Origin of the sequence: Micromonospora sp. WMMD998 (genome assembly GCF_029581235.1) — a bacterium.
In the GTDB taxonomy this organism is placed as follows: domain Bacteria; phylum Actinomycetota; class Actinomycetes; order Mycobacteriales; family Micromonosporaceae; genus Micromonospora.
The window spans coordinates 1,207,137-1,262,388 of sequence record NZ_CP120740.1; the positions used below are offsets into that span (position 1 = coordinate 1,207,137).

A 55,252-nucleotide genomic window follows, 5' to 3' on the forward strand; every position below is an offset into this window, starting at 1 on the left:
GTTCGGCATGGCGGCGCTGATCGGCGCCGGGCTCACCGCGTTCTACATGACCCGGCTGTTCGTGCTCACCTTCCACGGGCCGGCCCGCTGGACCGAGGACATCGAGCACCCGCACGAGTCGCCGAAGCTGATGACGGTCCCGCTGATCCTGCTGGCGATCGGCTCGGTCGGCGCGGGCTTCCTGCTCTCCACGTCCGTGCCGGACTGGCTGGAGGCGACCGCCGGTCTGGGCGGCCAGGAGGAGGGCCACGAGGCGGTCCTCGCGCACTGGGTGATCACCGTGCTCTCGCTGCTGCTCACCGTGCTCGGCGCCGGGCTGGCCTGGTTCCTGTTCCGCAGCGGCACGGCCACCGAGCCGCAGCCGGCCGGCGTGGCGGTCACCGCCGCCCGCCGGAACCTCTACACGGACGCCTTCAACGAGGCGGTCTTCGAGAAGCCGGGCATCTTCCTCACCCGGGCGCTCGTGTTCCTCGACAACCGGGGCGTCGACGGGCTGGTCAACGGCCTCGCCGCCGCGGTGGGCGGGGGCTCGGGCCGGCTCCGGCGGCTCCAGACCGGCTTCGTGCGGTCGTACGCGACCTCGATCCTGACCGGCGCGCTGCTCGTGGTGGCGGCCTTCCTGGCGGTGCAGGCGGGGTGGCTGGCGTGATCGACCTCAACGCGGCCACCCCCGCCGGTGGACCACGCAGTCACGACGGAGGTAAGGCCGAATAATGTCCAACTTCCCGTTCCTCTCGGTGCTGACCGTGGCGCCGCTGGTCGGCGCCCTGGTGGTGGCACTACTGCCACGTAGCCGGCCGGACCTGGCCAAGCTGGTGGCGTTCGGCTGGTCGCTGCTGGTGCTGGTGCTCTCGGTGGTGATGTGGTTCGCCTTCTCCGCCGGCGGTGACCGGTTCCAGTTCCGCGAGTCGTACGCGTGGATCCCGAACTGGGGTGTGCGGTTCACCTTCGAGGTCGACGGCATCGCGCTCGTCATGCTGATGCTGATCGCGATCCTGGTGCCGCTGGTGATCCTCGCGTCGTGGCACGACGCCGAGTCGTCGAAGCGTTCGGTGCCCGTCTACTTCGCGCTGCTGCTCGTCCTCGAGTGCACGATGATCGGCGTCTTCGCCGCGTCCGACGTCTTCCTGTTCTACGTGTTCTTCGAGGTCATGCTGGTCCCGATGTACTTCCTGATCGGCAGCTACGGCGGCCACCAGCGGCAGTACGCGGCGGTGAAGTTCTTCCTCTACTCGCTCGTCGGCGGCCTGTTCATGCTCGCCGCGGTGATCGGACTCTGGGTGGTCGGCGGGAAGACCTTCGACTGGCAGGCGCTGAGCCAGGCGGAGTTCGCCACGAACACGGCCCGCTGGCTGTTCCTCGGCTTCTTCCTCGCCTTCGCGATCAAGGCGCCGTTCTTCCCGTTCCACACCTGGCTGCCGGACGCCGGTGGCGCGGCTCCGGCCGGCGCGGCTGCGCTGCTCGTCGGCGTGCTGGACAAGGTCGGCACGTTCGGGATCCTGCGCTACTGCCTGCCGCTGTTCCCGGAGGCGTCGCGCTGGTTCGCGCCGTGGGCGCTGGCGCTCGGCGTGATCGGCATCATCTACGCCGCGTTGCTGGCGGTCGGGCAGAAGGACCTGAAGCGGCTGGTGTCGTACACCTCGATCGCGCACTTCGGGTTCATCGGCGTCGGCATCTTCGCCTTCACCACCCAGGCCGGCACCGGCGCGGTGCTCTACATGCTCAACCACGGGCTGGCGACCGGCCTGCTCTTCCTGGTGGTCGGCATGCTCATCGCCCGGCGCGGCTCGTCGCTGATCAGCGACTTCGGTGGCGCGGGCAAGCTGGTGCCGGTGCTGGCCGGCGTGCTTTTCTTCGCCGGTCTCGCCTCGCTGGCGCTGCCCGGCACCGCGCCGTTCGTGTCCGAGTTCCTGGTGCTGATCGGCACGTTCACCGTCAACAAGCCGGTCGCGGTGATCGCCACCGTCGGCATCATCCTGGCGGCGGCGTACGTGCTGTGGATGGTGCAGCGCACCACCCAGGGCACGCTGAACCCGGCGCTGGCCGAGTCCGAGGGCATGCGTCGGGACCTCAGCCTGCGCGAGAAGGTCGTGGTGGCGCCGTTGATCGCGCTGATCGTGCTGCTCGGCTTCTATCCCAAGCCGGTCACCGATGTCATCAACCCCGCCGTCCAGGCGACCATGCAGGACGTCGGCAAGTCCGATCCCGCCCCTGAGGTCGGCAGCGTCCAGGAGGCGTCGAAGTGAGTGAACTGAAGCTGCCGTCGATCGACTACGCGGCGCTCGCTCCCATTCTGATCATGTTGGGCGTCGCCCTGCTGGGCGTCCTGGTCGAGGCGTTCGTGCCGCGTCGCCTGCGCAACACGGTGCAGCTCGCGCTCGCCCTGGTGGCGGTGCTCGGCGCGATCACCATGGTGATCCTGAACGCGGACGACCGGCTGATCACCGCCGGCGGCGCGCTGGCGGTGGACGGGCCGACGCTCTTCCTCCAGGGCGCCATCCTGGTCCTGGCCGCGATGGCGCTGCTGCTCGTCGGTGAGCGCACGGTGGAGCGGGGCGGCGCGTTCGTGGCGCACGCCGCGGTCACCGCCGAGTCGCCGGAGGACCGGAAGCAGGCCGAGGGCGTGGGCGGGACCACCGAGGTCTACCCGCTGATGACGTTCGCGATCGGCGGCATGCTGATCTTCGTGGCGGCGAACGACCTGCTGACCATGTTCATCTCGCTCGAGGTCTTCTCACTGCCGCTGTACCTGCTCTGCGCGCTGGCCCGTCGCCGGCGGCTGCTGAGCCAGGAGGCGGCGATGAAGTACTTCCTGCTCGGCGCGTACGCTTCGGCGTTCTTCCTGTTCGGCGTCGCCCTGATCTACGGCTTCACCGCCGGGATCCCGGGTCGCGGCGCGGGCGTCGACTTCGCCACCGTGCACGCCGCGGTCGGTGAGTCCGTGTCCAGCCAGGTGCTGCTCTTCGCCGGCATGGCGCTGCTCGCCATCGGCCTGCTGTTCAAGGCCGCCGCCGCGCCGTTCCACGTGTGGACGCCCGACGTCTACCAGGGCGCGCCGACGCCGGTGACCGGCTTCATGGCCGCCTGCACCAAGGTCGCCGCGTTCGGCGCGCTGCTGCGCGTGTTCCACGTCGCGTTCGCCGGGGCGTCCTGGGACTTCACCCCGGTGATCGGCGTGGTGGCGGTGCTGACCATGCTGGTCGGCGCCGTGCTGGCGGTGACCCAGACGGACATCAAGCGGCTGCTGGCATACTCGTCGATCGCGAACGCCGGCTACCTGCTGGTGGGCGTGCTGGCCCCGAGCCGGGAGGGACTCTCCGGCACGATGTTCTACCTGGCCGCGTACGGCTTCTCGGTGCTCGCCGCGTTCGCCGTGGTGACGCTGGTGCGGGACGCCGACGGCGAGGCCACCCACCTGTCCCGCTGGGCCGGGCTGGGCCGCCGCTCGCCGTTCTTCGCGGCGATCTTCACGTTCATCCTGCTGGCCTTCGCCGGCATCCCGCTCACCAGCGGGTTCACCAGCAAGTTCGCGGTCTTCGGTCCGGCGCTGGAGGCGAACCAGGCCTGGCTGGTGATCGCGGGCGTGCTGACCAGCATGGTGCTGGCCTTCCCGTACCTGCGGGTCGTGGTGATGATGTGGCTCTCCGAGCCGGGTGAGGCGACCCCGACGGTGACCGTGCCGGGCGCGCTCACCTCGGCGGCGCTCGTCATCGGCGTGCTCGCCACGCTGGTCCTCGGCGTGGTCCCCGGCCCGCTGCTCGACCTCACCACGGGCGCGGCCGAATTCGTCAGATGACAGAGGCGGTTCCACCCGGGGGCCGGCACGCCGTGGCGTGCCGGCCCCCGGTCCGTATCCCCCTCACCGGGCAGGTCGAACGGGTGTGGCATGGTTGAAGACGTGGTGAACCCGGCTGGCGAGCATTCAGGTCAGTTCGGCGCGCTCGGCCTGCACCTCGCCGACCCGCGCGTCGAAGCCTCCGTGCTGGGCGTGCTCGACCGGGTCGAGACGGAGCTGCGGGCGAGCGTGGCCAGCGCGGACCCGTTGGTGACCGACGCGGCCCGGCACCTGCTCGAGGCCGGCGGCAAGCGGTTCCGCCCGCTGCTGGTGGCGTTGTGCGCCCAGTTCGGCGACCCGGACACCGCTCAGGTCGTGCCGGCGGCCGTGGTGATGGAGCTCACCCACCTGGCGACGCTCTACCACGACGACGTGATGGACGAGGCTGCCGTGCGGCGGGGCGCGCCGAGCGCCAACTCCCGCTGGACCAACTCGGTGGCGATCCTGGTCGGTGACTATCTCTTCGCCCGGGCCGCGGACGTCGCGGCCGACCTGGGCCCGGAGGCGGTACGACTTCAGGCGCGCACCTTCGCCCGCCTGGTGCACGGCCAGATCGCCGAGACGGTCGGCCCGCGGGACACCGATCCGGTCGCCCACTATCTGCACGTGATCGCCGAGAAGACCGGTTCGTTGATCGCCACCTCGGCCCGGTTCGGCGGCATGTTCGGCGGTGCGCCCGCCGCCCACGTCGAGGCCCTGGCCGGGTACGGCGAGATCATCGGCGTGGCCTTCCAGCTCTCCGACGACCTGCTGGACATCGCCAGCGAGTCGGTGCAGTCCGGCAAGACACCCGGCACGGACCTGCGGGAGGGCGTGCCCACCCTGCCGGTGCTCTACGCGCTGGCGAGCGACGACCTGGACGCGGCGAGTGTGCGCCTGCGGGAGATCCTGGCCACCGGCCCGCTCGTCGACGACGCGCTGCACGCCGAGGCGCTCATCCTGCTCCGCGAGTCCCCGGCGCTCAAGCGGGCCCGGGAGACGGTCCGCAGCTACGCCGAGGACGCCCGCGCCCGCCTGACCCCGCTGCCCGACTCCCCCGCGCGCCGCGCCCTGGAGTCCCTCTGCGACTACATAGCCGACCGCACCAGCTAACCCCCACCCCCACCCGGGTGATCATGAAGTTGTTGTCACCTCGCCCGGCGTGTCGCGGCAATAACCTCATGATCACCGAGGTCAGGGGGCCGTGCGGGAGAGGCCGTGGGTGGTCAGGAGCATGAGCAGGGCGGCCAGGAGCATGGCTACCGCGGCCGTGAGCCACATCGTCGGGTAGCCGGCCGCGCTGGCGAGCGCGCCCAGGCCGAGCGGGCCGACGCAGCCGCCCGCGTACACGCCGGTCTGGGTGATGGAGGTGGCGGCGGCCGGGGCCTGCGGGTGGAGCCGGACCACGGCGAAGTTCAGCAGCCCGGGCCACGACCAGCCCAGACCGAAGCCGAGCACCACGCCCACGACAAGCGGCGCGGTGCCGGCCACCGCGAGCAGGACCAGCCCCACCGAACCCGCCACCAGCAGCCCGGCGACCACACCGACGTGCCCGCCGGTCCGCCGGTCGGCGAGCCAGCCGACGCCCACCCGCGCCGCCACGCAGACCGCGCTGCCGAGCGTCAGGGTCAGGCCGGCGAGCCCGGGGGAGAGCCCGCGGGCGGCCGACGAGTCGACCAGGAACGTGCCGAGCGCGTTCGCCGCGCCGGCCGCCAGCGTCGCGGCCAGCCCAACCACCACGAGCGCGGCCGTGCCGCCGCCCCGGCCGGCGGAGGCGGTGCGGGTGCGCCGGTCCCGGCCGAACCGGGGGACGGCCGGGAGCGCGGCCAGCGCGGCTGCGGCGGCGGCCACGAACGCCCAGCGCCAGCCGGCGGTCAGCGCGACGGTGGGCACCGCCGCGCCGGCCAGCAGCGTGGAGACCGGGATGGCGGCCTGCTTCACGCCGAAGGAGAGCCCCTGCCGGTGGGCGGGCACGTGTTCGGCAAGCGCGGCGTTGCTGGCGAGCTGGCCGAGGGCGTTGGCCGCGGCGCTGAGTGCCAGCAGCGCCACCAGCACCGGGTACGACCGGGCGAGGCCCGCCACGGCCAGCAGCGAGCCGGCGGAGAGCCCGATGGCGGCGCGGGCGATCGGGGCCGGTCCGTACCGTTCGACCAGGGCGCCGGAGGGTACCGAGGCGAGCGCGCTGATGCCGAAGTAGACCGAGACGGCCAGGCCCAGCCCGGTCGGGCTGAAGCCGAGTTCGTCGCCGAGCTGCACGGCCAGGCCGCCGACCAGGAAGACCGGCAGGACGCAGGCGATCGTGGTGGCGGTGGCGCCGGCGCCGACCCGGACGGCGCGCCCCGGCACCGGAGGGCCGGATCGTGAAATTGTTTCGGTCATCGTCGGCAAACCTACGCCGACCCAATTTTCGCTGCTGATCGTGTCTGTCGGAGCACGTTCTGTGCCCGGCGATCTGGCATCCTCCACCCGAACAGGCATTTCGCACTCGGCCTCTTTTTCATATGGTGTATGTCCCCGGCGGCGGAGGTGGTTGTGCGCGACCCCTTGGCGGAACCTTCGGATCTGATCCGGAGCGTCTCTCGGGCGCTTCGAGTGCTCGAGTCGGTCGGCCGTGCGCCGAGGGGCCTGACCGTGAAGCAGATCGCCCGACGCTGTGAGCTGACCGTCGCCACCACCTACCACCTGGTGCGGACGCTGGCGTACGAGGGCTACGTGATCCGACGTGAGGACGGCACCTACATCGTCGGGCTGGAGATCGCCGACCGCTACCGCGAGCTGGTCACCGCGTTCCGGGGTCCGCCCGCCGTCGGTGAGGCGCTGCGGCGGGCCGCGGCGGACACCGGCTGGAGCCACTACCTCGGCCGCTTCGTGGGCGGGCAGGTGGCGGTGACCGCCTGCGCCGAGGGGCCACGCTCGCCCTATCTGGAGGAGATGGTGCCGGGCTTCGACGAGGGCGCGCACGCCACCGCGCTCGGCAAGAGCCTGCTCGCCACGCTCACCGCCGATCAACGCTTCCGCTACCTGCGCGAGTACGGGATGCGCCCGTTCACCACCGCCACCCTCACCTCGGTCGAGGCGTTCGAGGCCGACCTGGCCGCCGGTGACCGGCGTGGCATGCAGTTGGAGCTGGGCCAGTTCCGGCAGGGCGTGGCGTGCGCGGCGGTCCTCGTCGCCCCGGACAAGGACATCGAGCGCCGGGTGGTGCTCGCCTGCGCGCTTCCGGCCAGCGAGATGATGACCTCGGCCCGGGTGGTCCGCGCGAAGCTGCTCACCGCCGCCCGGGCGATCGCCGACGGGATCGCCACCGAACACTAGAACGGCCAGGCTGCGCGGGCGTGAACAGCTCCGGCTTGACCTGCGGCTGAACCGTTCGGCGTCACGGCACGTATGGAAGGGCGGACGCAACGCCTGCAAGGGCGGACGTAACACCGGTCTCCCGCCGCCGGAAGCGAGGTACCGCCATCAGTGACCACGACGCCCAACTGCTGCGCGCGCTGCACGACGAACATGCCGACGCGCTGTACGCGCACGCCCTGAGGTTGGTCAACGGCGATCGGCCGCGGGCCGAGGACCTGGTGCAGGAGACGCTGCTGCGGGCCTGGCGGCACCCCGAGTCCCTTGATCCGCGACGCGGCTCGGTCCGCGCCTGGCTCTTCACCACCGCCCGGAACCTCGCCATCGACGCCTGGCGTCGCCGCTCGGCCCGGGTCGGCGAGGTCTACACCGACGAACTGCCGGAAACCGCCGAGACGGTCGACGAGACGGAGCGCGCGGTGGAGGCGTGGACGGTGGCCGAGGCGCTCAACCGGCTCAGCCCGACCCACCGCGAGGTGCTGGTCGAGTGCTTCTACCAGGGCCGGTCGGTGGCGGAGGCGGCGGCCCGGCTGGGCGTGCCGCCGGGCACGGTGAAGTCGCGCACCCACTACGCGCTGCGCTCACTACGGTTGGTGCTGGCCGAGATGGGGGTGACCGGATGACCCGCTGCGAGTTCGCGCACGACGACGGGGCGTACGTGCTGGGCGCCCTCGCCCCGGCCGACCGGGTCGCCTACGAACGGCACCTGTCCGGCTGCGCCGCGTGCCGGGAGGCGGTGGCCGAGATCGCCGTACTCCCCGGCCTGCTGGGCCGTCTCGACCCGGCCGGGCTGGAGCAGTTCCTGGAGGTCGGGCCGGAAACCTCCCGGGTGCCCGCGCTGCTCGACGCCGCGCGGGAGCGGCGGCGGCGCGACAGGTCCCGCTCCCGCCGACGGTACGCGCTGACCGCGCTCGCCGCCGCCGCGCTCGCGGTGCTCGCGGGCGTCGGGGTGACCGTGTTCCGGCCGCCCGCGGAGCCGGCGACCCGGCCGGTGGCGCTCACCTCGATGCGGCCGGTGGCCGGGACGGCGCCGGTGCACGCGGAGGTGGGGCTGACCGAGACGCCGTGGGGCACCGAGGTCACCATGCACTGCGGCTACGACCGGCGGGCCGGGCACCGCGAGGCGTACACGTTCCGGCTGGTGGCGCACGGCCCGGACGGCGCGACCGAGCAGATCGGCTCCTGGCTGGCGGCCCCCGGCGACGACCTGCGCTTCTCCGGCGTCACCCGATTCACGAAAGGCGAACTGGTCCGCCTGGACCTGATGCGCGGCGACGACGCCCCGATCCTCTCCTACGACCTCCGCTGACGGTCCCATCTGCCATGCGCTGATTCACGGAAACAGTGGCTATTTCGCGCCGCGTAGCCACTGTTTCCGTGAATCAGCGCGGAACTGGGGTGGGGAGGGGGGTGGCGCGGGGGCGGCGGCGGGTGTGGTGGAGGGCGTCCACGGTGAAGACCAGCAGGGCTAGCCAGACCAGGGCGAAGCCGGCGAGCCGGGCCGGGGGCATCGGCTCGTGGAAGATCAGCACGCCGCAGCCGAGCTGGAGGATCGGCGCCAGGTACTGCAACATGCCGAGGGTGGACAGCGGCAGCCGGTTCGCCGCGCCGGCGAACAACAGCAGCGGGATCGCGGTCGCGGCGCCGGCCAGCACCAGCAGCGCCGTGTGCCCGGCCGAGACGTGGCCGAATGTCGAGTCGCCGCGGGTCGACAGCCAGGCCAGGTAGGCCAGGGCGGGCAGCGCCAGCACCGCCGACTCGACGAAGAGCCCCTCGACGGCGGGCAGGCCGAGCCGCTTCTTGACCAGGCCGTATCCGGCGAAGCTGAACGCGAGGGTGAGCGCCAGCCAGGGCAGCCGCCCGTAGTCGACGGTGAGCACCGCCACCGCGAGCGCGCCGACGCCGAGCGCCCCCCACTGCGCCGGGCGCAGCCGTTCCCGCAGCGCGACGACGCCGAACAGCACCGACACCAGCGGGTTGATGAAGTAGCCGAGCGCGGTCTCCACCACCCGGTCGGAGTTCACGCCGTAGATGTAGGTGCCCCAGTTGACCGCGATCAGCGCGGCGGCGAGCGTGATGCCGGCCAGCGCCCGGGGGCGTCGGGCCAGCGTCCGCAGGAAGCCGACGTGCCGCATGGCGGCCAGCAACAACGCCACGAACGCCACCGACCAGATGATCCGGTGCGCGAGGATCTCCACCGGCCCGGCCGGGCGGAGCAGCTTCAGGTAGATCGGGAAGAAACCCCAGAGCAGGTACGCGCCGATGCCGTACAGGTAGCCGAGGCGGAGCTGGTTCACCCGCCTACCGTAAGCGGTCGATGCGTCACTGGTCCTTTCCGGTGACCGGCGTCACCGCTGGTCCAGCTCCAGGTAGCGGTCCGCCGCGACGGGCTGGAAGCCGAGCTTGCCGTACACCCCGTGGGCGTCGAGCGTCGCCAGCAGGATCCGGCGTACGCCCAACTCGGCCAAGTGGTCGCGGACGCCGGCCGCCAGCCAGGTGCCCAGCCCGCGACCTCGCTCGGCCCGATCCACGTAGACGTCGCAGAGCCAGGCGAACGTGGCCCGGTCGGTGACCACCCGGGCGACCGCCACCTGCCGGCCGTCGCCGGGCCGGTAGACGCCGAAGCCGATCGAGCCGGCGAAGGCGCGCTCGACCGTCTCCCGGTCCCGCCCGAGCGCCCAGTAGGCGTCCGTGGCGAGCCAGGTGTGCACCCGGGCGAGGTCCAGCCGGGCGGGGTCGGTGCGGAGCTGGTAGCCGTCCGCGCGGGTCAGAATGAACACCCGGCCGAGCGTAGTGCCGCGCCCCGCGCCGGGGACCCGCCAATTCCCGCGTGCTGGACCGCGAGCGCGCGCCGGCCGGTCGCCGGACCGCAGGTGACCGGCGACCGGCCGGGACCGTCAGTCGCGGTCGAGGACGGCGCCGAGGATCCAGGTGACGATGCCGACGAAGAGCGCGCCCAGCACCGCCGCCGGCCAGAACCCGTCGACGTGGAACGGCAGCCCGGCCTCTCCGGCGATCCAACTGGTCAGCAGGAAGAGCAGACCGTTCACCACAAGCGCGATCAGGCCGAGGGTGAGCAGGTAGAAGCCGCACCCCACGGTCTTGATGATCGGCTGGAGCACCGCGTTGACCACGCCGAAGATCACCGCGACGAGCACCAGGGTGGTCACCGTCTCGGTGGCCGAGTCCGAGTCGAGCGTGATGCCCGGAATGAGCAGCGTGGCGAGCCAGAAGGCCACCGCCGTCGTGCCCACCCGGATCAGAAGACCCTTCAGAAAATCCATGGCCGGGATCGTGCCACGCCGGTTCCACGCGCGGAACCCGGTCCGCCTCAGTGGCGGACCGGGCGACCGACCAGTTGCGACTCGACCGGGGTCGGCGAGAGCAGCGCCCACCGCAGCGCCCGGCGGTTGACCACCGCCACCATGTCGTCGCGGATCCGGGTGAGCCAGTCGGCGGACGCGCCGAGACCGAGCGCCGTGCCGGCAAGTGCCGCCTCGGCCGGGTCGAGGGGCTGGAGGACAGCCAGATCCGCGCGGGCCAGCGCCGGCGCGTCCGCGGGGGTCAGCTCGTCACGGACCACGAGCACCGACTGCCAGGCCGCCGCCGGACCGACCTCCGGCGGCTGCGGGCCGGCGTCGACCACGAGCAGCACCGGTCGCAGCGGCGAACCGGGCGCGCCACCGACCGCCCGCCCCGGCGGGAGCAGCGGCACCACGCCGCCCGGGCCTCCGGCCCCGCGGACGAACGCCTCCCAGGCCCGGGGGCGGGCGGTCTGCACCGCGACCCGGGCGCCGAGCGCCAGCGCCCGCAACACGAGCAACTGCGCGGCGGGCACGCCGCCCACGAGCAGCACCCGGGTCGTCGCCGGCCGGAACAGGCGCACGGTGAGCGGGCCGCCCCGCCGGTCGGCGCCCACCATCAGGCCGGACCCGCCGACCGGCAGGTCCGGTGCTGCCGGCGGTGACCCGGCGGGGGGCGCACCCGGTCCCGCAACCGCCAGTGGCAGGGTGGCGGCCAGCCCCGCCAGGTGCTCGCCGTCGAGGCGGCGCAACTCGCCGCCGGCGGCACCGGCCACCCGGTTCAACGCCCGTTCGGCCACCGACAACTCCGCCGCGCTCGCGGCGGCCACCCGGACCGTCAGCTCGGCCGGAACCGGCACGGAGTCGGTGCGGGGGCCGACGCGGACGGCGACGGTGGTGGCGGCGGCCGGCACGGCCAGCAGCCGGGGAACCAGCCCCCGGGCGGCCTCGCCGCGCGGGTCCGGCCACCGGCGCAGCCGCCAGGTCGCCTGCGCCAGCCCACCCACGGTGAGCATCGGCCAGGTCTCCCGGGCCGGAGCGCCGGCCTCGTGATGGGCCAGCTCGGCGATCACCCGCAGTGCCGCCGGCACGCCGAGCGGCGTGCCGGTGAGCGGGCCGAGCCGGCGGACCGTCCGCCGGACCGTGCCGGAGAGCGCCCGCAACAGCTCCTCGTCCGACCAGCCGTCGGCCCGCAGCACCCGCAGGGCCAGCACCACCCGGGCGCGCCCGGCCAGCCGGCCGTCGGTGAGCTGACGGTAGGACGTCCCGGCGGGACCGGCCGCGACGGCCGGCGCGGGCGCGGGCGACGCCGAGAAGAGCAGTTGGAGCCGGACCGGCGGGCTCTCCGGGCCGGCGGTGGGAAGCAGGTCGAGCGGCGCCGGCAGCGCCTGTTGGCGGTCACCGAGCAGGTCGTCCGGGTCGCCGAGCTCCAGCAACGCGGTCAGCCCACCGGCATCGTGCAGCACGGCGGCCGGGCCGCCGGCCAGCTCCGCCGCGTGCGCCACCGTGCCCGGCCCGACCAGCTCCAGCACCGCCGCCGGATCGGCCCCCGCCGGCAGGGCGCGGCGACGGCCGAGGTACGCCACCCCGACGGTGAGCCATTCGTGCAGCCAGCGGCCCCGGTAGCGGACCCACGCGGCGGGCAGTAGCACCGTCGCCGACAGCAGCGCGACGGCGGTGAGCGTGACGCCCCGCCCGGCGGACGCCACGAGCACGGCTGCCGCGACCTGCGTCGCCACGACCTGACCGGCGCGGACCCGGGTGTGCGGGCGGCGTCTCCACTGTGGCGTCGGGACGGATGCGGGCGAGGGCCGGCCCGCCGTGGTCGCGGTCACCGCACCTCCTCGCCCGGCCGTCGGGTGACGTCGCCGTGGCTCATCGTAGTGGGCGCGTTGTCCACAGGGGAGAGCTGGGGGGTAGCAGAACCGGAGTGATGCGGCTACCGTCAGCGACGAAAACCGTCGACGCGTGCGCCCGCCGTCTCCCTCCCCCTCCGGCGGCCGCGAGCGCCGCGCGACGAGTCCACGGTGGTCACACGGTGGCCAGCCACGACCGAGGAGACGAGGTGACGTCCGGGATGTCCCAGACCCAGGCAGAAGCCGCGGTGATGCATCAGACCGCCGCGAAGTTCGAGCAGGCCGACCAGTCGCTCCAGACCATGCTCAGCGGCCTGATGGCCGAGCTGGAGGTGTTGCAGCAGGCCTGGCGGGGTGCCGGCGGGCGTTCGTTCGAGCAGGTCAAGCAGCAGTGGGCGCAGGACCAGACGGCCCTGCAGCGGGCGCTGCGCGAGACGGCCACCGCGATCCGCACCGCCGGGCGGCACTACGACGCCTCCGACACCGAGGCCGCCGGCCGGGTGTCGGGCACCAACCGCGGCATCCAGCTGCCGCTCTAGACCTCCGGAAAGGAACGAACCCATGGAGCATGGTGTGCTGGTCGTCAACTTCGCCGCCCTGCATCAGGCCGGCGCCGACATCCAACGGGCACTGACCACCCTGGAGAGCCAGCTCGGGCAGCTCGAACGGGACGCTGCGCCACTGGTGGCGAGCTGGAACGGTGCGGCCCGGGAGGCGTACGAGCAGCGGCAGTCCCGCTGGCGGGCCGCCTCGCAGGACCTTCAGGCGATGCTGCGCGACATCAAGCTCGCCGTGGAGGATTCCGCATCCGACTACCTCGACACCGAGAAGCGCAACGCCAACCTGTTCCACTGACTCCGGTGTGGCCCGGGTGCCCCGCTCGGGCCACGACCCGGCGGTCCGGCAGGTCAGACCGGCCCGGCCGGACGCCAGCGCCGGCGTGCCCCCCGGGGCACCACCACGGCCAGCAGCGCCACCAGCGCCGCCGCGCCGCCGGTCACGCCCGCCACCAGCAGCGCCCGGTCCCGGGCCAGCGCGCGGCGGGCACGACGGTCGAGCACCGCCGGGTCGGGCCGGTCGGCCGGGAGCACGACGCCACCCCGGCGAACGGCGCCCGCCCCGCCCGGCGACTCGGTCACCGCGCGGTACGGGTTGAGCACCCCGGCGCCGTAGCCCGCACCCCGCCCCGGCGCCGGGTCGGTGCCGCCGACGATCCGTGCGGCGACCTCGGCCGCGCTCAGACCGGGGCGATACTGGCGCAGCAACGCCGCGGTGCCAGCCACGAACGGGGTGGCATAGCTGGTCCCCTCGGCCCGGTGGTGGCCCTGCCGGGGCGCGGCCATCAGCACCTCGCGGCCGGGAGCGACCAGGTCGACGTACGGGCCGGTCTGGGAGAACGCGGCGCGTACCCCGTCCGGCCCGATCGCGCCGACGCCGAGCACCCCGTCGTACGCCGCCGGGTAGGGCCGGGGATCGCCGTTGTCGTGCAGGTTGCCGGCGGCGGCCACCACCACCACGTCCCGCCGCACCGCATAGGCGACCGCGGCGCGCACGGCCGGGTCGTCCGCGTACAGCACGACCGAGAGGTTGAGCACGTCGGCGTCGTGGTCCACGGCCCAGCGGACGGCCCGGGCGAAGTCGGCCGCGTCGACCGTACGCCCCGACTCCCGCCCCTCGACCACCTGTTGCTCGCTCACCCGCACCGGCAGGATGAGCGCGCCCGGCGCGAGGCCGTGGAACGCGATGCCCGGCCGGGGCGTGGCGGCGATGATGCTCGCCACGCCGGTGCCGTGCCCGGCGCAGTCGCGGGTGCCGTCCCCGCCCGGGTCGAGGAAGTCGGCGCCCGCCAGCACCCGGCCGGCGAGTTGCGGATGCGACCGGTCCACCCCCGAGTCCACCACCGCCACCACCACGCCGGTGCCGGTGGCGAGCGGCGCGAGCCGGTCCGGCGCGTACCGCTGCTGGGGCCACGGCTGCTCGGCCACCGGGCGGGCCGGCGCGGGCGGGGTGGCGCAGCCGGACGGCGCGCGGGCCGCGGCCGGCGCCGCGGGCAGGCCGGTGACGAGGAGGGTCGCCAGAGCGGCCACGGTCCGGCGGGCGAAGGGCCGAGGCATCGACGACCTCCGTAACATGTCGACTCCGGAACGCGATGTTAGCGCCTGACCGAGGCAGGGGCCGACCGTCGATGGCCAGGGATTGTGATCTTGTTACCACCTTGTAGGTTGTAGGCGATACCTGTGGCCTGTGCACGGAAGGAGAGGTGGCCGTGACCGGATGGGAGCCGGCCACCGAGGCCGAGGTGGCGATGCGGGACGCGCTGCACGCACAGGACCAGCAGCAATACTTCCGCGTCCTGGCCCACGTCGATCTGGTGCTGCCGGTCGCCGGCGGGACGACCGCGGGGTGGGGCACCTGGACCTCCGGGGGCCGCACGCACGTGTTGGCGTTCACCTCCGTCGCCGCGCTGCGGGCCAGCCTGGGCGAGAACGCCGGCACCACCCGCCGGGTGGCGTACGCGGACCTGGCCGCCGGCTGGCCCGACCAGGAGTGGTGGCTGGCGGTCAATCCGGGCCTGCCGATCGAGGGCTACCTGCCCGCCTGGTATGTCGCGCAGCTCTCCCGGGGTGACGTCCGGCTGCCCGGCCGGACCATGGGCGCCCGGGCCCGGCTGGAGCGGGTGCAGAGCGCCACCCGGGCCGCCCGCAACGGCACGCCCGAGCCCGCCACCGGAACGCCGTCCGCCCCGTTTCCCGCCGCTTCCGTGCCCGCCGCTCCGGTGCCGCCGCCGTCGGTGCCACCGCCCCTTGTTCCACCGCCCTTGGTGCCACCGCCGTCGGTGCCGCCGCCGGTCGCGCCGGGCCGCCGCGGGTGGGCGGCGACGCCCGACGAGCCCGCCACCGTGCCGATCCGTACCGCTCCGGGGCTGGGCCGCCGCGTGCCGACCGTACCGCCCCGTCGTCCACGGCCGGCCGCCGGCGACGGCGGCCGGGCCGGGGTCCGCGACGGCGCCGACCCGGACGCGCTCGACGGCTGGCTCACCGACCTGCGCCAGCGCCCGGACGAGCCGGACCCGTTCGCCGCCGGTCGGACCGCGCCGGTCGACGAGACGCCGACCGTGGCGGCGCCGCCACCGGCCCGGTCCTTCTTCGAACCCACCTCCGGCCGCTCGTCCCGGCGGTCCTCCCCGCTCGACGCGCACCGCCGGTCCGCCGAGCGGGAGACGCCCTCCCGGTTCGCCGGCGGTCAGCCGTTCCCCCGACGCCGGCCGCTGAACGAGCCGGTGCCCGAGGACCCGACCCGGGCGTTCCCGGCGGGTGCGGCCGAGCCGACGCCGGCACCCCGGCCGGCCGAGCCGGCGCCGTCGTTCCACCCGGCCCGCCCGGCCGAGGACCACACCCGGACGCTGCCCCGCCGGCAGCCCGCCCCGACCGCCTCCGCGCCGCCGGACGAGTGGGCTCCGGCCCTCGCGGACCGCTGGGAATCCGTCGACGCTCCCGCGGAAGCGGAAGAGCTGCCACCGTCGATCGCCGAGCCGGTGTCCGCCCCGCCCGTGTCGCGTCGTGACTTCACCCCGATAGTCATCGAGGGCACCGTCATCGAGGCCCGCGACCTGACCATCCCCGGCCAGGGCTGGTCCTCACCGCCGGCCGTCGACGGGCATGGTGCCGGCCCCGCCGCGTCGTGGTCGACCCTCACCGGCCCGACCACGCCCCTGCCGGCCGACCCGCCGATCGCGCCCCCGGCCGGCGCGGTCGACCTCGACGAGCCCGCCCGGATCGACGACCGCCCGACGGCCGAGCCGCTCCGGGCCGAGCCGTCCGATCCCGAGCCGTCCCCGACCGCGACGGCGGCCTCCGGCTGGCCGGACCCGTCGCCGGGGTCGGGTTGGGCGACGGCCGAGCCGGACCACCCCAACGGGCCGCACGCCTCCTCGGACGGGCCGACGGTGTCGCTGTTCGAGCCGACCACCCCGCCGTCCGAGCCGTCCCCGGTCCAGCCGGCCCCGGCGGCTCCCGCCGCCGAAGAACCCACCGTCTCGCTGTTCGATCCGGTGTCGCCGGTGGAGCCGACGGTGCCGCTGTCCGCGCCCGCGTCACCGGGTGAGCCGACCACCGCGCTCTTCGCGCCCGCGTCGCCGGACCAGCCGACGGTGTCGCTGTTCGCACCGGCGTCGCCGGTGGAGCCGACCACCGCGCTGTTCACTCCCGCGCCACCCGGCGAGGCGACCACCGCGCCGTCGGACGAGCCGACGGTGTCGCTGTTCGCACCGGCGTCGCCGGACGAGCCGACCAAGGCACTGTCCGCCGACCAGCCGGTGACCGCTCCCCCGGCCGAACCGGACTTCGTGCCGGCGAACCCGGTGGAGGAGGAGTTGCTGGCGGCGACCGGCAGCGGGAACGCGGACGGGTTCCTCACCACGTTGCTGCTGGCCCGGGTGATGCTGCCGGTGGCGTTCGACTCGGCGCCGGGCAGCCGCCCCGGTGACCCGGGCTTCGCCTGGCGCACCGAGACGGTCGACGGGGTGCGGTACGTGGCGGTCTACACCTCGCCGGAGCGGCTCGCCGAACACGCCGAGGGGCCGGTCGACACGATCCGGGTCAAGTTCGTCCAGCTCATCCGGCGCTGGCCGGACAGGAACTGGTCGTTCCTGATCAACCCGGGCAGCCCGGTGGGCGCGGCGTACCCGGGAGAGCAGGTGCTGGCGCTTGCGAACTGGGCCGCCGAGGTGGGGCTCGGCGACGACCCGGAAACCGAGCCGGAACCGTCCGCCTCCGGGCCGGCGCGGGCCGCCGAGCCGCGCCGGAACGCGGCGGCGACGCCCCCGAGCCCGCCGGTGACCATGCAGAAGGCGGTCGCGGCGAGCCAACTCGCCTACTACCTGGAGCGCGGCTACGACCGGGTCTCCGGCTTCGTGCACCGGGCCGGTGAGCTGGCCCACCTGCGTACCCCGGGGGAGTTGTACGACGCGCTCGGACTCGGCCATCCGGGTTCCCCGTTCTCCCGCGACGACGAGGAGCTCTACCTGCTGCGCTGGCCGGCCTACCGGCCGAGTCTCTACCGGATCCCGTACGGCGGGCAGAACGAGGCCGCGATGCGGGCGATGGAGGGCTGGGTGATCGAGCGCCCGCCGTTCCGCGGCAACGGCTTCGCGCCGAGCGAGAACAGCGACGTGATCGCCGAGTTCAAGGTGGACAGTGCCCGGCTGCCGCACGGTGCCCAGCTCTGGCGGATCGGCGCCGACGGGGACGCCCGGCTCGTCGCGACGCTCGACACCGACGCGCTGCGCTGGCAGAAGACGGACCAGGCATGACCCGCGACGGCTACGTGGCGCGCTGGCGGGGCCGGGAATACCAGGCCAGCCCGGACGGCGACGACATCCGTCTCTACCAGCCCGACCCGGACGAGGGTTTCACCGAGGCGCGACCCGGCCGGTACGTCCGGGTGGTGCCGGCGGCCGAGGTCGACGACCTGGCGTACGTGCGGACCACCTGCACCTGGCAGGGCGAGCCGTTCATTGTGCTGGCCGAGCACGAGGGCTGGCTGCGGGTCGAGTACACGGGTGGCCGTTGGCCGGTGGCGGAGGCGATGGGCCTGGAGGCGTTCGACTTCGGCGTCTACCAGGGCTGGGCGCCCGCGGCCGAGGTGGTCGGGCTGGGCGAGCAGCGGGTCTGAGTCAGGACTTCGCCCACCGCAGGATCTCGCCGAGCACCACGTTGCGGGCCTCGACGTGCGGGAAGTGGCCCACCCCGTCGAGCAGTCGCCACTCGTACGGCGCGCTGACGTAGCGGCCGGAGCCCTGCGCGGTGCGGGGGAGGGACGCCCGGTCCAGCGCGCCGTGCAGTTGCAGGGTCGGCGTGACGAGCGGCTTCTGCATCAGCTTGACGAACCGGTAGCCGTGCAGTCGCAGCGCCGAGCGGAACGCCCAGCGGTAGCCTTCCAGCGCGCAGAACGCGGCCTGCGGGATCTGCATCGCGACCCGGCAGCACCTGGCGTAGTCGGCGAAGTCGGGGCCGTCCACCCAGCTCGGTCCGCCCCAGCGGCGCAGCATCTCCTCCACCTCGGCGGCGCCGTCCCGGGTCAGCACGTGCTCGTAGCGGGGGAGCTGGAACTTCAGCGTCGCGGTGGCCGAGGCGAACTGGCCGCGCGGGTCGGCGACGATGGCGGCCCGCAGCCGGAGCGGGTGCGGCGCGCCGAGCACCACGAGCCGGCGGACCAGGGTGGGGTGGAACGAGGCGGCGGTCCAGCCGATCAGCCCGCCCGCGCCGGTGCCGACCACAGTGGTCGACCGTTCGCCCAACGCCCGGATCAGGCCGGCCACGTCCGCGGCGAGCGTGTAGCCGTCGTACCCCCGGGGTGGCTTGTCGCTCGCGCCGTAACCGCGCAGGTCGACGGCGACCGCGCGGAAGCCGGCGTCGGCGACGGCCGGCAGCATCTCGTGCCAGGCGTACCAGTATTCCGGGAAGCCGTGCAGGAAGAGCACCATCGGGCCGGTGCCCGCCTCGACGACGTGGAACCGGCTGCCGTTGGCGCCGACGAACCGGTGCGTCCACGGCCCTTCGGGCAGGACGCAGGACTCGTCGGCGGGTCCGCCGCGCTGGTCGGTCATGAGGCACAGCCTAGGGCCGCTGGCCGCCCGCCGGCCCCGCAGGTGGGCAGGATCAGGGGTTTCTCCGGGAGGGGCCGGGGTGCGGTCAGGCCACGCGCTCGATGCGCAGCAGACCGACCAGCCGGCCCGGTCCGCATGCGACGCCCTCCGGCGCCGGGCCGACCGTGGCCCGGACCCAGGTGCCGGCGGGCCAGGTGCCCTTGTCCGGGCCGTACAGGGTGTGCTCCTGACCGTCGTCGGTGACGAGCGTGTAGCAGGGGCCGTCACCGCCGTCGCTGATCCGGCCGGCGAGGATGTTCGGCTTGCGCTGGTCGGTCGGGTGCCGTGGCGGCCCGATCGGTGGCCGGAGCGTCGGCAGGTCGGTGGTGGAGAGCGGGGGCCGGCCGGTGGAGGCGGTCGGGGCCGGGGTCGCCGGGCTCGGTGTGGCCGGGCTCGACGCGGCCGGGCTCGGTGTGGCCGGGGACGGCTCCGGCGCGGAGCCGGTGGATCCGGTGGGGTCGGGCACGGCGGCTTCCTTGTCCGGGCTCGCGCAGCCGGCCAGGGCCAGGGCCAGCGCGAGGACCGCGGCCAGGCGGCGGTCGAGGCTTGTGGTCACCCGTCTCAGACGCGCCGCGGGTCGCGACGGTTCCCACCTGGAACACGGGCGAGGCCCGGGCAGGTGACCTGCCCGGGCCTCGTCACGGTGTCGCACGGATCAGCGGTTCAGGAGAAACGGACCTTCATCGAGGTGCCGTTCTGCTCCAGGACCTTGATCTTGGCACCGGAGGCCGGCAGCTTGACGCCATGGTTCGGCAGCTCCGGGTACCAGTACTGCTTGGTGTCGTCGAACAGCGGCTGCGCGGCCTGACCGCGGATGTACTGCGGCTGGCTGTTGATGTGCAGCGTGAACGAGTCCGCCTTCTTCAGGCTGAACGGCGCGTCGTAGACCTGGACGCGGGCCCGCCAGGGCTGCCCGGTCAGGTTGTAGATCGGCCGCGGGTGAGCGTCGATGATCATGTTACGACCCTCGCCCGGGTGCGCGAACGTGTCGTTGTCCGCCCACCGGAGGTTCCAGTAGGAGATCAGCAGACCCTGCTGGTACGCGTAGTGGTCCACGTAGTCCGGGCGGGTGTTCGCGTAGCCGAAGTAGTACGGGCCGGTCTTGAGGTACTTGTCGTACGAGACGTACGACCGGTTGCCGGCGATGTAGTAGTTGTCGAACTTGCGCGTGTAGGTCTCCTCGACGATGCTCCAGCCGCTGAGCGTCCAGCCGGCGGCACCGGCCTCGGCACCATCGGTGAGCAGCGTCTGACCGTCGGCGGTCACGGTGATGGCGTCACCGTAGAAGCCGCCCTCGGAGACGCCACCGTCGGTCTGGTAGCGGAGCCGGAACTGCACGGCCTGGCCGACGACCGAGTCCAGCGAGACGTTGACGTCGACCCACTTGTCGTCGCTGGAGCCGTCCAGGGCGTACCGCCCGGGCGAGATCTCCTTGAGCGCCTTGCCGTTGGCCGTGCCCGGGAGCGAGACCCAGCTCTGGCCACCGTCGGTGGAAGCCTCGAAGAAGAGGTAGTCGTAGTCCTCTTCGATGCTGTAGCGACCCTTCATCGACACCGCGGCGCTGCTCTTCCCCGTGAGGTCGATGGCCCGCGTCATCGTGGTGTTCAGGTCGTCCTCGTTACCCGAGAAGAACTGCTTCGTCCCCTCGAACGGCTTGCCGTTCTGGAACGAGTACTCCCGCTGCGGCAGCACCACCACGGCGCCCTGGGCCTTGGAGGAGTTGTACTCCTGCGGGCCCAGTTGCAGCGTGCGCTTCTGACCGGCGACGACCACCTCGTAGTCGAGCCAGCCGAGCTGGAGCTTGTTCCAGGCGCCCAGGTCGCCACCGCGCTCGCCGATGCCACCGTCGTTCTTGGCGCCGAGCCGGCTCTGGGCCATCAAGGTCCAGTGCTCGTTGTTGTTGTCCCCACCACTGACCACGTTGTAGTCGTCCGGCAGACCGAGGTCGTGGCCGTACTCGTGGTAGAAGACGCTCCGGCCACCGTTCTCCGGCTGGATCGTGTAGTCGCCGATCCAGACGCCGGTGTTGCCGATCTCGGTGCCGCCACCCGGGAAGGTGTCCGGGCCGGTGCTGCCCTGGTCGCTGGCGAACGCGTACCAGCGGTGGCTCCAGATGGCGTCCTCACCCTGGAGCGGGTCACCGTCGGCCTGGTCGCCGCCGGCGTGGACGATCTGGAAGTGGTCGATGTAGCCGTCCGGCTCGTTGAAGTTGCCGTCGCCGTCGTAGTCGTAACGGTCCCACTCGTCCATCGACTTGACGTCGGCGGCGATCTCCTCGTCGGAGCGGCCCTGCGCCTTCTGGTCGGCGACCCACTGGTTGGCGGCGTCGCGGACCAGGGCCCAGGTGTTGGTGCAGACGTTCGAGGCACACGGGTAGCCGTCGGAACGGCCGTAGCGCGCCTCGTTGTACTTCACCTTCACCCAGTTGGTGACCTCGCCGTCGACGCTGTATCGACCGGAGGACTGGGCCTCGTAGTACTGCTTCAGCGACTCGTCACCCGGCTTGGTGCCGAAGTAGATCTGCCGGTAGTGATCGGCGCTGAAGTCCGGCTGCCAGACGGTGGAGTTGTCCACCGCCCGGTTGGGCTCGGGGATCTGGTTGACGCGCGGACCGTCGAACCGGGTCGGGCCCGGGGTGTCCGGGTCGGTGTCCTGGTCCGGGTAGTTCGGGTGCCGCTCGTCGCCGAACTCCGCGAGGATGACGAAGATCTTGTCGGTCCGCTCGCGGGAGAGCTCGACGTACTGGTCCTTGGTCGGACCCTTGCCGGCCTTGGTGCTCTTGGCGGACCTGCCCGCCGCGGCACCCTCGGCAGCCTTCTCGCCAACCTTGACGACAGTGCTGCCGTTGATCTTCTGGGCCTTCGCCCTGCCGGACAGGACCTCGCTGAGGCCTTCCTGGCGCAGTGCGCGCCGCTTGTCCTCGAGCGGGTTGGGCAGGTCGTGATCAGTCTGCGCAGGCTCGGCCACCGACGGAGCGGTGGTCGGCAGCTTCGGCGTCGGCGCGGCGCTGGCGGACGTACCTGCCACCAGCCCCGTCGCGGTCAGCGAAAGCCCGAGCAGACCCACTGCGACTTTGCGCACGTGGTACCTCCGGTGTGAGGGAACCGGCCCCATGGGGGTACGGGCCGGTGGAACGTCCCACAAGTGGGACCCTTGGTGAACATAGACACTGCTGGGACTGGTGTGAAGATGCGCGCGTCGTTTTGTTGCAACTTTTTGTTGGACAGGTCTTTCCCCGTCACACCCCGGACCGCCGTCGAGTCGTTGACCAGTGCGGACGTTCCCGTATCGCGACGCAGCGACACCGATGGATATGCGGAAGGGTCGGGAGCGCGGCGGCTCCCGACCCTTACCTCATCCGGACCCTTCAGCCCATTTTCCGGTCATTCCGGTTCCGGTTTCGCGCGGTCGTTCAGTTCCTCGGCGGGACCACGTACACCATGGCGTACGCGTTGTCCCGGGGGGCCCACTTGATCATGATCGAGGTGCCGTACGCGACACCCGCGTCCCGCGGGTTGCCGGTGCCCAGCACGATCGCGCCGCCACCCAGCTCGGTGCCGTAGTAGTCGGTCGCCGGCGTGCCGTCCGGGTTCACCACCCGGGTGGTGTACTGCTGGTTCCCCTTCGACGGGACCACCACCGAGGCGTCGTTGTCCCGCGCGTACGGCGAGCCGTCGCGGATCTCGATGCCCGGGTACCACCCCTTGCTGTCGGTGAAGCCCCGCACCGGCGCCTGGGCCTTGAACTTCGTGCAGTACTCGCTGTACGGCTCGTCGGCCGCCTCCAGGCACTCCTTGAACGGGTACGTCGACTTCAGCCCGAAGGCGGCGTTCGACGACTGCGGACGGCTGGGCAGGTTGTCCAGCACCGACGGGTCCTTCTCTGCCGCGGTGCCCGTGCGGCGCAGCGGGTCGTTGTGCGAGTCGACGATCAACAGCCCGCCCTTGGCGCCGTAACTGGGCAGCGCGGTCATCTGCGCGGTGACGTGGTTGACGTCGCCGAGCTGGGTGTCCCGGTACCAGACCAGCATGCCGGGCGCGTTGTACGCGATCCGGTCGACCTTCCACGCCTCGTGCGAGTAGACCGTGTCGTAGGCGTACTTCAGGCCCTTGTCGAAACCGTCGAAGTTACGCCACTCGGCCAGGTAGTAGTGCGACTTGACCTGGGTGCCCGAGTCGACGTGCCAGCCCGCGCCGCTGGTGTCGGTGAACGTGCCGCCGGTCTGGGTCCAGCCGGCCGTGCCGCCCTCGACGTCGTCGCTCCACGTGGTCGCGCCGCCGCCGGTCACCGAGAAGTCGTCGGCGAACCAGCCGCGCTCCACGAACGCCTCGTCGGTCGCGTACCGCAGCCGCACCTGCACGGTCTGCCCGGCGTACGGCGACAGGTCCACGTAGTCGTGCCGCCAGCCGCCGGTGCTGCCGGTCAGGCCGTACTTCTTGTTGCCGAAGTCGACCATCCGCCCGTTCGGGTCGGCGTAACCGTCGTCGGTGGAGACCAGCGCGCCGGAGGAGTCGTACACCTTGCGCTCGGTCCAGGTGGCGCCGCCGTCGGTGGAGACCTCGACGAAGCCGTAGTCCCAGTCCTCCTCGATGACGTAGTCGTTCCACATCCAGAACTTCGCGTCGGCGGCGTCCGGGACCTCCACCGTGCGGCTCAGCTTGACGTCGGCCCAGTCCTGGTCGGCGCCGGAATACCACATGTTCCCGCCGCTGTGCGGCTCGGCGAGCGTGATCACCTTGTCCGGCAGGTCGATCTTGATGCCGTCCTCGGTGCCGACCGGCGTACGCGAACTCTGGCCGAGCTTGACCAGCTTGGCCCGGTCGCCCGGCCCGAAGGTCTTCGGCTCGGCCCAGCCGAGCACCCACTTGTCCCAGATGCCCATGTGGGTGGGGAGCGCCTGGAAGATCTCGCCGGAGTGCGAGCCGGACGCCATCAGGTCCCAGAAGTCCACGTCGGAGTCGGCGTTGCCCGAGGTGTCGTAGAGGTCGGGCAGGCCGAGGTCGTGCCCGAACTCGTGGGCGAAGACGCCGACGCCGGCGTCCTCCGGCTGCACGATGTAGTTGGACACCTTCAGGTTGGTGCCGGGGACGGTGTAGCCGCCGGCCACCGTGGAGGAGTGCGCCCAGACCGAGTAGACGCCGATGTCGCCGCCGCCCCGGGACTTGCCCTGGTTGGCGTGCACCAGCACCAGGTGGTCGATCACGCCGTCCGGCTCGTGGAAGTTGCCGTCGCCGTCGCGGTCGCTCTGGTCCTCGATGTCGTAGTCGGCCCACGGGAAGTCCGGGTCGGCGGCGGCCAGCGCGTCGATCGCGTCGGTGGCGAGCCGGCCCGCGCCCTGCGGGTTGTCCGGGTGGCCGTTCATCGACTGCTCACGCCCGGCGACCCAGTCGCCGTTCTCGTCCTGGAAGCAGCGCGACGCCGCGTACCAGCCCTCCGAGTGCGGCACCGTGATCCACGGGCTGGCCTGCCCGTCCACGGTGTACGCGCCCTTGGACATCTCCAGGTACATGTTGTGCATGGTCCGCCCGGCCAGGCTGATGCCCGGCTTGCCGTCCGGCCCCTTGAGGTCCTTGCGGACCCGCTCGGTGATGCCCTTCTTGGTGTAGAGCATCTTGTCGTAGTGGGCCGGGGAGAAGTCCGGCACCCACATCGAGTTGTTGTCCTTGTGCGGCAGCGTGGCCGGGTTGGGGATGGTGTTGTGCCGCGGCCCGTTCTGCACCGTGCCGGGCACGCAGGTGCGGTCCTCGAAGACCGTCTTCGGGACCATCACGTTCGTGAAGTCGTCGTTGGCCTCGTCGTTGAACTCGACGAGCAACGTCAGCAGCTTGGCCGTCTGGGTGCTCTTGGCCTTCTTGATCTTGCGGGGGCTCTGGCCGGTCCGGATGGACTTCGCCTCCAGCTTGGCCAGCTCCCGGGCGGTGGCCGGGTTGCCCCCGGCGTACTTGCGGTCGTAGGCGCGCGCCTCGTCCGCCGGTGACGAGAAGACCCCGTCCCTGCCCCGGGTCTCCTTGCCGCCGGTGTCCGGCTGTACCTCGGGCTCGGCATAGTTGATGTAGTACTCGTCCGCCCCGATCGTGGCCGACGCGGGCCGGGACGGTTGAGCCGCCGCGCTACCTGTCACGGTCAGTGACGAGGCGGCGAGGGCGATGGCGGGCAGCGCGACGAGTAGGCGTCGGCGCGCCCTGGACTGCGAAACGGGGAGCATGCCACTCCGTTCGTAGGGAATGGTGAAGGGCCGGCCGTCTCAGTGACGCTTGTCGAAATCCGCCGGTTCCGGCTGAACGTAGTCCACCGGACGCGGCATCGACAGGGGCGGACTGGTTAGTGCCTCCTCCGCCGATCGACCGGCATGATCCCCACGTACGCCGAAGGGGGCGGGCCGCCGCGCGACCCGCCCCCTTCGATGCCGATGTGGTCAGTCCTCGTCGGACTTGCCGCCACTCATCCCCGAGGAGATCAACTCCATCACCGAGGAGTCCTGCAACGTGGTCACGTCGCCGAGCGACCGGTTCTCCGCCACGTCCCGCAGCAACCGGCGCATGATCTTGCCGGAGCGGGTCTTCGGCAGCTCCGGCACCAGCATGATCTGCCGCGGCTTGGCGATCGGGCCGAGCGTCTTCGCCACGTGGTTGCGCAGCTCCGCGATGAGCTGCTCGCCCGCGTCCCCGTCGGTCTCCGCGCTGCCGCGCGGGATGGCGAACGCCACGATCGCCTGCCCGGTCGTCGGGTCGGTCGCGCCGACCACCGCCGCCTCCGCCACCGACGGGTGACTGACGAGCGCCGACTCGACCTCCGTGGTGGAGATGTTGTGCCCGGACACCAGCATCACGTCGTCGACCCGGCCGAGCAGCCAGATGTGCCCGTCGTCGTCCTTCTTGGCGCCGTCACCGGCGAAGTAGACCCACTTGTCGCCGGCGTTGGCGCCCGCGCCGAACCGCGACCAGTACGTCTCCAGGAACCGGTTGTCGTCGCCCCAGATGGTGCGCAGCATCGACGGCCACGGCTCGGTGAGCACCAGATAGCCGCCCCCGCCGTTGGGCACCGACTCACCCTGGTCGTCGACCACGTCGGCCACGACACCGGGCAGCGGCGCCATCGCCGAACCGGGCTTCGCCTCGGTCACGCCCGGCAACGGCGAGATCATCATCGCCCCGGTCTCGGTCTGCCACCACGTGTCCACGACCGGCAGCTCACCCCGGCCCACGTACTGCCGGTACCAGATCCACGCCTCCGGGTTGATCGGCTCACCGACGCTGCCGAGCAGGCGCAGCGACGACAGGTCGTACCCGGCCGGCACGTCCTCGCCCCACTTCATCATGGTGCGGATCAGCGTCGGCGCGGTGTACAGGATCGTCACCCCGTACTTGTCGACGATCTCCCAGAACCGGCCCTTGTGCGGGGTGTCCGGCGTGCCCTCGTACATGACCTGGGTGGCGCCGTTCGACAGCGGGCCGTAGACGATGTAGGAGTGCCCGGTCACCCAGCCGATGTCGGCCGTGCACCAGTAGACGTCCGTCTCCGGCTTCAGGTCGAACACCGCGTGCGTGGTGTACGACGCCTGGGTCAGGTAGCCGCCGGTGGTGTGGAGGATGCCCTTCGGCCGGGCGGTGGTGCCGCTGGTGTAGAGGATGAACAGCGGGTGCTCGGCGTCGAACGGCTGCGCCTCGTGCTCCGGCGACGCGGCCTCCACCGACTCGTGCCACCAGTGGTCCTTCGCCGACCAGGCGACCTCCTCGCCGGTGCGGCGGACCACGAGCACGTGCTCCACCGACGGGCAGTTCGCCACCGCCTCGTCCACGGTCGGCTTGAGCGCCGACGGCTTGCCCCGCCGGAACCCGCCGTCCGCGGTGATCACCACCTTGGCGCTGGCGTCCTGGATCCGGTTGGTCAACGCGTCCGCCGAGAAGCCGCCGAACACCACGCTGTGCGTGGCGCCGATCCGGGCGCAGGCGAGCATCGCCACCGCCGCCTCCGGGATCATCGGCAGGTAGATCGCCACCCGGTCACCGGCCGTCACGCCCAGCTCGGTGAGCGCGTTCGCCGCCTGGCAGGTGAGCCGGTGCAGGTCCGCGTAGGTGACCGTGCGGGTGTCGCCCGGCTCGCCCTCCCAGTGGATCGCCACCTTGTCCCCGTGGCCCGCCTCCACGTGCCGGTCCAGGCAGTTGTACGCCACGTTGAGCCGGCCGCCGGTGAACCACTTCGCGAACGGCGCGTTCGACCAGTCGAGCACCTGCTCCCACGGCTGCGCCCAGGCCAGCCGGCCGGCCTGGCGCTCCCAGAAGGCGAGCCGGTCACCGGCCGCCTCGTCGTACGCCGCCGCGGTCACGTTGGCGTTGGCGGCGAGTTCGGCCGGTGGCGGGAACTGGCGCGTCTCGTTCAGCAGATTGGCCAATGCCTCGCTCATTCGGTGACTCCTTCGTCGCGTGACCTGCGTCTCCCTACTCCGGGGAAGGTTAGCCCCGCCGCCGGACACCCGCGACCGCCCCGCCGCCCCGCCGCGCCCAGCGGCACCCCCACCGCGCTGAGGTGTAAGGCGGGGGCCCCGCTTAACGCATCCGGTAGAGGAAGGGGCCCCGCTTAACACCCCGTACCGTGTCAGGGTGACCACCGATCCGCTCGCGCCGCTGCTCGCGCTCGCCGACGTCGCGCCCGCCGCCGAGCGGGCCCGCGACCTGGTCGACCAGGCCCACCGGCACCGGGCGCTGCGCCGCCACGGCGGCCAGCTCGCCGCCGAGGTCAGCCTCCGCTCGGCCGTGGCCAGCGCCGCGCTCGACGGCCGGAAGCACGACCGCGAGGAGGTACGCGCCGGCACGGTCACCGACCCGGTGCTCCAGGGCGCGCTGCGGGTGGCCGGCGCGCTGCCCGGGCTGAGCGACCTCTGGCCGAAGGCGCCCCGCCAGGTGCTCGCCCGGCTGCACGTGCTCGCCGCCCGCGACGTGGTGACCGAGGAGGAACTGGGCCGGCCGGTGGCCGACCCGGTGGTGGCGGCCCGCCTCGACAGCCTGTCCGGCCTGGTGGCCGGCGGCACGAGGGTGCCACCGCTGGTGCTGGCCGCCGTGGTGCACGGCGAGATGCTGAACCTGCGCCCGTTCCCCGGCCCCTCCGGCGTGGTGGCCCGGGCCGCCGCGCGGCTGGTGCTGATCTCCACCGGGCTCGACCCCCGCGGGTTGGTCGCGGTGGACGTCGGGCACCAGGAGCGGGAACCGGAGTACGTCGGCGCGGCCGGCGCCTTCGCCACCGGCACGCCCGACGGCCTGCGCTCCTGGCTACGGCACTACATGAGCGCGGTGGAGGTCGGCGCGGAGCAGATCACGCTCATCGGCGACGAGATCCTCGCCGCCTCCTGAGCCCAGCCGCCCTGCGCCCTGCCGCCGGCTGTCGGCTGTCGGCTGTCGGTCGTCAGGCGGTGGGCGCGGCGGTCCGGGTGCGCCGGTGCCGCCCGTACCAGGCGATGCCGATGGCAACCCCGACACCCACGCCGAGCGCCGCCGCCGCGACCGGCACCGCCGGCCGCTCGCGCAGCCGGCGCCCCAGCGGGATCGGGTGCCGGAACTCCAGCACCGGCCAGCCGTTCTCCACCGCCAGCTTGCGCAGCGCCCGATCCGGGTTGACCACACTCGGGTGCCCCACGCACTCCAGCAGCGGCCGATCACTGTAGGAATCGGAGTACGCGTACGAGTCGGCCAGGTCGTAGCCGCGCTCCCGGGCCAACTCGCCCACGCCGTCGACCTTGCTCGGCCCGGCCGCGTAGAACTCGACCTCGCCGCTGTACCGCCCGTCGACCACCGCCATCCGGGTGGCGATCACGTCGGTCACCCCGAGCAACTCGCCGATCGGCCGGACCATCTCGTCGCCCGAGGCGGAAACCAGCACCACGTCCCGCCCGGCGGCCTGATGCTCCTCGATCAGGGCGGCTGCCTCGGCGTACACATAAGGGTTGATCAGCTCGTGGAGCGTCTCCGCGACGATCTGGCGGACCTGCTCCACCGGCCAGCCCTTGCAGAGCGCGGCCAGATAGTCCCGGGTGCGGGCCATGGTCTGCTCGTCGGTGCCGCCCAGCCGGAACATCAGCTGCGCGTACGCCGACTTGACCACGTCGCGCCGGGTGATCAGCCCGTCCCGGTAGAACGGCCGACCGAACGCCAGGGCGCTCGACTTGGCGATGACGGTCTTGTCGAGATCGAAGAAAGCGGCACTGCGGCCCACGGCGCGAAAGTCTAGCCGGACGGACCGCCAACGGCCGCCCACCCCGGCACCCGAAAGCGGAGGTGCACCCGCTGGAGTGACGGCGGTCACATAGCGCTGCGAGAAATTAGCTTTGCGTGGAGTGAACAACACTCGACGTATAAGGGTCGGCTGCGGCATGCTTGTCCTCGCGACGGGAGTTCGCCTCCGGTCGCTGCTCAGACCCTCGGCGGTTGCACCCCCCGTGACCGCTGAGTCGGTTCGGCTCGACCCCCCCGGAGCCGAACCACACGACGACCCCCGTCTCCCCCCGACGGGGGTCGTCCCTTTCCGGTGGGAGCGCTCCGCCGCAGGTCACAGGTCGTCTCCGTCCCCGTTGAGAAGGCTCTCCAAGGGCGTTTCTCCGGCCGGAGGCAGCAGGGAGGCAGCAGAGCCGTTGAACGCCTCCAGGACGCGGGCGGCGTAGTCGTCCGGGGTGTGGGTGTAGCGGTTGAGCGTCGTCGACGCCTGTTCGTGGCCCATTACCCGCTGCACCAGGTTGATCGGGACGCCGTCGGTGACCAGCCAGGTGGCGTAGGCGTGCCGCAGATCGTGGAACCGCATCCCGCCGGCAGCCTTGGCCGCGACGCAGGCGACGGCCTCCCGCTCGGTGGTGAACTCAGCGGACCACTCGACGCCCTCCCGGTCCGACCAGGTCGCGCGGTACCGATGCGGGCCCATGTTGGCGACCTGGCCGAGCAGCCCGGCACGCACCAGCGACGGCAGCCAGATCCGACGGCGGAAGTTCGACCGCCGCAGCGGCCGGCCGACCCGGTCGCGGAAGACCAGGGTTCGCGGGTCCGGATCGTCGGCGGCGGCGTGCAGCTCGCGGAGCGCCGCGAGGAGGAAGCCGGGCAGCGGGATGGTCCGAACCCCGGCACGACTCTTCGGGTACGGGCGCAGCACGATTCCGCCGTGGGTCTCCTCGGCCACCTGGACCACGCGCAGCGATGCCCGGTCAAGGTCCACCGACGACCACATGAGCCCGGCGCACTCTCCCCAGCGAAGACCGGCCCCAGCGGCGGCGGAGACCATCCCCCGGTGCCGGGGCGGGACAGCGGGCAGGAGTCGGCCGAAGAATTCCTCCCGGCTGATCGTGACTGGTCTGACGTCGCGGGACCGGTCACGCGGCAGCTTCACGCCCTCGGCGGGGTTGGTGGCGATCAGCCGCGCCTGAACCGCTGTCTTGAGGATCATCGACAGCAGTTGGTAGCACTTGGCCACGGTGCCGGGGGCGAGATCCCGACCGAGGCCGGTCACCCACTCCTGCACCGACATGAAGTCGACCTTCCCGAGCGGCCAGTCACCCCACTTCGGCAAGATGTGCGTCCGGAGCATGGAGACGGTCCGCTCGGTCGTGCGGGCCTCGACCGCCCGGGTGGCGAGCCACTGCTGAGCGAAGTCACCGAGACGGGTACGGCCGGCGTGCGGGTTGACGTAGGTGCCCCGGTTGAGGCTGCCCTCGACCTCGGAGAGAAAGGCATTGGCTTCCCGCTTCGTGCGGAAGCTCTTGGACTTCTGCCCACCGGCAGGATCACGCCAGCAGGCACGGAAGGTGCCGGCCGGGGTCTTGCGGACGAAGCCCATCAGCGCCTCCGACCGTGCTCGGTGCCGGTAGCGGCGGGTTGCTCGGTGACACCGTCGAGCCAGACGTGGAACCGGGTACGCGGAATCAGCCAGCGGCCACCGAGGCGAGTCGCCGGAATCGTGCCGTCCCGGACGAGTGCGTACGTGCTGCCCAGCGACAGGCCCAGCAGGGCGGCAACCTCGCGGACGGTGTAGGTGACCGGCTCGACGACGACAGCCCCGTTGCGAGGGACGAGCCGAACGACCGGGCTGGGGCGGGCGATGGTGCTCATGACGGGTGACCTCCTCAGGTCTGTCGGATCAGGCGGCGACCGGCACGACGCCGGTCGAGGTGGTGCCGAGTTCATGGGCGAGTTCCTCGCGTCCGGTGGTTCGTCGCTCGCGGGCCATGGCGGCAGCGCTATTGGCGAGCAGGGCGTCTCCGGTGGTGTGCCAGCCGACTCCGGCGAAGGTGAGGGTGCCGACGATGAGCGTGGTGTCCTCGACGAGTTGGCCGGCGGGTGGTCCGCCGGTGGTGGGGTGCTCGTGGTCCTGGTGCTCGTGGCGCCGGAACGCAACGCGGTTGTCGCGCAGCAGTTGGAAGGTCACTGAGTAGCGGCGGGCTTTGGTGAGGAAGTGGCCGCCGTAGCCGAGCATGTGCGCCCACCGGCGCAGCCGGGCGTAAGGGTTGGTCGTCGCCGGTTTCGTCGGCTTGGTGTCAAGGGCGGCTTGACGCACGGCGGTGCAGACGGGGCAGGCGGCGTACCGGGTGTGGGTGCCGCAGTCACGACACTCCCAGCGGTCGACGAAGCCGGGCCGTGGCCGGGAGTCCCGAGGCCGCTCGGAGAGCGGGACGGGGGTGCCGGTGGGTCGGCCGATGCGCCAGCAGGCGTCGATGAGGCGGGCGGTGTGGTCGCCGTCGGGGTCGGCGTAGTCGCCGATGGTGTCGGCGGTCAGGCGGGTGGAGGTGTGCCCGGTGGCCTCGGTGCTCTTGGTGGCGTACTTGGCAAGGTAGCCCGCGACCATCCCATCGGTGACGTCCCCGGTGCCGTCGGTGGTGATGTGTTCAAGGTCGATTTGCTCGCCCCAGGCGATTGGCCAGCCGTCGGGCCGATCGGGGTGGCTCGGGGTGTGAAAGGCGATCTGACCGGCGGCGTGGCGCAGCGCGTCGACGAGGTCGGCGACGGTGAACCCGGGCGGCGGCGGGACGATGGCGTCGGGGTCGGTGGCGTCAACGCCATCGAGGCGTGCGATGGCATGGAAGTGCACCGCTCCCCGGGCTTGGAGTTCGGCGACCTTCCCGGGCGACAGCCGGACCGGTGGAACCTTCCGGGTCTTGCCCGAGGCGGTAAGGATCTCGACGCGGGGGATGCCGCGGCGGTGGGCGAGTTTGGCCAGCCAACGTTGCGCGGCTTGCTTGGTGCGGTGCCACAGCTCACCGGAGAACAGGTTCCACACGACCTGGTGGCCGTGGTCGTAGCAGTCCAGGCACAACGGCCGGCCGAGGAAGGCGTCACCGGCTTCATGGCGTGCCCAGCAGACCGAGGGCCGGCCGTGGGGGCACATGCCGGCGGTCGGGTCGGTGGCGCGGCGGGCGTGGCAGGGCTCGGCGCGGCAGTCGCATCGCTTCCGGTTGCGGCAGGTGTGCCGCTTCACGACCCGGGTGTGAACGGTGCCGAACGACGGTGCGGTGAAGGTGGCGAACACCGCCGGATGCTGCGCGACGCTTTCGGGGACGCCTTTGCCGCCCACGAGGCCGGCGCGCAGGAGTTGAAAGGCGTCGCGCTGGTAGGTCTGGGCGCAGGCCGGGCAGACGGTGGCGCGTCGGTTGCCGCAGGCGGTGTAGATGGCGGCATCCGGCATGACGTCGGTGTGCCGTGTGTCGAGGACACGGCCGGTCGAGGCTTCGACGGTGAGGAGGCTGCCGGACAGGCGGATGGGGCGGGTGCAGCCGGCGGCGGCGCGGACGTGTTCCAACCAGCCGAAGTAGTCCGGTCGGGTGGCGCGTTGGAACGCGGCTCCGGCGGCGGTGTAGCCGTAGACGATGGTGTCGGCGTTCGAGCCCACCCCCCGGGCCGAAGCGCGGGGGGTGAGGTCCAGCGTCGAGCCCATCAACCAGCCACCTTGTTGGTGGGGTGCAGGTTGGTGATGGTGCGTTCGATGACGATGATGCGGCAGGCACCGCACTGGCGGGTGGTCGGCTCGTGTCGACCGCAGCGGATCTGGGTGACGGTGTCGCCGCAGCGGATGGTGACCGGGTTGCGGCAGGGTCCGCCGTCGATGACGTCGATGACGGTGCGGCGGATGTCGTAGGGATGGGGGCGCGGGTCAGGCGGGCAGGTGTGCAGGAGCTGCACGACGTCAACGGTGTGGATGCTCATCGGGCACCACCGCCGATGGTGGCCAACAGTTGGCCGGCGACGGGCGGGGTGACGTCGAGGCGGTCGGCCAGCTCGGCCGGGGTGATGGGCTGGCCGGTGGCCTGTTCGTGTTGCACGGCGGCGAAGCGGGCCATGGGCAGCAGGTGGGTAGGGACGTCGACCGGCTCCGGTGCCGGTGCGGTGACGGGTTCCGGCTCGACAGCCGGGGTCGGGGTGATGGCGGCCGGCGGTGCCGGCTCGGTGGTGACCTGCTCGGCCACTTGGACGCGGATGGGTTCGACCGGCGTAGCCGGCGGCGTGGGTTGTTCCGGCGTGGGTGCCGGGGCGAGGACGAGTTTGACCAGGGCCATGAACGCCAGCGCCGGCACGGCGGACAGGAGCCACCCGGACGGGCCGGGCTTGGCGACCGCGAGTTGCGCGGCGAGGGACAGGCCGGCGGCGGCGATGAGCAGGAACAGCGGATAGCCGATGGACGCGCCGGCTCGGCGGCGTCGACGGATGGTCAGCAGGGAGGCGATGGGGACGAGTTCGGAGATGACCGCGTTGGCCCAGCCGAACCATTCCCCGGTCCCGGCCGGGGAGTTGGCGAGGGTCCAGTCCTTGACGTGGGTGAAGGAGGCGGCACCGGCGAAGCCGGCGACGGCGATGAGGATGAGGACCAGGACGACACCCTCGACGCGGGTGCCCCGGTTGGCAGTGGTGGTCATCAGTGGCCTCCGTGGCAGTCGAGGCAGCAGCCGTAACGGCGGGGGATGTAGTAGGGCTTGACCTGGCCGCAGTGGCGGCAGGTCCGGCGGGCGAGCAGGGCCTTGGCGATGGCGGTCCGCTGAGCCGGGGTGGCGACCCGTTTCGGTGCGGCGAGGTCGAGGCGGTAGAGGTAGGCGACGCGCTTACCGCGACGCCAGAGGATCTGCGCGACGGCGTGATGCCCTCCAGGGCGAAGGCCAGCGGCGCGCAACTGTCGCCGGGTGGCCAGCCCGTCCGGGGCGAGCCGGAACGGGTAGGTGGGGAACTCCTCGGCGGGGTTGGCCGGGTCGTAGGTGAAGGTGGTCACGGCCGGTCTCCCCAGCGCTGCTGGGCGGCCTGGCGGGAGATCCCGAGGCGTGAGCCGATTTCGGCCCAGGAGTAACCGAAGGCCCGAAGACTGACGACGGCGTCGGTGATGGCGTCGTCGATGACCGACGACATGGCGACGAGGTCGCGGAGGGCTTCGACGTCGCCGTCAGCGACCCGACGACCGTGAGCGCGGATGATGCGCCGGGCGAAGGCGGCGAAGGCGTCGTTCTCGACGACGTCCCTACGACGTTGCGACGGGACGCGAGGCGTCAAGGCTTTCTTGACGGTGTTCATCGGTTCTCGCCCCCGTCGGTGTGGAGGCGGTCCCACTCATCGGCAGCCGCCTCAAGGGCGGTGATGACCTGCTCGGCGGTCCGGGCAGGGTCGTCGTTCCACGAGTAGGGGGAGGTGTGCTCGTCGAGGAGGTAGCCGTCTTCGTCGATGTGGAAGACCGGCGCGAAGTTGTCGAGGTAGTCGACGAACGCGGCGATGGCGCGGCGGTAGGTGACCGCGTCGGCGGGGTGGAGCTGGTCGGGGTGATTCATGCGCCGGCCGGCGGCGGCCATGCCGATAGCTCCGACGGAGCAGGCCGCCCGGAAGGGCTGGCCGGTGCCCGTGGGGTCGGGGGTGTAGTAGGTGCCCTGGGCCCAGCCGTTTCGGCGCAGGTAGAGGGCAGCCATCCGGAGCAGGTCAGCGGGGGTGACCTGGACTCCGGTGGTCTGGTTGTGGGTAGCCTTCATGGCAGCCACGTCCTTTCGGGGCTGTTGGTGGAGGTCGGCAGGACCAGATCTGCTGGCAGGCGGTGTCCTGGTCCTGTCGGCCGGTTATCGGGTGCGCAGCCGCAGGTAGCGGCGTTGGCGGGTGTCGTTGCCGCCCATCGACTGGGGTGGGCCGAGGTAGACGAGTCGGCCGCTGGCCGAGGCGACCCGCACCATGCAGGCGATCTCGCTCGGCTGGGCGATGATCCAGATTTCGACGTAGCCGGCGGCCCGCTGCTGGTTGGCGCGGGCGTATGCCTGTTCGCGGGTGGTCATGCCGCCACCTCGAAATCCGCCCGGGCAAGGTCCGGGATCAGGGTCGGTAACGGGCGGGGCCGGCGAATCCAGGCCGCATAGTCGGCGATGCCGGCGATCTGCTGATCGGTGAGGTAGGCGACCTTGATGCGTTGCGGGGTGCCGCCTTCGGCGATGAGGTAGGCCGCGCCCTGGTTGGTCGGGGCGATGTCGGTAGCCGAGTAGCCCTGCTCGGCCCAACCGTGGCCAAGCACGATGTTGGAGGTGTTCGGAGTCGTGCAGCGGAACGCGGCCCGGTAGCCGAACAGGTCCCGCAGCGAGGTCGGGATGATGTCGAACGACGGCCGCTGGGTCGCGGCGACCACCGGGATGCCGGCGGCACGTCCACGGGCGACCAGGTCGCGCAGGAGGGCGACGAACTCTTCCTGTTCCTGCTTGCTGCCGACGGTGGCGGAGTAGTAGGCGATCTCGTCGACCAGGACGGTGATGACCGACAGTCCGTCGGTGGCGGTCACCTTGCGGCGCCCGTGGGCGCGTAGCCAGGCGTAGCGGTTGTTCATCACCAGTTGCAGCCGGCGCAGGATGTCGAGGGCGGCGGTGATGTCGGGGCCGATGAACGCGTCGGCGCAGTCCTCCCACTGACCCAGCTCGACGAGCTTGCCGTCGAGCAGCACCAGGCGGCTGTCGACGGACAGAGCCGCATGGGCGGCGATGGTGTTGAGGAGGCCGGACTTGCCTCCGCCGGGTTCGCCGCCGGCGAGGAGGTTGCGGTAGGCGAGGGTGATGTAGACGGGGTGACCGAACTCGTCGATGCCGACGAAGATGGGGTCGAACATCGACAGGCCAGGCCCCACGGGAACGGGGGCCGTTTCGGCGATGGTGGTCATGGATTGCCCTCCTTGGGCGAGGTGTGGGCGCGGAGAGCCACACGAACGAGCCGCAGGGCTCTCCGCGATCAGGAGATGGAGTGGGTCAGATCCAGTCGTTGACGTCGTCGACGTCGCTGGTGGTGGAAGCCGTGGGCTTGCTGCCGTTGGCGGTGGTGGCCGGCTTCTTCTGAACCGGCAGGGTCACCGTGGGGACGTCGACGTCCGGCAGGTCCAAGGCAGTCGGCACGACGGCCGGGATCCGCTCGGTAGCCGGGATCGTGTCGTCGATGACGTCGACCAGCGGGGAACCGACCTGAGCGGTCAGCACCTCACGGCGCTTGATGTCGAAACGCACATAGGCGGCGTTGCCGTCAGAGGCCCGCTCCACCAGGGCGGTGGAGGCGTGGCAGGCGACCGCGATCCGGTCGAGCCGGCTTTCCAAATCGGCCAACGAGAGGCCGGGGCGCAGGTAGACCCAGACCCGCTCACCGACAGGAGTGGGCTTGGCCCACAGGATCAGCGGCAGGCTGCCGGACTGGTTGGCGATGATGAACTGCGCGAAGCACACGCGCAGCCGATGCCGCACGATCAGGCACCACGACCAGGCGACCACGAGCCGGCGCGACGCCGGCAGGGCAGCCGGGACGCCCACGACCAGGGCGACGACGGCCAGGGTGACGGGCATCGGCGTGTGGTTGGCCAACTGCACCCAGGCAGCGCCAAGGATCGTGGTGATCCCGATTTCCGGGGTCCACCACCACAGCAGCCGCAGCACCGGCCAGATCCGCACGAGCAGCCACACCAGGCCACCCACCGGAACCCCGATCAGCACGCCGACGAACACCGCGAGGATGGGGTGAATGTAGGAAGCGGCCACAACGGCCGACAACAGGCCGACGATGACCGCCGTGAGGATGAACGCCAACCGGGCGTTACGCGCCGACGACCGGTGAACCCGAGCCTCGATCACGGTGATGGTGCCGCTGGACTTCCCCCCGAAGCCACGGCGAGAGCTAGACTTGGACATGACACGTCCTCCCAGATGATGGGCTGGATGGGTTGGAAGAGCACGGGGCCGGCAGGTGTAGGAGCCAGTACCGGCCCCGCGCTCGTAACTCGTCAGGAACGATGCGGGCGGGCGAGCTTGCGGGTCCCGATGATGGAACCGCTCAGATCCCGAACCGTGTCATGCGGCACCAGCAGATCAGTGCGCCCTACCGCCGCCAGTCCCACGACCAGCGACACCAGGTAGAACACACCCTCGACCGGCTCCGGAAGCGCAGTCACGCCACCGTCAGCCGAACCGAACGAGACCTGCTCGACCGGAATCCCGAGACCGAGGTCATCGACCCCAACCACGCACTGGCCGAGCCGAGCCGGCTGATGCTGCGCCGAAGGCGAAATCACCCGCAGCGGCAGGACTGAACCCGGCGCAATGCGATCGGGCGTGTCGACCGAGTAAACGGCCACCGGATGCGGAGTCAGGTTGACGAGTTGCATCTGAATACCTCCCGTACGGAGCAGATGGATTGGAAGAGGTGATGCGGGCGGCAGGTGTAGGAGCCAGCACCGGCCCGCGCTCATGACCTAGCGGTTGCTCAGGTCACCGCTGGTCGTTCAGACCGTTGACGAGTTGGCCGAAGAGGATGCGCTCGTCCTCATCGAGGACGGTGGGGGTGCGCCCAGCGGCGCGCTCCTCACGGAGCTGCTTGTCAAGGTGCCTCGGGTCGACCTTGACCTCACGGACACGGCCGTCGGCGTCCTCACTGAACAGGTACTTCCTGCCCATGACGGGCTCCTTCCGATGTTCAGAGGGCGGATTTCAGAGGCAGGCGATGAGCAACGCGGAAGCCCACAGGCAGACCGCGTGCAGGGACTGATCGGCCAGGTACATGCCGCAGATCGGGGCCTGCCGGTCGGCGAAATCGCCGCTACCGGTGTGCATCAACAGCCAACGCACCGGCCAACGCCGATCGAGGAACGCATGGCTAATCGCGGAGAAGCCCAGCCCGGCGGCCATGCCACCGGCGGTGACGGGCAGATGCAGCGCGACGATGGTGACCGCCAGCATCACCACGATGACCAGGTGATAGGCCACGACGTGGCCCAGCAGATGCTTCCAGCCGTGCCAGCCGGGCGCGGCCTTGTGGGCGGCCTGCCTGTCGGACTGGCCGAACACATGATCGGCCACCTGGTGGCCGGCGTAGAGGGTCGCCGCGACAACGGCGAACACGATGGCGGATTCGAGCATGACAACCACTCCCCACGATTGAGGGCAGACAGGTTGGAAGGGCAGACGGGGCCGGCAGGTGTAGGAGCCAGTACCGACCCCGCGCCACAACTTCACGAGGGCAACCACGGGTTGCCAGGGCCGGGAGAGTAGGAGCCAGAAACACTCCCGGACCAGGTTGAAACAGATGCAGCGGACTCAAGCCGCTTCACGCGCGATGCGCGTCAGACACCACGAGGCTTCACACAACACATTGTGCGAAGGACTACTTGGCCGCCGAACCAGCCTTCGGCTTCAACGAGATGGCACGGAACGCGACGCCGTTACGCCCGTTGGTCGCCCACGGAATGGCCTCCAACTGCTCGACCTCGATGAGCTGCCCCACCATCACACCCGGCTTCTCTCCCGCCGTCGTGATGCTGATGACCTCACCGCCAGTCTCGTCGAGCACGATGACCTGGGTCGCCCACATGAGCCGGCCCGTCCCCTTCTCCGACCGCTGATTGCCGTTCTGGTCGTTCTTCGACTCCGGGTCCTTCGACACCGTCACCTGCTTGCCCTTGGTGTCCACGTACAGCTTCACTTTTGAACCTCCTGTGTCTAGGGCCAAATGGTGAGCTTGTCCCCGGTGGACTCTTGCTCGTGGCCTCTGCGGATAAGACTTCCGGAAAGCCGAGGACGCCCCATCCAGCGGGCTGGACGACTATAGGACGTCTGAGCTATCGTCTACTCGTCCCTAGTCGTCCCTTGAGGAGGGTCGAATGGCGAACGACCGGCTACGTGATGCCATCCTGCGCAACGGCTTGACCCCCGGCGCGGTGGCCGATCAGATCGGCGTCGACCCGAAGACGGTGGAACGATGGATCACGCAGGATCGGGTTCCGTATCCCCGTCACCGGCACGCAATCGCAGCGATAGTGCGTGAAGACGTGCCGTATCTCTGGCCGAATGCGGTCACCCCGGAGAAGGCATCAAAGATCGGGCAGAGCGAATTGGTCCAGCTCTACTCGCGGCGATCCTCCGTGCCGTACGACCTGTGGGGCCGACTAATCGAGCGGGCAGAGGAGCGGATCGACGTGCTGGCCTATGCCGGTCTCTTCCTCGTGGAGCAGAACCCGAGGATCGTTGACGTGCTACGTCAAAAGGCTGTTGACGGCGTCCAGGTGACAATCCTTCTCGGTGACTCGACTAGCGAGGCGATCGAGCGCAAGAGCATCGAGGAAGGTGCGCCCGGCGTGATGGCCGCAAAGATTCGCCAGGTACAGCACTATTACCGCCGGCTGGAAGGTGCGCCAGGGGTGAAGGTGCTCTACCACGACACAACCCTGTACAACTCGATGTACCGCTTTGATAACGAGATGTTGGTCAACATGCACGTACTCGGATTTCCGGCGCCACACGCGCCCGTGATGCACCTGCGCAGGCTCAACGGCGGAGACCTGTTCAGCACCTACTCCGACAGCTTCGACCGGGTCCTGATGGCCGCAAAGCCTCAACCCGGCGGCGAGGTGGCAACCTAGAACCATGGCGAGAACCGAGCACTACCACGACCCGAACGCGCCGAAGGCCAACAGCATCGTCGTGGCCGTCTCCATCTTCGTGTGCGACGAGGTTGGCCGGGTGCTGCTCATCCAGCGCACCGACAACGGCCTGTGGTCATTGCCTGGCGGCGGCCAGGAGATCGGCGAATCGGTGGCAGAGACGGCGGTCCGTGAGACCCAGGAGGAGACCGGCGTACGGGTCGAAGTCACCGGCATGGTCGGCGTCTACTCCGACCCCGGGCACGTCATCACCTACTCTGACGGCGAGGTGCGACAGCAGTTCTCGCTCTGTCTGCGAGCCGTGCTTGTTGGTGGCACCCCGAGCCCGAGCGACGAATCGAGCGACGTTCGATGGGTGGCACGCGACGAGCTGGGCGCGCTCGACATCCACCCGTCGACCCTGCTTCGTATCACTCACGGCTACGAGAACCGCCCTGAGCCCTACATCGGCTGAGCGACGCTGTCCGCGAGCCGCCGCTGAGTCCGCTGCACAGCAGCGACCATCTCCGGTTCCGCCCGACCGATGAATCGGGTCACCAGATGCTCCGGCCCGTACCGCGACCGGATCTCCGCAAGCCGATCCAAGACCTTGAAGTCCTGGCCGTCCGGCCCGGTCGTCATGTCCGAGAAGCAGAGCGCGTCAGTCACCGCGGTTTCCTCCCGAGGGAACTCGGCGGCCAGGACGTCACCGAGCCCACGCTCCTCCGCTTCCAACCATGCGCAGGAGTGGTGAGCTACCAAAGCGGCTATTCGCTCATCTAACCGCTCTCGGCGAAGCCAACGCCCACCGTCGAGGGCGTGGAAGCCGGTGTCGACCAGGTCGGGACTGTAGCCGATGTCATGCAGCCACGCCGACGCCACGAGCACATCCCGATCTTCGGCTGGGACCGCCTCGCTTATCCTGTCCGCCTTGGTGGCCACCGCCTGGACGTGACTCCATCGACGAGGCAACGGCGTCTCCAACAGGTGTCGCGCAATCTCTCGGGCAGTCTCGGCGAAGGTGGCCATGCGGTCAGCGTACGGAGAGCCTCAGGCACGCACCATCCCCGTGTCCGAACGGCGGCAGAGCGGGTCCGGCCGGCTACCGGCGATGTGGTTCAAAGTTTCTGTACGTCTTCAAGGCGGCCCGCAACGGGCCGCATGCGCCGCCGCCTGGGCGCGTGTCCGTCGCTACGCTGGCGCTCCGACTCCGGCCACGCATTACGCCCGGCGGCTGGCGCGGAGGGCGGGTAGCCCGGTGGGCCGCCGGATGACGACAGGCCGTTTCCCGGTGGGGTGAGTGGGCCGGCAGCCGGCCGGGCCGCGCGGCGAGCACCGCGCGGCGTGGGGGAGTGCACGCCGGCCGCGTCGGCGAGCTGGCGGCGGGTGGCGGGGTCGCGGTTACTGCGCCTCCGGCGGGGGCGCTCCGGCTCCAGGATGGCCGGGGGTCCGTCGGCGGCTTGCGGTCCGTGGGTGGTGGCGGTGGGAGCCATCCCGCCTGCCGTCGACCCGGGCGAGCCGAGCAGACCACCGCCCGACCCGCCAGCGTCCGTACGAGCCGTCAAGGCCGTCTTGACGTGGCGGGCCGGGCGGAGGCCCGCTCCCCAGGAGGGCGGGCCGACGGCAGACGGGATAGCATCAGCCCTTGACAGTTGGAGCTTCGTCCTGTACATAGGCGTCGTCGTGGTTTACTGTTGGCGCAGCCTAAACATTCACTTCGAGGAGCTAGAAGGTTGGCGCAGCCGCAGCAACATCCAGACCGTGACTTCCTGGCCTTAATCGGGAAGATTAATCGGGTCTTTCGCCCCTCGGCTCCAATCGATGACCGTGGTTTATTTGCGGGCCGTATCAAGCAACTTGAGCAGCTGGTTGATATCGCGATGTCTCCTGGTCAGCATGCTGTTATGTATGGAGAGCGTGGTGTTGGAAAGACGAGTCTTGCATCGGTCTGCCGAAACATTCTAAGCGGTAGTACTGGCTTTATTGCGGTGAAAATCAATTGCGATGTCACCGACAACTTCGCCTCTATTTGGGGCAAGGTGGTCGACGGTTTGGGGCGAATGCATGAGGCTGGCGAGCTGCCAACTGCGGACCCCGGCTCGGCTCAAGCCATCGAGCGGGCTGCGGAGGTTCTCGGCGCGATGGAAGTCGGCCCTCGTGAGGCGGTTGACGGGCTTTCCGTTCTTGCTAAGAAGCACAAGGTCGTTGTGTTTATTGACGAGTTCGACACGGTGCTAGACTTCACTAGTCGAACCTTATTTGCAAACACGATCAAAACGCTTTCGGATTACAATGTCGATGCGACTTTGGTTTTCGTTGGTGTGGCGGATACTGTTGATGAGTTGATCGCAGAGCATGAGTCAATCGGGCGTAATCTGTTTCAGATCCTGATGCCGAGAATGACGGTGGAGGAGCTGACAGACATTATTACTACGGGGCTTGATGCGGCCGGCATGACGGCAGATCAAGATGCCGTCAGCTACATCGTGAAGCTATCTCAGGGGTTGCCCCATTACACGCACCTCCTTGCTCAGAAGGCAGCGAGGAATGCTGCATCCCATGGCCGCCGGAATATCGAGTCAGAGGACGTCTGGCAAGCTGTCGTGGCTGCCGTGTCTAATGCTCAGCATAGCATCAAGACTCTCTACCATGCCGCCACGACAAGTCCTCAACGCGAACACCTCTACGGCAAGGTTCTTACTGCCTGCGCATTAGCGCGGTGTGATGACTTGGGCTTCTTTGCGCCAGCGGATGTGCGTGAGCCGCTGCAAGCTGTTACCGGGAAGAACTATCAGATTCCGGCATTTGTGCGACACCTGACGGATTTCTGTGAAGTTGCTAGAGGTCCGGTTCTGCAAAGAAGGGGAACTAGTCACAAGTATCGGTATCGGTTCCTTAATCCGCTGCTTCAACCTTACGTGATTATGAAGGGTTTGTCGTCGGATCTGATTACTCAAGACATGGCATTGGGGACCGATGTGCGGATTAGCGGCTAGGTGCAGCTCGCCCGAGCGATGATGCGCGCAGTGCCCGATGTGTGCCCGATGCAAGGGGCAACAGCGGCTCGCAGGGGAGCCATGTCGGAGGCGCTCCTGACACTCCTTGAAGGTTCGCCTAGTGGTGCGGTCACTCATCGCGTAGGCGTGCCCAGGTTCGACTCAATTCCCAAGCTGACCGTCTCCGGCGGGCGTCGAGCATCGACGAGGCAGCAAGGAAGCAGCACGAGCGCCATCGTCAGCCGGCATCGAACGTGAACCGATGGTGTCTGGGACCTGCTCCTTGACGACGACCGTCGCTGGTCGGTAGCTGGCGACAGATTGAGTCCGCATCCCCCCGACGGGGGTCGTCCCTTTTCGGGGAGCGCTCCCGACACGGCGGAGCGGCCGACCCGTTGCCCGGGCCGGCCGCTCTCGTCAGCGGATCAGGACTTGACCAGCTTGACGACAGTGGTGTCGTTCACCTCGACGTACTTGTCGTACTCGCTGTCGTACCCCTGGGCCCTGGTGTCGACCTCCGCCTTGCCCTTGACGAACGGCACGGTGCCGATCGGGACGGCGGTGGCGGTCCAGGCCGCCGGCGTACCCGGAACGCAGTTCACCCGGGTGCTGAAGTCGCCTCGGACGATGGTCTTCTTGACGATCTCCGTGACCGTGCCGTTGAGCGACACGGAGGTCGGCTGGTTGCAGGTCACCGTGCCGTGCACGACGGCCTTGCCGCTCACCGAGCTGGCCGTGCCGTCGGTGGCCACCGCGAGCGCGAGGTCGAGCGGCGCCGGCGGCGGCGGGTTGGCGATGTGCACCTCGCCGCGGGCCGCCGGGGTGCCGCCCTCGCAGTGCTGCTCGAAGGTGGCGTCGAACGTCTGGACGTAGCCGTTCGGTCCGAAGACGGCGTTGAGCACCGTGAACGTGCCGGTCAGCTCGTTGCAGCCGCGCCCGTTCCCGTCCAGGCTGAGGCCCGGACCGGCCCCGTTGAACGGGTAGCGTGTCGCGTTCTGGTAGGTGCCCGGGGTCAGCGGCGTGCTGCCCGGGGCGTCGAAGTCCACGGACCACCAGTCGCCCTGGTAGCCGTTGACGCCTACCGACACGTGGCTCGTGTCGGCCGACGCGGCGGTGGTGAGCTGGTCGCCGTCGGCGACCGAGTAGGCGTACGACCGGCCGCCGGTGATGTAGTCGCCCGGGTCGCCGCCGAAGGTGACCGATCCGGACGCCACCGGTTGTGCCTGTGCCGGCGTGGCGGCGACCAGCCCGCCGAGCGCCCCCGTGAGCGTCAGGCCGGCTGCCAGGGCCGCCTTCCGCCAGGACTTGTGCATCCCCGCTCCTCTCTGCTGAGACGGCTGGGCGCTTCCACGCCCGAAGATCGCCGTCGGTCAATTACCGCACAGAGGTGTGACACTGTTCGGCCGTGCTGACCGAGCCGTCCATACGGGACGATTGTCAGCGGATCACCGCGCGCATGGTGCGCGGCTCGGGCTGGAAGCAGACAAGCGCCCGGCCCCGCTCGTCGGTCACCACCCACGGGTGGCCCACGTACGTCTGCTGCCGGTGGGACCGACCGGCCTGGAGCACCGCGTACCGCTGGCGGCGGCCGTGGTAGTCCAACCAGTAGACGACCACCGGCCTGGTCCGGACATTGACGAACTCGATGAAGGTCGATGGCCCGCCACCGTTGGACCGCAACCGCCACTCCCAGGACGCCGGAAGCGGGCTGAGCTCGTCGGTCCGGGGCTCGGGTCGCTTCGTCCGGCTGGCCGTCGGCTTCGGGCTGGGCCGGGCGGCCGGCGTGGTGCGACGCGGCGGCGCGGGCGGGCGGGTCCGCGGCGCGGCGCGGGCGGAGAGCGACACGGGCGCCGGTGAGTACGACTCGGCCGCCACCTCCGCGGTCGGCGAGGCGTATGCCGGGGACGCCAGGATCGCCTCGCTGCCGACCGGCGGCGGCAGGTCGGGGCGGCGGGGCATGGCGAAGAAGCTGAGCGTGCCGACCAGCACCACGATCACGATCCCGAGCGCCACCGAGGCGAGCGTGGCCGGTGACGGGCCGCGGAGCAGGACCTGGTCGTCAGGTGAACCGCTGCGGGCGTGACGTCGGACGGGCGGCGGTCCGGTGCCGTGTGGTGACTCGGTCATGGCCTCGATTTCACGAGCCGGTGCCGTCCGTTTCGCGGCGAGAGGATCCGATTATGCGGGACGGATGATCCCTTTCGTCAATGGCCGGCGGTCCAACCGATTCGATCCGGTGGGGCCGGGCCGGTCAACCACCTGGTCAGCCGCCCCGAACGGTCATCACGGCCACGCGGTTGCCGCCTTTCGTCGACCGGATGGCCCATAGCAGATCGATTCGATCGCCGAGGTCTGTCCACAACGCCTCGTTGTCCACAGGCGGGCGTCTGCGGCACCCGTGCGGCCGGCCGAATTCGGCAGGCTTCACCGCGGCACGTCCGAGTCCGACCGTTGGAGGCCGCATGCCGCCCCGCACCCCGCTCCCGCCGTACCCTCGACTGCCCCTGCTCGTCACGGCCGACGACGACCTGCTCGACGAGTTGTTGCGGCTCGCCGCGGCCGGCGGCGTGGAGGTCGAGCTGGCGGCCGACCCGGCCGCCGCCCGCGCCCGTTGGGGGCCGGCGCCGCTGGTGCTTGTCGGCGCCGACCAGGCGGCGGCCTGCCTGCGGGCCCGCCTCCCCCGACGTTCCCGCACCGTCCTGGTCGGACGCTCCGGCCAGCTTGATCCGGGTACGGAGCTGGCCGAGCTGATCGGCGCCGAGCACGTGGCCACTCTGCCCGCGGCGGAGCCCTGGCTGGTCGACCGCTTCGGCGAGTGCGCGGCCGGTCCGGTCGGCGCGGGCCCGGGGCGGATCGTGGCGGTGCTCGGCGGGCGGGGCGGCGCCGGGGCCAGCGTGCTCGCCGGTGGGCTCGCTGTCAGCGCGGCCCGAGCCCGGCTGCGTACGCTGCTCGTCGACGCCGACCCGCTCGGCGGCGGCCTCGACCTGGTGCTCGGCTGGGAGCAACTCGACGGGCTGCGATGGCCCGAGCTGGCCGGCGCCGACGGTCGCGTCGACCCGCCGTCGCTTGTCCGCGCCCTGCCCAGCCGGGGTGACCTGGTGGTGCTCTCGTGGGACCGGGGCGACCTGCGGCACCTGCCGGCCGAGGCGATGGCCGCCACGGTCGACGCCGGCCGGCGAGGTCGCGACCTGGTCGTGCTCGACCTGCCCCGTCACCTCGACGACGCGGCCGTGATCGCGCTCCAGGCCGCCGACCGGGCGTTCCTCGTGGTGCCCGCGGAGCTGCGGGCCACCGCCGCCGCGGCCCGGGTGGCCGCCGTGGTGGCCCCGCACTGCGAAGACCTGTCGGTGATCGTGCGCGGCCCGGCTCCCGGCCGGCTCCGGGCCGCCGAGGTGTCCCGGGCACTCGGCCTTCCGCTCGCCGGCACGCTCCGGCCCGAGCCCGGCCTGTGCCGAGGGTTGGAGCGCGGCGAGGCGCCGGGCGCCACCGGTAAGGGTCCGCTCGCCGTGCTGTGCCAGCGGCTCGTGGACGACCTGACCGGCCGGTCCGCGGCGGGTGCGGCGTGAGCGGGCCGGCGAGCCCGGGGGAGCTGGCGGTCCGGGTCCGGCACCGGTTCGCCGCCGACGCCACCCCGGTCACCTCCGCCGCGGTCGTCTCCGCGGTACGCGCCGAGCCGGCCGCCGGCGTGCTCGGCGACACCGCTCTGCTGCGGATCGCCGACCGGGTGCACGACGACCTGGTCGGCGCCGGTCCGCTCGCGCCCTTCCTGGCCGACCCGGAGGTCACCGACGTGCTGGTGAACGGCGTCCGGGTCTGGGTCGACCGGGGGCGGGGGCTGCACCAGGTGGCCGTGCCGCTCGGCACGGTCGACGACGTACGCCGGTTGGCGCAGCGGTTGACCGCCGCCGCCGGTCGCCGGCTGGACGACGCCTCGCCGTGCGCCGACGCGCGACTGCCCGACGGCACCCGGCTGCACGCCGTGCTGCCGCCGGTGGCGACCGACGGTCCCTACCTGTCACTGCGCACCTTCCGGCAGCGGCCGTTCACCCTGGACGAGCTGGTCGACCACGGCACCGTGCCCCGGCCGGTCGCCCCGTTGCTCGACGCGGTGGTGGCCGCCCGGCTGGCGTACCTGGTCACCGGCGGGACGGGCTCCGGCAAGACGACGCTGCTCAACACGTTGCTCGGCCTGGTGCCCGGCACCGAGCGGATCGTGCTTGTGGAGGATGCCGCGGAGCTGCGCCCGGTGCATCCGCACGTGATCGGGTTGCAGGCGCGTACCGCGAACGTCGAGGGCGTGGGCGTGGTCGGGCTCGGTGACCTGGTCCGGCAGGCGCTGCGGATGCGACCGGACCGGCTGGTGGTGGGCGAGTGCCGGGGCGCCGAGGTGGTCGACCTGCTGGCCGCGCTGAACACCGGCCACGACGGCGGGGCGGGGACGCTGCACGCCAACGCGCCGACGGACGTGCCCGCCCGGCTGGAGGCGCTGGGTATGCTCGGTGGGCTGCCACGGGTCGCGCTGCACGCCCAGGTCGCCGCCGCGTTGCAGGTCGTCCTCCAGGTCCGCCGGACCGGCGCGGGGCGGGTGCTCGACTCGATCGGCCTGCTCCTGCCGGAAGGGACCGACCGGCTGGTGACGGTCGTTCCGGCCTGGACACGCGGCCGTGGTCTCGGCCTTGCCGCCCGGCCGCTCGGCAACCTGCTGCGCGAGCGTGGGGTGCCCGTGCCGCCGATCCTCCGCGTGGTCTGGCCGGGCTCGGCGGGCCCGTCGTGACCGGCCAACTCTGGTTCGTGGTCGTGCTGCTGACCGGCGCCGCGGTGGCGGTCGCCTGGCCGGCGCGCGCCGGCCGCGCCCGCCGTCGGGCGGTCCTCGGTGTCCGTCTCGTCCGGTGGCGCGAGCGTGGCGGTCGAGCTTCCACGGGAGGCCGGGGCAACGCACGCCCGACGCTGTCCGCGCGGCGTGCTCTGCCGACGGCCGCGCTGCTCGGCGGTGGGGCCGGAGGGCTCCTCGGTGGTCCGGTGGCCGCGCTGGCGCTCGCCGCCTACGGGACGCTCGCGGCCCGTGCCGTGCTGCGTCGGCGTACCCTTCGGGCCGCCGCCCTGGCTCACCGCCGCGACCTCGACCGGCTCGGCGCCGCCGCCGCCGACCTGCGGGCGGGCCTGCCCGTCGACGGAGGGTTCGACAGCGGCACCGGCCGGCTGGCTCGGCTGGCCCGGGCCGCGGTGCGGCTGGCCGACCGGACCGGAGCGCCACTGGCAGAGCTGCTCGAGCGGATCGAGGCCGACGCACGTGCGGCCGACCGAGGGCTCGCCGCTGCCGCTGCCCAGGCCGCCGGCGCCCGGGCGACCGCCTGGCTGCTCGCCGCCCTGCCGCTCGGCGGGATCGGCCTCGGCTACGCCATCGGGGTCGATCCGGTGACCGTGCTCCTGCACACGCCGGTCGGGGGCGGTAGCGCCCTGGCGGCCGTCGCCCTGCAAATCACCGGGTTGCTCTGGGCGGAGCGGCTCGGTGCGGGGCCGGGGCGGGTGGCCTGATGTCCCGCCAGGTGATGGCCGCCGCCTGCCTCGGCGCCGCCGCGTCGCTCCTCGCGGTCGCCGGCCCGGTCGTCCGCCCGGCGCGGCGACTGCGCCGGCTCGCGTCCACCCCTCGGCGTGGTCGCCCCACCTGGTGGCCGGACCGGGTCCGGTGGGGCGCCGGCCTGGCCGGCGTGGCCGTGGCAGTGGTCGTCGGTGGGTGGGCTGGCCTGGTCGCCGGGCCGCTCGCCGGGGTGGCCGCCGACCGGCTGCTCCGCCGGATCGAGCCCCGTGCCGTGCGCGACCGGCGGCTGCGCGAGACCGCCGACCTGCCGCTCGCCGCGGACCTGCTGGCCGCGGCGCTGCGGGCCGGCGCACCGGTCGACCGCTCGGCGCTCGCGGTCGCGGAGGCGCTCGGCGGGCCACTCGCGGACCGGCTCGGCCGGGTGGGCCGCACGCTGGGCCTGGGCGGTACGGCGATCGAGGCGTGGGAGCACCTGCGACCCGTGGCCGGTACGGAACGCATGGTCACCGCCGCGGTCCGCTCGTCGAACAGCGGAGCCGCGCTGGCGGGCGCGCTCACCCGGCTCGCCGACGACCTGCGGGCCGAACGCTCGACGGCGGCAGAGGCCACCGCCCGACGCGCGGGCGTGCTCATCGTGCTGCCGCTCGGGCTGTGCTTCCTGCCCGCCTTCATTCTCGCCGGTCTGGTGCCGGTGATCGTCGCCGTTCTCGGCGACGTCCTGTGAACCATCGAGAAGGGACGTACGACATGCGCAAGCTCCTCACCCGCCTCCGCGGCGACGCCGGCATGAACACGGCGGAGTACGCGGTGGGCACCCTCGCGGCGGTCGCCTTCGCCGGGATCCTGCTGAAGGTGCTCACCTCCGGAAACGTGCAGTCCGCGTTGACCGCTGTCATCGACCGGGCCCTGAAGTGACCGGACGCCGGTGGGCCGCCCGGCAGATCCGCCTCTACCCGCCCCCGGGGGCAGACGGTGCGGACCACCCGGGCCGTGTCGTCCGGCGGCGTCCGGGGGAGCGGGGATCGTTCACGGCTGAGATGGCGGCCGGCCTGCCGGCGTTGATGCTCCTCCTCGTCGCCGGGCTCACCGCGGTCGACGCGGTGGCCACGCGGGCGGCCTGCCTCGACGCGGCCCGGGAGGCGGCGCTCGCCGCCGCCCGTGGCGAGCCCGGCCCGGCTGCCGGCGCCCGGTACGCCCCCGTGGGCGCGGAGGTGACGGTGACCGTGGCCGGCGACCGGGTGACCGCGACCGTCCGGGCACCGGTCCGGACGGTCGGTGCCCGGCTGCCCCGGACGACCGTGTCGGGCGTGGCGGTGGCCGCCGTGGAACCCGGCGCTCCCGGCCCGGTGCCGTGACGCCGGGCCGGGAGCCGGCCGAGCGGGGTGGCGCGACGGTGTGCCTGCTCGCGATCGGCCTGGTGTTCGTGCTCGTCGGGCTGTTCGGCGCCGGGGTCGGCGCTGCCCGGTGCGCGCGTCATCAGGCCCGGGTCGCGGCCGACTTCGGCGCGCTGGCGGGCGCGGGTCGTGTCCTCGACGGGGCGGACACCGCATGTGACTCGGCCGCCGCGCTGGTGTCGGCCAATGACGGTCGACTGACCGGCTGCCGGGTCGACGGCCTCGACCTGATCGTCACGGCGGAGGTGCGGGTGACGCCGTTGCCGGGGCTGTCCCGCGTCGCCACCGCGACGTCGCGCGCCGGCCCGGCCCGCATCAGCGATCCCTGAGGTCAGCGTGGCGCGTCCCCGCCGGCCGGCTTTGGGTGCGGTTGTTGTCGCTGGGGCGACCACAATCGCACCCAAAGCCATCGGCCCTCCACCCACCGGGCCGCTCGCAGCGTTGTGCGGACCGGGTGCGGCGAGCACGGACCGCAGTCAGGTCGTCGCCTGGCCGGCGATACCGGACGTACGGACGTCGCCGGCCGGCCTCGCGGTCAGCGGGACTGGAGGGCGTCCAGGCCAACGGCCATGGCGATGACCAACCGGCGGTCGATGTGCGGGTGCTGGATGTCGACGACGTACCGGTCGCGCAGGCCCCACTTCTTGTCGACGGAGAACACCGGCTGGCCACCGGCCACGAAGTCGAAGTGGTACGGCAACCAGGAGAGCGAGTCGACGAAGCGCCGCAGCAGCGCCACCGGCATGCTGCGCTCCTGCCCGACCGCCGGCGGCAGGCCGGGCTGCTCGACGTGCCAGGTCGAACGCAGCAGCGACTGGGCGAAGTCCTTACGGAACAGGCCGATCGGGTTGCCGGCGTGGTCGGTCACGTCATAGGTGGCACCGAGGTCGAGCCGCTGACGGGCCTTGAAGCCGAGGAGAGGGTACTGCTTGGTGTCATCGGTGTAGATCGTGACCTGCTCCTTGAAGGCGAGCCGTTTCTGCTGCGCGAACGCGAGCAGCCCACCCTCGGAGCCGTCCGGTGCCGCGGCGTGCACCTCGTACTGGTTGACCATCATCCGAATCCGCTGCCGGACGATGAACCGGTGCTGAGCCTGTAGGTTGTCGAGCGACATTTGATCTCCTTCGAGGGGTCGCCGGAGTCTTGCACAGCGACGCCACCGTCGCGCGCTCGCACAGCGCTGCCGTGCAGCCCCGACGTCGCCTCGCTCGCGTTGGAGCGCGGGTGCGTGATCGACTCCAGCTCGCCGAGGTGGCGGTGTCGACTGCCAACCGATACCGCCACCTCGGTGAACTGGCGACGCCCACCCGCCGGCAGCCCATGGTCCGGCAGCCCATCTTCGGTGGCCCGGCCGTCGGTGGCCCGGCAGGCAGGCCGGCAGGCCGGGCGAGATCCGGTCCGGTGGCCCGGGCGGGCACGGTGCGTGGGTCAGCGTCCGCCGTCTACCGTCGCCTTCAACGCCCAGGTGTTGAGCACCTGGTGGATGCCGCGCAGACGTTCGTTGATCTGCTCCAGCCGCTCCGCCTGGGCCAGGTGCGCCAGCGCGGTGCCCAGCGCGATCTGCTGGTCCGCGGTGAGGTTTTCCTGGTCGATGGCATAGAGCAACTCGACGGTCTCGGCGATTGTGTCGGCCACGGCGGCACCTCCGGCGGACGGGTCTCGGTTCACGTCTGCGCTACCGGAATGATGCATGGAAGCGCTCCCATGCATCAATGCCCCGATGCCGTCGACCTCATGCACCCGTCCCATCAGCCAGACGCCGGTGCCCGCCTGTCCTGCCTCGACCAGCGGTCAAGGCACGCCAGTTCGGCGAGGTGGCGGGGTCCGGCACCCGCCGATGCCACCACTTCGCCGAACTGGCGAGCGAGACGGCGAGGGGGCACCGGAGACGGCGAGCGGGCACGGCCGGGGCGAGCGGCAGGCGGGCGAGCGGCAAGGACGAGGGCCGGCTACGAGCGGCAGAAGGCGAGGGGCAGGGACGAGCGGCAAGGACCAAGCCAGGAACGAGCGGCAAGAGACCAAGCCATGGACGGGCGGCGGAAGACCAAGCCATGGACGAGCGGCAAGAGACCGAGCCATGGACAAGCGGCAAGGAGCAAAGGCAGGAACGAGCGGCGGGAGGGCCGCCGGGGTCAGCCCGTCGGGCCGCCGGCCGTCGACCGTCGCGCCGTCCGGTCGTCCTGCCGCGGCAGCACTCCGCCGCGTCCCGCGCCCGAAGTAACCCCACCGCCCGCCCCGGGGCCGTCGGCAGCACCACCCACACCGGGACCACCCGCCACACCGCCGTCGGACGAGCCGTCGGCGAGGTTGGCCAGCACCACGTCGAGGACCTGCACCGCTTCCGGCTTGGCCAGCGGGTTGTTGCCGTTTCCGCACTTCGGGGACTGGACGCAGGACGGGCACCCGGTCTCGCACCCGCACTCGACGATCGCGTCCCGGGTGGCGCGCAGCCAGGCGGCGGCCGTCCCGTACGCCCGCTCGGCGAAGCCCGCCCCGCCGGGGTGACCGTCGTAGACGAAGACGGTCGGGGCCTCGGTGTCGGGATGCAGGGCGGTGGACAGCCCGCCGATGTCCCACCTGTCGCAGGTCGCGATCAGCGGCAGCAGGCCGATCGCGGCGTGCTCGGCGGCGTGCAGCGCCCCGGGGACGTCCGCGGCGTCCACGCCGGCGCGGGCCAGTGACTCCGGGGAGAGGGTGAACCAGACCGCGACGGTACGCAGCTCCCGCGCCGGCAGGTCCAGCGGGCGGGTGTCGATCACCTCGCCGGTGGCGATGCGCCGCCGCTGGTACGACACCACCTGGCTGGTCACGTCGACCTCGCCGAGGAAGAGCCCGACCGGGCCGGCGTCGGTGTACGAGCGGACGGAGACGACGGAGAGCGAGGTGACGTCCCGGGCGTGGGTGGACCAGTCCGGCTCCTCGGCGTGTACGAGCGCGCACCCGTCGGCCAGGTCGAGCGCGTCGACCAGGTAGGAGACGCCCTGGTGCAGGTAGACCGCGCCGGTGTGGAGCAGGAAGTGGGCGGAGCCGCCGTCGACGGTGCCGAGCAGTCGCCCGGTGGACTCCTCCACCACGCAGACCGGGGCGCCGCCCTCGCCGCGCAGGTCGACCTCGGGGCGTTCGCGGTGCCGCCAGTACCAGCCGGTGGGCCGCTGCCGCAGCGCGCCCGCCTCGACGAGGGAGTCCACCGCCTCCTTCGCGCCCTCGCCGAAGAGGTCCAGGTCGGCGGGGGTGAGCGGGGCCTCGTGGGCGGCGCAGGCGAGTTGCGGCGCGAGGACGTAAGGGTTGGCCGGGTCGAGGACTGTGGCTTCGACGGGACGCCCGAACAGCGCCTCCGGGTGGTGCACGAGGTAGGTGTCGAGCGGGTCGTCGCGGGCCACCAGCACCGCCAGCGCCTCGCCGCCGCGTCCGGCGCGTCCGGCCTGCTGCCACAGCGAGGCGCGGGTGCCCGGCCAGCCGCAGATCAGCACCGCGTCCAGCCCGACCAGGTCGACGCCGAGTTCGAGCGCGTTGGTGGAGGCGAGCCCGAGCAGGTCGCCGCGCAGCAGCGCCCGTTCCAGCTCGCGGCGTTCCTCGCGCAGGTAGCCGGCCCGGTAGGCGGCCACCCGGCCGCCCAGCCCGGGCACCGCCTCGTCGAGCGCCCGCCTGGCGTTCGCGGCGACCACCTCGGCGCCCCGGCGGGACCGGACGAAGGCGAGCGTGCGTACCCCCTCGACGACGCTGTCGGTGAGCAGGTCGGCGGTCTCCCGCAGCGCGGACCGACGCACCGACACCAGGTCGGCCTCCGGCGTGGCATCACCCACCGGCAGCAGCGGCGGCTCCCAGAGCGCGAACGTCACGCCGCCGCGCGGGGAGGTGTCCTCGGTGACGGCGGTGACGGGCAGGCCGGTGAGCCGCCCGGCCGCCGTCGCCGGGTCGCCCGACGTGGCCGAGGCCAGCAGAAAGACGGGGGTACGACCGAAGCGGGCGCACTGCCGGCGCAACCGCCGCAGCACGTGCGCGACGTGTGAGCCGAACACGCCCCGGTAGGTGTGGCACTCGTCGACCACCACGTACGCGAGCCGGCGCAGGAAGCCGGACCAGTGCGCGTGCCCGGGCAGGATGCCGTGGTGCAGCATGTCCGGGTTGGTCAGCACGAAGCGGGCGTGCCGGCGGATCCACTCCCGTTCGGCGCGCGGCGTGTCCCCGTCGTAGGTGGCGGGGCGTACCCCGTCCAGTTCCAGGCCGGCGACGGCGCGGAGCTGGTCGGCGGCGAGCGCCTTGGTCGGGGCCAGGTAGAGCACGGTGGCGCGCGGGTCGGTGAGCAGGGTGCTCAGTGCCGGGAGCTGGTATGCCAGTGACTTGCCGGACGCGGTGCCGGTGGCCACCACGACGTGCTGTCCCGCGTACGCCAGCTCGGCGGCCTCGGTCTGGTGCCGCCACGGCGCGACCACGCCGCGTCGCGCGAACGCCGCCCGCAGGTCTTCCGGCGCCCAGCCGGGCCACGGCGCGGATTCACCCGCGCGGGCCGGCACCCGCTCGACGTGGGTGACCGGGTCGGTGGCGTGGCGCAGCCGCAGCCGACGCAGCAGCTCGGCCGGCGTACGCCTCGGGCCGGGCCTGTCGTCGGTCACGTCCTGCACTCTCGCACTGGTGTTCGGAATTGGGAACCGCAGGGTGGGGGTATGAGGAGGGTCGGGCCGGTGACCCGAAGTGGTCGCGTGGGGGGATGGTTAGATGCCCAGGAGAGTTTACCGAGGAGGAGTCGATGGAGCTGTCGCTGGCGACCAGCACCGTGGGAGAGCACACGGTGCTTGAGGTCGGCGGTGAGGTGGATGTCTACACCGCCCCCCGCCTGCGGGAACGGCTCATCGAGCTGATCGACGGCGGGGCCCGCCACGTGGTGGTGGACCTGGGCCGGGTGGACTTCCTCGACTCGACCGGGCTCGGCGTGCTTGTCGGCGCGCTGAAGCGGCTCCGCGCGGCCGGCGGGTCGTTCGGCCTGGTCTGCGACAAGGAGCCGCTGCTCAAGATTTTCCGGATCACCGCCCTGGACCAGGTCTTCCCGCTGCACCCGACGGTCGACGCGGCCATCGCCGCCGACTCCACCGGCGCGTGATGGCCACCGTCAAGCTGTCCTTCTCTCCGGCGCCGGTCCACGTGCGCACCGCCCGTCTGGTCGGTGTCGCGGTGGCCCGGCGGGCCGGCGTGCGTGAGGATCTGCTCGACGAGGTGCGCCTGGCCATCGGTGAGGCGTGCACCCGGGCGGTCGCGCTGCACCGGCAGTACGGGTTGGCGGAACCGGTGTACGTGGAGATGTCCGACGGCGGGCCGTACACGGTGCGGGTGGTGGACCGGGCCCCGATCGAGGCGGGTCTGGGGCTGGCCGCGCTCGGCCCGGACGAGTTGGCCAAGGAGTCGCTCAGCGAGGACGCGCTCACCACCGGCGTGGGGTTCGCCCTGCTCGCCGGTTTCGTGGAGGATCTTCAGGTCCGCCCGGTCGAGGAGGGCGT

At 71.8% G+C, this 55,252-nt stretch carries 57 protein-coding genes (2 of these 57 only partly in view); 24 read left to right on the forward strand and 33 right to left on the reverse strand.

The features are described from left to right. The 4 genes from nuoL to O7619_RS05720 form a co-directional block, all read left to right on the forward strand. A protein-coding gene (gene nuoL, locus O7619_RS05705; RefSeq protein ID WP_282286161.1) for an NADH-quinone oxidoreductase subunit L crosses the window boundary here: on the forward strand, positions 1 to 649 show its final stretch. It extends 1,277 nt beyond the left edge of the window; the window shows 649 of its 1,926 coding nt (coding positions 1,278-1,926); its start codon lies beyond the left edge, outside the window; the stop codon is at positions 647 to 649. Positions 650 to 713: 64 nt separating this feature from the next. Further along, positions 714 to 2,246, forward strand: coding sequence for an NADH-quinone oxidoreductase subunit M (locus O7619_RS05710; RefSeq protein WP_282286162.1), 1,533 nt, complete (start codon positions 714 to 716; stop codon positions 2,244 to 2,246). After that, complete coding sequence (gene nuoN / locus O7619_RS05715; RefSeq protein ID WP_282286163.1) at positions 2,243 to 3,796, forward strand: NADH-quinone oxidoreductase subunit NuoN; 1,554 nt, start codon at positions 2,243 to 2,245, stop codon at positions 3,794 to 3,796. The genes O7619_RS05710 and nuoN overlap by 4 nt, the downstream gene beginning before the upstream one ends. A gap of 90 nt (positions 3,797 to 3,886) precedes the next feature. Then, positions 3,887 to 4,927, forward strand: a complete 1,041-nt coding sequence (locus O7619_RS05720; RefSeq protein ID WP_282286164.1) for a polyprenyl synthetase family protein — start codon at positions 3,887 to 3,889, stop codon at positions 4,925 to 4,927. Between the two features lie 81 nt (positions 4,928 to 5,008). Here O7619_RS05720 and O7619_RS05725 read toward each other — a convergent pair whose 3' ends face one another. Further along, entirely contained in the window at positions 5,009 to 6,193 is a 1,185-nt protein-coding gene (locus tag O7619_RS05725) for an MFS transporter (protein WP_282286165.1), read from the reverse strand. 153 nt (positions 6,194 to 6,346) lie between these two features. Between O7619_RS05725 and O7619_RS05730 the strand changes: the two genes are divergently transcribed. From O7619_RS05730 to O7619_RS05740, 3 genes are all read left to right on the forward strand, one after another. Beyond that, complete coding sequence (locus O7619_RS05730; RefSeq protein WP_282286166.1) at positions 6,347 to 7,129, forward strand: helix-turn-helix domain-containing protein; 783 nt, start codon at positions 6,347 to 6,349, stop codon at positions 7,127 to 7,129. 167 nt (positions 7,130 to 7,296) lie between these two features. Continuing rightward, a complete protein-coding gene (locus O7619_RS05735) occupies positions 7,297 to 7,791 on the forward strand; it encodes a sigma-70 family RNA polymerase sigma factor (protein ID WP_281590559.1) in 495 nt (164 codons plus the stop codon). Beyond that, positions 7,788 to 8,477, forward strand: a complete 690-nt coding sequence (locus O7619_RS05740; RefSeq protein ID WP_282286167.1) for a zf-HC2 domain-containing protein — start codon at positions 7,788 to 7,790, stop codon at positions 8,475 to 8,477. The genes O7619_RS05735 and O7619_RS05740 overlap by 4 nt, the downstream gene beginning before the upstream one ends. A 73-nt stretch (positions 8,478 to 8,550) precedes the next feature. On the opposite strand, the gene rarD is transcribed toward O7619_RS05740, so the two are convergent. From rarD to eccE, 4 genes are all read right to left on the reverse strand, one after another. Then, positions 8,551 to 9,465: an EamA family transporter RarD gene (gene rarD / locus O7619_RS05745; RefSeq protein ID WP_282286168.1), complete on the reverse strand. Its 915-nt coding sequence runs from the start codon at positions 9,463 to 9,465 to the stop codon at positions 8,551 to 8,553. Between the two features lie 51 nt (positions 9,466 to 9,516). Beyond that, positions 9,517 to 9,948 (reverse strand): GNAT family N-acetyltransferase, encoded by a 432-nt coding sequence (locus O7619_RS05750; RefSeq protein WP_282286169.1) that lies wholly within the window; start codon positions 9,946 to 9,948, stop codon positions 9,517 to 9,519. Positions 9,949 to 10,065: 117 nt separating this feature from the next. Then, positions 10,066 to 10,452: a phage holin family protein gene (locus tag O7619_RS05755; RefSeq protein ID WP_281585421.1), complete on the reverse strand. Its 387-nt coding sequence runs from the start codon at positions 10,450 to 10,452 to the stop codon at positions 10,066 to 10,068. A 47-nt stretch (positions 10,453 to 10,499) separates the two neighbouring features. Then, on the reverse strand, positions 10,500 to 12,305 hold the full coding sequence (gene eccE / locus O7619_RS05760) for a type VII secretion protein EccE (RefSeq protein ID WP_282286172.1): 1,806 nt from the start codon (positions 12,303 to 12,305) through the stop codon (positions 10,500 to 10,502). A gap of 242 nt (positions 12,306 to 12,547) precedes the next feature. On the opposite strand from eccE, the gene O7619_RS05765 reads away from it, so the two are divergent. Further along, positions 12,548 to 12,865, forward strand: coding sequence for a WXG100 family type VII secretion target (locus O7619_RS05765; protein WP_281590557.1), 318 nt, complete (start codon positions 12,548 to 12,550; stop codon positions 12,863 to 12,865). A gap of 22 nt (positions 12,866 to 12,887) precedes the next feature. Continuing rightward, positions 12,888 to 13,181 (forward strand): WXG100 family type VII secretion target, encoded by a 294-nt coding sequence (locus O7619_RS05770; RefSeq protein ID WP_281585419.1) that lies wholly within the window; start codon positions 12,888 to 12,890, stop codon positions 13,179 to 13,181. A gap of 53 nt (positions 13,182 to 13,234) precedes the next feature. Here the strand turns inward: O7619_RS05770 and mycP are convergent, their stop codons facing one another. After that, entirely contained in the window at positions 13,235 to 14,440 is a 1,206-nt protein-coding gene (mycP, locus tag O7619_RS05775; RefSeq protein ID WP_282286174.1) for a type VII secretion-associated serine protease mycosin, read from the reverse strand. Between the two features lie 152 nt (positions 14,441 to 14,592). Between mycP and O7619_RS05780 the strand changes: the two genes are divergently transcribed. Beyond that, the gene (locus tag O7619_RS05780) at positions 14,593 to 17,637 is read left to right on the forward strand and encodes an SseB family protein (protein WP_282286176.1); all 3,045 of its coding nucleotides are present in this window, start codon (positions 14,593 to 14,595) and stop codon (positions 17,635 to 17,637) included. Then, positions 17,634 to 17,999, forward strand: coding sequence for a hypothetical protein (locus tag O7619_RS05785; RefSeq protein ID WP_282286177.1), 366 nt, complete (start codon positions 17,634 to 17,636; stop codon positions 17,997 to 17,999). The genes O7619_RS05780 and O7619_RS05785 overlap by 4 nt, the downstream gene beginning before the upstream one ends. A gap of 1 nt (position 18,000) precedes the next feature. Here the strand turns inward: O7619_RS05785 and O7619_RS05790 are convergent, their stop codons facing one another. The 5 genes from O7619_RS05790 to acs all read right to left on the reverse strand — a co-directional run bounded on the left by O7619_RS05790 (position 18,001) and on the right by acs (position 27,376). Then, positions 18,001 to 18,933, reverse strand: coding sequence for an alpha/beta hydrolase (locus O7619_RS05790; protein WP_282286178.1), 933 nt, complete (start codon positions 18,931 to 18,933; stop codon positions 18,001 to 18,003). Between the two features lie 85 nt (positions 18,934 to 19,018). Beyond that, positions 19,019 to 19,528 (reverse strand): hypothetical protein, encoded by a 510-nt coding sequence (locus O7619_RS05795; RefSeq protein ID WP_282286179.1) that lies wholly within the window; start codon positions 19,526 to 19,528, stop codon positions 19,019 to 19,021. A 107-nt stretch (positions 19,529 to 19,635) separates the two neighbouring features. Next, entirely contained in the window at positions 19,636 to 22,038 is a 2,403-nt protein-coding gene (locus tag O7619_RS05800; RefSeq protein WP_282288690.1) for an immune inhibitor A domain-containing protein, read from the reverse strand. Positions 22,039 to 22,384: 346 nt separating this feature from the next. Next, positions 22,385 to 25,177, reverse strand: a complete 2,793-nt coding sequence (locus O7619_RS05805) for an immune inhibitor A domain-containing protein (protein ID WP_282286180.1) — start codon at positions 25,175 to 25,177, stop codon at positions 22,385 to 22,387. Between the two features lie 210 nt (positions 25,178 to 25,387). Then, entirely contained in the window at positions 25,388 to 27,376 is a 1,989-nt protein-coding gene (acs, locus tag O7619_RS05810) for an acetate--CoA ligase (protein ID WP_282286181.1), read from the reverse strand. Between the two features lie 196 nt (positions 27,377 to 27,572). Between acs and O7619_RS05815 the strand changes: the two genes are divergently transcribed. After that, positions 27,573 to 28,319: an oxidoreductase gene (locus O7619_RS05815; RefSeq protein ID WP_282286182.1), complete on the forward strand. Its 747-nt coding sequence runs from the start codon at positions 27,573 to 27,575 to the stop codon at positions 28,317 to 28,319. A gap of 52 nt (positions 28,320 to 28,371) precedes the next feature. Here the strand turns inward: O7619_RS05815 and O7619_RS05820 are convergent, their stop codons facing one another. From O7619_RS05820 to O7619_RS05895, 16 genes are all read right to left on the reverse strand, one after another. Beyond that, positions 28,372 to 29,178 carry an HAD-IB family hydrolase gene (locus tag O7619_RS05820; protein WP_282286183.1) on the reverse strand — a complete coding sequence of 269 codons (807 nt, stop codon included), beginning with the start codon at positions 29,176 to 29,178 and terminating at the stop codon, positions 28,372 to 28,374. 333 nt (positions 29,179 to 29,511) lie between these two features. Next, the gene (locus O7619_RS05825) at positions 29,512 to 30,783 is read right to left on the reverse strand and encodes a site-specific integrase (protein WP_282286184.1); all 1,272 of its coding nucleotides are present in this window, start codon (positions 30,781 to 30,783) and stop codon (positions 29,512 to 29,514) included. Continuing rightward, positions 30,783 to 31,055, reverse strand: coding sequence for a helix-turn-helix domain-containing protein (locus O7619_RS05830; protein ID WP_282286185.1), 273 nt, complete (start codon positions 31,053 to 31,055; stop codon positions 30,783 to 30,785). The genes O7619_RS05825 and O7619_RS05830 overlap by 1 nt, the downstream gene beginning before the upstream one ends. 28 nt (positions 31,056 to 31,083) lie before the next feature. Next, on the reverse strand, positions 31,084 to 32,874 hold the full coding sequence (locus tag O7619_RS05835; RefSeq protein WP_282286186.1) for a replication initiator: 1,791 nt from the start codon (positions 32,872 to 32,874) through the stop codon (positions 31,084 to 31,086). After that, the gene (locus O7619_RS05840; protein WP_282286187.1) at positions 32,874 to 33,143 is read right to left on the reverse strand and encodes a hypothetical protein; all 270 of its coding nucleotides are present in this window, start codon (positions 33,141 to 33,143) and stop codon (positions 32,874 to 32,876) included. Before O7619_RS05840 ends, O7619_RS05835 begins: the two co-directional genes overlap by 1 nt. Beyond that, positions 33,140 to 33,850, reverse strand: a complete 711-nt coding sequence (locus tag O7619_RS05845) for a hypothetical protein (RefSeq protein WP_282286188.1) — start codon at positions 33,848 to 33,850, stop codon at positions 33,140 to 33,142. Before O7619_RS05845 ends, O7619_RS05840 begins: the two co-directional genes overlap by 4 nt. After that, positions 33,850 to 34,197, reverse strand: coding sequence for an RRQRL motif-containing zinc-binding protein (locus O7619_RS05850; protein WP_282286189.1), 348 nt, complete (start codon positions 34,195 to 34,197; stop codon positions 33,850 to 33,852). Before O7619_RS05850 ends, O7619_RS05845 begins: the two co-directional genes overlap by 1 nt. Then, complete coding sequence (locus O7619_RS05855) at positions 34,194 to 34,493, reverse strand: hypothetical protein (RefSeq protein ID WP_282286190.1); 300 nt, start codon at positions 34,491 to 34,493, stop codon at positions 34,194 to 34,196. The genes O7619_RS05850 and O7619_RS05855 overlap by 4 nt, the downstream gene beginning before the upstream one ends. Further along, the gene (locus tag O7619_RS05860) at positions 34,490 to 34,939 is read right to left on the reverse strand and encodes a hypothetical protein (protein ID WP_282286191.1); all 450 of its coding nucleotides are present in this window, start codon (positions 34,937 to 34,939) and stop codon (positions 34,490 to 34,492) included. Before O7619_RS05860 ends, O7619_RS05855 begins: the two co-directional genes overlap by 4 nt. Positions 34,940 to 35,023: 84 nt before the next feature. After that, positions 35,024 to 35,233: a hypothetical protein gene (locus O7619_RS05865; protein ID WP_282286192.1), complete on the reverse strand. Its 210-nt coding sequence runs from the start codon at positions 35,231 to 35,233 to the stop codon at positions 35,024 to 35,026. Then, positions 35,230 to 36,099 carry an FtsK/SpoIIIE domain-containing protein gene (locus O7619_RS05870; protein ID WP_282286193.1) on the reverse strand — a complete coding sequence of 290 codons (870 nt, stop codon included), beginning with the start codon at positions 36,097 to 36,099 and terminating at the stop codon, positions 35,230 to 35,232. Before O7619_RS05870 ends, O7619_RS05865 begins: the two co-directional genes overlap by 4 nt. A gap of 85 nt (positions 36,100 to 36,184) precedes the next feature. Continuing rightward, positions 36,185 to 37,108 (reverse strand): hypothetical protein, encoded by a 924-nt coding sequence (locus O7619_RS05875; RefSeq protein WP_282286194.1) that lies wholly within the window; start codon positions 37,106 to 37,108, stop codon positions 36,185 to 36,187. Between the two features lie 92 nt (positions 37,109 to 37,200). Next, positions 37,201 to 37,581, reverse strand: a complete 381-nt coding sequence (locus tag O7619_RS05880; RefSeq protein WP_282286195.1) for a hypothetical protein — start codon at positions 37,579 to 37,581, stop codon at positions 37,201 to 37,203. A gap of 103 nt (positions 37,582 to 37,684) precedes the next feature. Further along, the gene (locus O7619_RS05885) at positions 37,685 to 37,870 is read right to left on the reverse strand and encodes a hypothetical protein (RefSeq protein ID WP_282286196.1); all 186 of its coding nucleotides are present in this window, start codon (positions 37,868 to 37,870) and stop codon (positions 37,685 to 37,687) included. A 33-nt stretch (positions 37,871 to 37,903) separates the two neighbouring features. Beyond that, on the reverse strand, positions 37,904 to 38,332 hold the full coding sequence (locus O7619_RS05890) for a DUF3307 domain-containing protein (RefSeq protein ID WP_282286197.1): 429 nt from the start codon (positions 38,330 to 38,332) through the stop codon (positions 37,904 to 37,906). A gap of 244 nt (positions 38,333 to 38,576) precedes the next feature. After that, positions 38,577 to 38,894, reverse strand: a complete 318-nt coding sequence (locus O7619_RS05895) for a hypothetical protein (protein WP_282286198.1) — start codon at positions 38,892 to 38,894, stop codon at positions 38,577 to 38,579. Positions 38,895 to 39,072: 178 nt separating this feature from the next. Here O7619_RS05895 and O7619_RS05900 point away from each other — a divergent pair, with 178 nt between their 5' ends. Together O7619_RS05900 and O7619_RS05905 are read left to right on the forward strand one after the other, a co-directional pair. Then, a complete protein-coding gene (locus O7619_RS05900; RefSeq protein ID WP_282286199.1) occupies positions 39,073 to 39,831 on the forward strand; it encodes an XRE family transcriptional regulator in 759 nt (252 codons plus the stop codon). Positions 39,832 to 39,835: 4 nt separating this feature from the next. Then, positions 39,836 to 40,306 carry an NUDIX domain-containing protein gene (locus tag O7619_RS05905; RefSeq protein WP_282286200.1) on the forward strand — a complete coding sequence of 157 codons (471 nt, stop codon included), beginning with the start codon at positions 39,836 to 39,838 and terminating at the stop codon, positions 40,304 to 40,306. Here the strand turns inward: O7619_RS05905 and O7619_RS05910 are convergent. Continuing rightward, a complete protein-coding gene (locus O7619_RS05910; protein ID WP_282286201.1) occupies positions 40,294 to 40,860 on the reverse strand; it encodes an HD domain-containing protein in 567 nt (188 codons plus the stop codon). The genes O7619_RS05905 and O7619_RS05910 overlap by 13 nt on opposite strands. Positions 40,861 to 41,564: 704 nt before the next feature. Here O7619_RS05910 and O7619_RS05915 point away from each other — a divergent pair. Continuing rightward, complete coding sequence (locus O7619_RS05915; protein ID WP_282286202.1) at positions 41,565 to 42,827, forward strand: ATP-binding protein; 1,263 nt, start codon at positions 41,565 to 41,567, stop codon at positions 42,825 to 42,827. Positions 42,828 to 43,252: 425 nt separating this feature from the next. Here the strand turns inward: O7619_RS05915 and O7619_RS05920 are convergent, their stop codons facing one another. Beyond that, positions 43,253 to 44,140 carry a hypothetical protein gene (locus O7619_RS05920; protein WP_282286203.1) on the reverse strand — a complete coding sequence of 296 codons (888 nt, stop codon included), beginning with the start codon at positions 44,138 to 44,140 and terminating at the stop codon, positions 43,253 to 43,255. Between the two features lie 124 nt (positions 44,141 to 44,264). Then, positions 44,265 to 44,954 (reverse strand): hypothetical protein, encoded by a 690-nt coding sequence (locus O7619_RS05925; protein WP_282286204.1) that lies wholly within the window; start codon positions 44,952 to 44,954, stop codon positions 44,265 to 44,267. Between the two features lie 335 nt (positions 44,955 to 45,289). On the opposite strand from O7619_RS05925, the gene ssd reads away from it, so the two are divergent. The 7 genes from ssd (at position 45,290) to O7619_RS05960 (ending at position 50,089) form a co-directional block, all read left to right on the forward strand. Continuing rightward, entirely contained in the window at positions 45,290 to 46,393 is a 1,104-nt protein-coding gene (gene ssd, locus O7619_RS05930; RefSeq protein ID WP_282286205.1) for a septum site-determining protein Ssd, read from the forward strand. Next, positions 46,390 to 47,601: a TadA family conjugal transfer-associated ATPase gene (locus O7619_RS05935; protein WP_282286206.1), complete on the forward strand. Its 1,212-nt coding sequence runs from the start codon at positions 46,390 to 46,392 to the stop codon at positions 47,599 to 47,601. Before ssd ends, O7619_RS05935 begins: the two co-directional genes overlap by 4 nt. Beyond that, complete coding sequence (locus O7619_RS05940; RefSeq protein ID WP_282286207.1) at positions 47,598 to 48,362, forward strand: hypothetical protein; 765 nt, start codon at positions 47,598 to 47,600, stop codon at positions 48,360 to 48,362. The genes O7619_RS05935 and O7619_RS05940 overlap by 4 nt, the downstream gene beginning before the upstream one ends. Then, a complete protein-coding gene (locus O7619_RS05945; RefSeq protein ID WP_282286208.1) occupies positions 48,362 to 49,090 on the forward strand; it encodes a type II secretion system F family protein in 729 nt (242 codons plus the stop codon). Before O7619_RS05940 ends, O7619_RS05945 begins: the two co-directional genes overlap by 1 nt. A 23-nt stretch (positions 49,091 to 49,113) precedes the next feature. Beyond that, positions 49,114 to 49,281: a DUF4244 domain-containing protein gene (locus O7619_RS05950; RefSeq protein ID WP_013283643.1), complete on the forward strand. Its 168-nt coding sequence runs from the start codon at positions 49,114 to 49,116 to the stop codon at positions 49,279 to 49,281. A 122-nt stretch (positions 49,282 to 49,403) separates the two neighbouring features. Beyond that, positions 49,404 to 49,721 (forward strand): TadE family type IV pilus minor pilin, encoded by a 318-nt coding sequence (locus O7619_RS05955; RefSeq protein WP_282286209.1) that lies wholly within the window; start codon positions 49,404 to 49,406, stop codon positions 49,719 to 49,721. Continuing rightward, a complete protein-coding gene (locus O7619_RS05960; RefSeq protein ID WP_282286210.1) occupies positions 49,718 to 50,089 on the forward strand; it encodes an Rv3654c family TadE-like protein in 372 nt (123 codons plus the stop codon). The genes O7619_RS05955 and O7619_RS05960 overlap by 4 nt, the downstream gene beginning before the upstream one ends. A gap of 206 nt (positions 50,090 to 50,295) precedes the next feature. Here the strand turns inward: O7619_RS05960 and O7619_RS05965 are convergent, their stop codons facing one another. From O7619_RS05965 to O7619_RS05975, 3 genes are all read right to left on the reverse strand, one after another. Then, positions 50,296 to 50,874: a hypothetical protein gene (locus tag O7619_RS05965; RefSeq protein ID WP_282286211.1), complete on the reverse strand. Its 579-nt coding sequence runs from the start codon at positions 50,872 to 50,874 to the stop codon at positions 50,296 to 50,298. A 314-nt stretch (positions 50,875 to 51,188) separates the two neighbouring features. Beyond that, positions 51,189 to 51,395, reverse strand: coding sequence for a hypothetical protein (locus tag O7619_RS05970; RefSeq protein WP_281585402.1), 207 nt, complete (start codon positions 51,393 to 51,395; stop codon positions 51,189 to 51,191). Positions 51,396 to 51,892: 497 nt separating this feature from the next. Next, positions 51,893 to 54,373, reverse strand: coding sequence for a DEAD/DEAH box helicase (locus tag O7619_RS05975; RefSeq protein WP_282286212.1), 2,481 nt, complete (start codon positions 54,371 to 54,373; stop codon positions 51,893 to 51,895). Between the two features lie 134 nt (positions 54,374 to 54,507). Here O7619_RS05975 and O7619_RS05980 point away from each other — a divergent pair, with 134 nt between their 5' ends. Together O7619_RS05980 and O7619_RS05985 are read left to right on the forward strand one after the other, a co-directional pair. Next, positions 54,508 to 54,858 carry an STAS domain-containing protein gene (locus tag O7619_RS05980; protein WP_281585400.1) on the forward strand — a complete coding sequence of 117 codons (351 nt, stop codon included), beginning with the start codon at positions 54,508 to 54,510 and terminating at the stop codon, positions 54,856 to 54,858. Then, positions 54,858 to 55,252, forward strand: the 5' portion of a protein-coding gene (locus tag O7619_RS05985; protein WP_282286213.1) for an ATP-binding protein. Its footprint extends 43 nt past the window's final position; the window shows 395 of its 438 coding nt (coding positions 1-395); it begins with the start codon at positions 54,858 to 54,860; the stop codon falls past the right edge of the window. The genes O7619_RS05980 and O7619_RS05985 overlap by 1 nt, the downstream gene beginning before the upstream one ends.

What these genes read in the sequence shown, in the direction of transcription:
- O7619_RS05710 (WP_282286162.1), top strand. Translation starts at nt 714, where the DNA reads ATGTCCAACTTCCCGTTCCTCTCGGTGCTGACCGTGGCGCCGCTGGTC.
- O7619_RS05720 (WP_282286164.1), top strand. Translation starts at nt 3,887, where the DNA reads ATGGTTGAAGACGTGGTGAACCCGGCTGGCGAGCATTCAGGTCAGTTC.
- O7619_RS05725 (WP_282286165.1), bottom strand. Translation starts at nt 6,193, where the DNA reads ATGACCGAAACAATTTCACGATCCGGCCCTCCGGTGCCGGGGCGCGCC.
- O7619_RS05740 (WP_282286167.1), top strand. Translation starts at nt 7,788, where the DNA reads ATGACCCGCTGCGAGTTCGCGCACGACGACGGGGCGTACGTGCTGGGC.
- O7619_RS05755 (WP_281585421.1), bottom strand. Translation starts at nt 10,452, where the DNA reads ATGGATTTTCTGAAGGGTCTTCTGATCCGGGTGGGCACGACGGCGGTG.
- O7619_RS05765 (WP_281590557.1), top strand. Translation starts at nt 12,548, where the DNA reads ATGTCCCAGACCCAGGCAGAAGCCGCGGTGATGCATCAGACCGCCGCG.
- O7619_RS05770 (WP_281585419.1), top strand. Translation starts at nt 12,888, where the DNA reads ATGGAGCATGGTGTGCTGGTCGTCAACTTCGCCGCCCTGCATCAGGCC.
- mycP (WP_282286174.1), bottom strand. Translation starts at nt 14,440, where the DNA reads ATGCCTCGGCCCTTCGCCCGCCGGACCGTGGCCGCTCTGGCGACCCTC.
- O7619_RS05785 (WP_282286177.1), top strand. Translation starts at nt 17,634, where the DNA reads ATGACCCGCGACGGCTACGTGGCGCGCTGGCGGGGCCGGGAATACCAG.
- O7619_RS05790 (WP_282286178.1), bottom strand. Translation starts at nt 18,933, where the DNA reads ATGACCGACCAGCGCGGCGGACCCGCCGACGAGTCCTGCGTCCTGCCC.
- O7619_RS05805 (WP_282286180.1), bottom strand. Translation starts at nt 25,177, where the DNA reads ATGCTCCCCGTTTCGCAGTCCAGGGCGCGCCGACGCCTACTCGTCGCG.
- acs (WP_282286181.1), bottom strand. Translation starts at nt 27,376, where the DNA reads ATGAGCGAGGCATTGGCCAATCTGCTGAACGAGACGCGCCAGTTCCCG.
- O7619_RS05825 (WP_282286184.1), bottom strand. Translation starts at nt 30,783, where the DNA reads ATGGGCTTCGTCCGCAAGACCCCGGCCGGCACCTTCCGTGCCTGCTGG.
- O7619_RS05830 (WP_282286185.1), bottom strand. Translation starts at nt 31,055, where the DNA reads ATGAGCACCATCGCCCGCCCCAGCCCGGTCGTTCGGCTCGTCCCTCGC.
- O7619_RS05835 (WP_282286186.1), bottom strand. Translation starts at nt 32,874, where the DNA reads ATGGGCTCGACGCTGGACCTCACCCCCCGCGCTTCGGCCCGGGGGGTG.
- O7619_RS05840 (WP_282286187.1), bottom strand. Translation starts at nt 33,143, where the DNA reads ATGAGCATCCACACCGTTGACGTCGTGCAGCTCCTGCACACCTGCCCG.
- O7619_RS05845 (WP_282286188.1), bottom strand. Translation starts at nt 33,850, where the DNA reads ATGACCACCACTGCCAACCGGGGCACCCGCGTCGAGGGTGTCGTCCTG.
- O7619_RS05855 (WP_282286190.1), bottom strand. Translation starts at nt 34,493, where the DNA reads ATGAACACCGTCAAGAAAGCCTTGACGCCTCGCGTCCCGTCGCAACGT.
- O7619_RS05860 (WP_282286191.1), bottom strand. Translation starts at nt 34,939, where the DNA reads ATGAAGGCTACCCACAACCAGACCACCGGAGTCCAGGTCACCCCCGCT.
- O7619_RS05865 (WP_282286192.1), bottom strand. Translation starts at nt 35,233, where the DNA reads ATGACCACCCGCGAACAGGCATACGCCCGCGCCAACCAGCAGCGGGCC.
- O7619_RS05870 (WP_282286193.1), bottom strand. Translation starts at nt 36,099, where the DNA reads ATGACCACCATCGCCGAAACGGCCCCCGTTCCCGTGGGGCCTGGCCTG.
- O7619_RS05875 (WP_282286194.1), bottom strand. Translation starts at nt 37,108, where the DNA reads ATGTCCAAGTCTAGCTCTCGCCGTGGCTTCGGGGGGAAGTCCAGCGGC.
- O7619_RS05880 (WP_282286195.1), bottom strand. Translation starts at nt 37,581, where the DNA reads ATGCAACTCGTCAACCTGACTCCGCATCCGGTGGCCGTTTACTCGGTC.
- O7619_RS05885 (WP_282286196.1), bottom strand. Translation starts at nt 37,870, where the DNA reads ATGGGCAGGAAGTACCTGTTCAGTGAGGACGCCGACGGCCGTGTCCGT.
- O7619_RS05890 (WP_282286197.1), bottom strand. Translation starts at nt 38,332, where the DNA reads ATGCTCGAATCCGCCATCGTGTTCGCCGTTGTCGCGGCGACCCTCTAC.
- O7619_RS05900 (WP_282286199.1), top strand. Translation starts at nt 39,073, where the DNA reads ATGGCGAACGACCGGCTACGTGATGCCATCCTGCGCAACGGCTTGACC.
- O7619_RS05905 (WP_282286200.1), top strand. Translation starts at nt 39,836, where the DNA reads ATGGCGAGAACCGAGCACTACCACGACCCGAACGCGCCGAAGGCCAAC.
- O7619_RS05910 (WP_282286201.1), bottom strand. Translation starts at nt 40,860, where the DNA reads ATGGCCACCTTCGCCGAGACTGCCCGAGAGATTGCGCGACACCTGTTG.
- O7619_RS05920 (WP_282286203.1), bottom strand. Translation starts at nt 44,140, where the DNA reads ATGCACAAGTCCTGGCGGAAGGCGGCCCTGGCAGCCGGCCTGACGCTC.
- O7619_RS05925 (WP_282286204.1), bottom strand. Translation starts at nt 44,954, where the DNA reads ATGACCGAGTCACCACACGGCACCGGACCGCCGCCCGTCCGACGTCAC.
- ssd (WP_282286205.1), top strand. Translation starts at nt 45,290, where the DNA reads ATGCCGCCCCGCACCCCGCTCCCGCCGTACCCTCGACTGCCCCTGCTC.
- O7619_RS05945 (WP_282286208.1), top strand. Translation starts at nt 48,362, where the DNA reads ATGTCCCGCCAGGTGATGGCCGCCGCCTGCCTCGGCGCCGCCGCGTCG.
- O7619_RS05950 (WP_013283643.1), top strand. Translation starts at nt 49,114, where the DNA reads ATGCGCAAGCTCCTCACCCGCCTCCGCGGCGACGCCGGCATGAACACG.
- O7619_RS05955 (WP_282286209.1), top strand. Translation starts at nt 49,404, where the DNA reads ATGGCGGCCGGCCTGCCGGCGTTGATGCTCCTCCTCGTCGCCGGGCTC.
- O7619_RS05965 (WP_282286211.1), bottom strand. Translation starts at nt 50,874, where the DNA reads ATGTCGCTCGACAACCTACAGGCTCAGCACCGGTTCATCGTCCGGCAG.
- O7619_RS05980 (WP_281585400.1), top strand. Translation starts at nt 54,508, where the DNA reads ATGGAGCTGTCGCTGGCGACCAGCACCGTGGGAGAGCACACGGTGCTT.